We start from the raw sequence: 55,002 nt of genomic DNA on the forward strand, positions 1-55,002 counted from the left end.
GACAACGGCCCGGGCATTCCGGCGGAACTCCAGGAAACCATCTTCTTTCCCATGGTCAGCGGCCGTCCGGACGGTACCGGGCTGGGCCTGGCCATCACCCAGAACATCATCAGCCAGCACCAGGGCCTGATCGAGTGTGACAGCCATCCAGGCCACACCACGTTCTCGATCTTTCTGCCACTGGAACAAGGAGCCACATCGACATGAGCCGTAGTGAAACCGTGTGGATCGTCGATGACGACCGTTCTATCCGTTGGGTTCTGGAAAAAGCCCTGCAACAGGAAGGCATGACCACCCAGAGCTTCGACAGTGCCGATGGCGTGATGAGCCGCCTCGCGCGCCAGCAGCCGGACGTGATCATCTCCGACATCCGCATGCCCGGCGCCAGCGGCCTGGACCTGCTGGCGCGGATCCGCGAGCAGCACCCGCGGCTGCCGGTGATCATCATGACCGCTCACTCCGATCTGGATAGCGCTGTCGCCTCCTATCAGGGCGGCGCGTTCGAGTACCTGCCCAAGCCGTTCGATGTCGACGAAGCGGTGTCGCTGGTCAAACGCGCCAATCAGCATGCTCAGGAACAACAGGGCCTGGAAGTCGCCCCGACCCTGACTCGCACCCCGGAAATCATCGGCGAAGCGCCGGCGATGCAGGAAGTGTTTCGCGCCATCGGGCGCTTGAGCCACTCCAACATCACCGTGCTGATCAACGGCGAATCCGGCACCGGTAAAGAACTGGTGGCCCACGCCCTGCACCGCCACAGCCCGCGCGCGGCCTCGCCGTTCATCGCGCTGAACATGGCGGCGATTCCGAAAGACTTGATGGAATCCGAGCTGTTCGGCCACGAGAAAGGCGCCTTCACCGGCGCGGCCAACCTGCGTCGCGGCCGTTTCGAACAGGCCGACGGCGGCACGCTGTTCCTCGATGAGATCGGGGACATGCCGGCGGACACCCAGACCCGACTGCTGCGGGTACTGGCCGATGGCGAGTTCTATCGTGTTGGCGGGCATGTGCCGGTCAAGGTCGATGTGCGGATCATCGCCGCAACGCACCAGAATCTGGAAACCCTGGTTCACGCCGGGAAATTCCGTGAGGACTTGTTCCACCGCCTCAACGTGATCCGCATCCATATTCCGCGCCTGTCGGACCGTCGCGAAGACATCCCGACCCTGGCCAAGCACTTCCTCAGCCGCGCTGCGCAAGAACTGGCGGTGGAGCCGAAGCTGCTGAAAAGCGAGACCGAGGAATACCTGAAGAACCTGCCGTGGCCAGGCAACGTGCGCCAGCTGGAAAACACCTGCCGCTGGATCACCGTGATGGCGTCCGGGCGCGAGGTGCACATCAGCGATCTGCCGCCGGAACTGCTGAGCCTGCCGCAGGACTCGGCGCCAGTCACCAACTGGGAACAGGCGCTGCGTCAGTGGGCCGATCAGGCCCTGGCGCGCGGTCAGTCGAGCCTGCTCGACAGCGCGGTACCGGCGTTCGAGCGGATCATGATCGAGACAGCACTGAAGCACACTGCCGGGCGTCGTCGTGACGCTGCGGTGCTGCTGGGCTGGGGCCGCAACACCTTGACCCGCAAGATCAAGGAACTCGGCATGAAAGTCGATGGCGGGGATGACGATGAGGGCGATGAAGGCTGAGATTCAGCGCCAGCCTGCACCGCCGGAAGGCACCGTGACCCTTAATCGGGCACAGCCACTGGCTCAGGCTTGCACTGTAAACCGCTGAAAATCCCATCCTGTGAAAAGACGAAGGCCCCGTATTACGGGGCCTTCGTCGTTGTGCCGGGCTTTTTTGTTTCAAAACGCGAAAACCTGGCACGCCCCCTGCAATAACTCCTACAGGTGATTCGATTCACCCACCTTTTCGGGGGCCTTGGTACAGGCAGGCCGGGGATTCCCCTCTTTACACAGGACTCGATGAGTCCACCCTTTTGGGGCCCTTGATACAGGCAGGTCAGGGGTTCCTTCTTTACACCGGCTCAGAACGCGATGCGATGAGCCCGCCCGTTTCGGGAACCTTGGTACAGGCAGGCCGGGGATTCCCTCTTTTATTGCTCCCGGAGATGGATCTCCAGCCGCCAGCGGTCATCGACCGCCTGGCCGGCCCAGTCGCCCTGCAGCGGCCGCGCCGCCACCAGCGTCAGCAACAACCCCCCGTCACTCAACCGCGTCCGCCAGTTCACGTCCTTGCCGTTGAACTTGAGCTGACCTTTCTGCGCCTTGCCTTCGGCCTCGAACAGCAACGCGAGGCTGCCATCGACGATCTCGCCGTGCAGCTTCGGCTCGTTGTTGAACCACACCGCCAGACCATCATCGATCACCTCGACCTGCTGCAAGACGGTCGGGTCAGGCGTGGTCAAACGACCGATCATCATCCCGACCATCACACCGACGATCGCCAGCGATGCCATCACCCGCGGGAATAGTTTCGAACGCGGATCCGCTTGCGGCGTAGAATGCGCGTCATCTTTACCTTCGGAGCCGTGCATGTTTCACGTCATCCTTTTTCAACCGGAAATTCCGCCGAACACCGGCAACGTTATCAGGCTATGCGCCAACAGCGGCTGCCACCTGCATTTGATCGAACCGCTGGGCTTCGAGATGGACGACAAGCGCCTGCGCCGCGCCGGTCTCGACTACCACGAGTATGCCACTTTGCAGCGCCATGCCGACCTCGCCAGCTGCCTGGAAAGCCTCGGTCATCCACGGCTGTTCGCCTTCACCACCAAGGGTTCGCGGCCGTTTCACGATGCCGCGTTCGTCCCGGGCGATGCGTTCATCTTCGGCCCGGAAAGCCGTGGCCTGCCGCCGGAAGTGCTCGACGCCCTGCCCGGCGAACAGCGCCTGCGCCTGCCGATGCGCGAAGGCTGCCGCAGCCTGAACCTGTCCAACACCGTGGCAGTGGCCGTTTACGAAGCGTGGCGGCAGAACGACTTCAAATAACACCGCCCAAGAGGACACCGCTGATCGTTCCCACGCTCTGCGTGGGAACGATCAGCCAAGAAAAAAGCGCCTGTAACGGCGCTTTTTTCGGTGTTGCATCGACCGCTTACTGAACGGTCGGGGTCTCGCCGGATTCCTGCATGCGCTGCAGCTCTTGCGCGTACAGGGCATCGAAGTTCACCGGGGCCAGCATCAGGGCCGGGAACGAACCGCGGGTCACCAGGCTGTCCAGGGTTTCGCGAGCGTACGGGAACAGGATGTTCGGGCAGAACGCACCCAGGGTGTGGCTCATCGAACCCGCGTCCAGGTTCTTGATCAGGAAGATGCCAGCCTGCTGCACTTCAGCGATGAAGGCCACTTCTTCACCGTTTTTCACGGTGACGGACAGGGTCAGCACGACTTCGTAGAAATCACCTTCCAGGGCTTTCTGGCGGGTGTTCAGATCCAGAGCGACCGCCGGATCCCACTGCTGGCGGAAAATCGCCGGGCTTTTCGGGGCTTCGAAGGACAGGTCGCGTACGTAGATGCGCTGCAAGGAGAATTGCGGTGCGGTTTCTTCTTCGCTGGCTGCAGTGTTCTGTTGGTCAGTCATCTCAGATCCTTTCTGATCTTGGGTCTTTTAGGGTTCTTGGTTTGCAGGTGCAGCAGTTCAGGCCTTGAGCAGCGCGTCGAGCTTGCCGGCGCGCTCCAGGGCAAACAAATCATCACATCCGCCGACGTGGGTGTCGCCGATCCAGATCTGCGGCACGGACGTGCGTCCGGCCTTCTGGGCCATGGCGGCGCGCACCTGCGGCTTGCCATCGACCTTGATCTCTTCGAAGGCCACGCCTTTGTTCGCGAGCAGGTACTTGGCGCGCGAGCAGTAAGGGCAGTAATCGCTGGAGTAGACGATGACGTCGCTCATGTCACTTCACCAACGGCAGGTTGTCGCCTTTCCAGCTGGAAATACCGCCGGACAGCTTGGCGGCGGTGAAGCCGGCCTTCATCAGTTCGCGGGCGTGGGTGCCGGCGGTCTGGCCCAGGGCGTCGACCAGAATGATGGTCTTGGCCTTGTGTTTTTCCAGCTCGCCGATGCGGGCAGCCAGTTTGTCCTGAGGAATGTTCACCGCGCCAACGATGTGACCGGCGGCGTAGTCCTTGCTCGGACGGATGTCCACCACCACGCCGGCTTCCTTGTTGACCAGTGCGGTCAGCTCGCCCGTGCTCAGGCTTTTACCGCCGCCTTGCACCGTATGCGCCAGCAGCAAAGCCAGCAGTACGACGAAGATACCGACAAGAATGTAGTGGTTAGTGGCAAATTCAATCAGGTGAGCAACCATCGAAGGAGGTTCCAGGGCGTTAAAATGTCGGCCAGTATACACAGCCACTATGGTCGGCCAAACCCCGTCCGGCGGTGACGCCGCCGGAACTTCGCTTTAAACTCCAACTCCCTTTTCCATCGCCCTCTTCTTATTAGCCACGAGTGGATTCCATGACTACCACGCCTAAACCTTTGGTCCTGATGATTCTCGACGGCTTCGGTCACAGCGACAGCCCCGAATCCAACGCCGTCTATGCGGCCAAAAAGCCTGTGCTGGATCGCCTGTGGGCCACCGTGCCGAACGGCTTGATCTCGGGCAGCGGCATGGACGTCGGTCTGCCGGACGGCCAGATGGGCAACTCCGAAGTCGGCCACATGAACCTGGGCGCCGGGCGCGTGGTGTATCAGGACTTCACGCGTGTGACCAAAGCGATCCGCGACGGTGAGTTCTTCGAGAACCCGACCATCTGCGCCGCCGTGGACAAGGCCGTGGCCGCCGGCAAGGCCGTGCATTTCATGGGCCTGCTCTCGGATGGCGGCGTTCACAGCCATCAGGATCACCTGATCGCGATGGCCGAACTGGCCTTCAAGCGCGGCGCCGAAAAAATCTACCTGCACGCCTTCCTCGATGGCCGTGACACCCCGCCGAAAAGCGCCGCTTCGTCGATCGAACTGCTCGACGCGACCTTCCAGGCGCTCGGCAAGGGCCGCATCGCCAGCCTGATCGGCCGCTACTACGCCATGGATCGCGACAACCGTTGGGATCGCGTGTCCCAGGCCTACAACCTGATCGTTGATGGCCACGGCGAATTTAACGCCGCCACTGCCCAGGAAGGTCTGGAAGCCGCTTACGCCCGTGGCGAGAGCGACGAATTCGTCAAAGCCACCAGCATCGGTGAGCCGGTGAAGGTCGAAGACGGCGACGCCGTGGTGTTCATGAACTTCCGCGCCGACCGCGCCCGCGAGCTGAGCCGCGTGTTTGTCGAAGACGGTTTCAAGGAATTCGAGCGCGCGCGCCAGCCGCAAGTGCAATACGTGGGCCTGACCCAATATGCCGCCAGCATCCCGGCCCCCGCCGCCTTTGCCCCGGGCAGCCTGGAAAACGTGCTCGGCGACTACCTGGCGAAAAACGGCAAGACCCAGCTGCGCATCGCCGAAACCGAGAAATACGCCCACGTGACCTTCTTCTTCTCCGGCGGTCGTGAAGAGCCGTTCCCGGGCGAAGAGCGCATCCTGATCCCGTCGCCGAAAGTCGCCACCTATGACTTGCAGCCGGAAATGAGCGCGCCGGAAGTCACCGACCGCATCGTCGAGGCCATCGAGAACCAGCGCTACGACGTGATCGTGGTCAACTACGCCAACGGCGACATGGTCGGCCATAGCGGCGTGTTCGAAGCCGCGGTGAAAGCCGTGGAGTGCCTGGACACCTGCGTGGGTCGCATCGTCGAAGCACTGGAAAAAGTCGGCGGCGAAGCGCTGATCACTGCCGACCACGGCAACGTCGAGCAGATGGCCGACGAATCCACCGGTCAGGCACACACTGCGCACACCACCGAGCCGGTGCCGTTCATCTATGTCGGCAAGCGCAACCTGAAAGTCCGCGAAGGCGGCGTGCTGGCGGACGTGGCGCCGACCATGCTGAAACTGCTGGGTCTGGAAAAACCGGCGGAAATGACTGGCACTTCGATTCTGGTCTGATATCAAAAACGCCCTGTAATCAGCCTGAAACGGCTTTTTATGACGAACGCCTCAAAGCAGTTGGCTTTGAGGCGTTTTTTTTGCCGCGTCGGGCGGGCATACTAGGCCGTCCCTTACCCTGGTGCCGCCCGCCTCTATGCTTCGCGTCCTGATCGCCCTCGCTCTGACATGCCTGCTCCAACCGGCCTTCGCGGATGAGCGCGCGCAAACCCAACAGCAACTGGACGCCACGCGCCAGGACATCGCCGAGCTGAAAAAACTGCTGGGCAAGCTCCAGGAAGAAAAATCCGGCGTGCAAAAGGAGCTCAAGGGCACCGAAACCGAGATGGGCAAGCTCGAGAAACAGGTCGAAGCCCTGCAGAAAGAGCTGAAGAAGAGCGAATCCGAGCTGCAGCGGCTCGATGCGGAGAAAAAAAAACTCCAGAGCGCGCGCACTGAACAGCAGCGACTGATCGCCATCCAGGCCCGCGCCGCCTACCAGAACGGTCGCCAGGAATACCTCAAGCTGCTGCTCAACCAGCAGAATCCCGAGAAATTCGCCCGCACCCTCACCTATTACGACTACCTGAGCCAGGCTCGCCTGGAGCAGCTTAAAAGCTTCAACGAAACCCTGCGCCAACTGGCCAACGTCGAAAAAGACATCGGCGTGCAGCAGGCGCAGTTGCTGGCGCAGCAAAGCGATCTCGACACTCAGCGCGAAGCGCTCGACAAGGTCCGCAAGGAGCGCCAGCAGGCCCTTGCCAAACTCAATGACGACGTGAAAGCCCGGGACCAGAAACTGGCCGCCCGCGAGCAGGATCAGGCAGACCTGTCTAAAGTCCTTAAAACCATTGAAGAAACCCTGGCCCGCCAGGCTCGTGAGGCAGAAGAAGCGCGGCAGAAAGCGCTCATCGCCCAGCAGGAAGCCGAAAAAAAGCGCTTGCGTGAGGCCCAGGCCCGCGCCGATGCGGACTCGGACACCAGCGACGCCCCGCGAAAACAAGCCAGACCCACACCTGGCGCGCTGGTTTCCAGCAGCGGCGAGACCTTCGGTGGCCCTTTTGCGTCAAGTCGGGGAAAACTTCCATGGCCGGTTGATGGTCGACTGCTGGCACGCTTCGGTGAAACCCGTGGCGACGATGCCCGCACCAAGTGGGACGGCGTGATGATCAGCGCCTCCGCCGGCAGCCAGGTGCATGCCGTACACGGCGGGCGCGTGGTGTTTGCCGACTGGCTGCGCGGTGCCGGGCTGCTGGTGATCCTTGATCACGGCAACGGTTTTCTGAGTCTTTACGGTCACAACCAGACGCTGCTCAAGTCGGCGGGTGACGTGGTAAAAGCCGGTGAGTCCATTTCCACTGTGGGTAACAGTGGCGGTCAGGACACACCAGCGCTGTATTTCGCAATTCGTCAGCAGGGTCACCCGAGTGATCCGGCGCAATGGTGCCGCGCGCAAGGATAGGCGTGAGTTACCGATATTAGGAGTTCGTTCGACATGCTGCATTTGTCCCGTCTTACCTCGCTGGCTCTGACGATCGCCCTGGTGATCGGCGCGCCTCTGGCGTTTGCCGCTCAACCGGCCCCGGCTGTCGCTCCGGCAGGCACTGCCGCCACCAGCAAGGCGCCGTTGCCGCTGGAAGAGCTGCGCACCTTTGCCGAGGTCATGGACCGGATCAAGGCCGCCTATGTCGAGCCGGTGGACGACAAGACCCTGCTGGAAAACGCGATCAAGGGCATGCTCAGCAACCTCGATCCGCACTCCGCCTACCTCGGCCCTGAAGACTTTGCCGAGTTGCAGGAAAGCACCAGCGGCGAGTTCGGCGGCCTGGGCATCGAAGTCGGCGCCGAAGACGGCTTCATCAAGGTCGTGTCGCCGATCGACGATACGCCAGCATCGAAGGCCGGCATCCAGGCCGGCGACTTCATCGTCAAGATCAACGGCGCGCCGACCCGCGGCCAGACCATGACCGAAGCCGTGGACAAGATGCGCGGCAAGATCGGCCAGAAGATCACCCTGACCCTGGTCCGCGACGGCGGTACGCCGTTCGATGTAACCCTGGCTCGCGCCGTGATTCAGGTGAAGAGCGTCAAGGCGCAACTGCTGGAATCGGGCTACGGCCTGATCCGCATCACCCAGTTCCAGGTCAAGACCGGCGAAGAGGTCTCCAAAGCCCTGGCCAAGCTGCGCAAGGACAACGGCAAGAAGCTCAACGGCATCATCCTTGACCTGCGCAACAACCCGGGCGGCGTGTTGCAGGCAGCGGTCGAAGTGGTCGACCACTTCATCACCAAAGGCCTGATCGTCTACACCAAGGGCCGGATCGCCAATTCCGAACTGCGCTTCTCCGCCACCGGCAAGGACGAAAGCGAAGCGGTGCCGATGGTCGTGCTGATCAACGGTGGCAGTGCCTCGGCCTCGGAAATCGTCGCCGGCGCCCTGCAGGACCAGAAACGCGCCGTGGTCATGGGCACCACCAGTTTCGGCAAGGGCTCGGTGCAGACCGTGCTGCCGCTGAACAACGACCGCGCACTGAAGATCACCACCGCTTTGTACTTCACGCCGAACGGCCGCTCGATCCAGGCCCAGGGCATTGTTCCGGACATCGAAGTACGCAAGGCCAAGATCACCAACGAAGCGGACGGCGACTACTTCAAGGAAGCCGACCTGCAAGGTCACCTGGGCAACGGCAACGGCGGCGCGGACAAACCGACCGGTTCCGGCGGCAAGGCCAAGGCGATGCCGCAGGATGACGATTACCAGCTGGCCCAGGCCCTGAGCCTGCTCAAAGGCCTGAGCATCACGTCCGGCCGTTGAGGATGTTTTTGCGTTTCGTCTTTGTCCTGCTGTGCTGCCTGGCGGGTGCTGCTCACGCAGAACCTGCCAGACCAACACCTCAAAAAGCCTACCTGACGCTGATCATCGACGACCTGGGGCAGAACCTGCCCCGGGATCGTCGCGTGCTGGCCCTCCCCGGGCCGGTGACTACAGCGATCATGCCCGACACCCCGCACGCCACCGAATTCGCCCGCGAAGCCCATCGCGCCGGCAAGATCGTGATCCTGCACATGCCGATGGACCCGGCCACCGGCCCGTTCGCCTGGCATCCCGAACTGCCCATCGAAGAACTCGAAAAACGCCTGAACGCTGCGTTCAGAATGGTCCCCTACACCGCTGGCATCAACAACCACATGGGCAGCCGCATGACTGCGCAGCCGGTGGCCATGGCGTGGTTGATGGGCGAGTTGCAGCGTCGCCACAAGTTCTTCGTCGACAGCCGCACCAGCGCCCAGACCGTCGCTGCGCAACAGGCACAGAAGATTGATCTGGCGAGTGTTTCGCGGGATGTGTTTCTCGATGACGAGCGCACAGAAGCGGCGATCCTGACTCAATTGCAGACAGCGATCAGTCTGGCGCACAAACAGGGTTCGGCCGTGATGATCGGCCACCCTTATCCGCAGACACTGGCGGTGCTGGAGCGCGAACTACCCAAATTGAAGGCTCAGGGCATCGAGTGGATCGACATCAAGCAGATGATCAGTGTGCGCAGCAATCGCGCTACAGCCGCTCACGGCCACAACGGCATTTACCGGTAGTACCCCGCCACACCCGATAAATAGTTACCGCCCGTCCCCTTGGCCAATTCCGGATATTGAGACCTGCAACAGGTCGCGACCACGAGTCGCCTTTCACTATCAGGAATGACCATGAACAGCGAAAACAGTGAAACCACGGCCGACAGGCCAATGGAGTCGATCCAGGTCGATAACCTGCTGATCAACTTCACCACCGAATTCCAGCGGATCTGGAACTGCAATGGCTCGGGATCGACACCCTGCGCGCTCTGGCGTCCGGTGCCATCCCCCGACTCGCTGCCTGGCTTTTACCCCCTCGGGGACGTCGCCATCTCCGGCAACGGCAATATCAATGGCAGCAAGATCGTGGCCGTTGTCCGCGAAGGCCTTGCCGCAAATGGCGAAACCGCGCAAACAAATGCACTCAGTCCACCGGATGATTTCGAAGAAATCTGGAGCGATGCAACCTCGACGCCGGCGGGGGGGACGCTATGGCGGCCGATTGCGCCTGAGGGGTATGTGGCACTGGGAACGGTGTGCTCCATCAACCACGAAAAGCCTTTACTGAGCTCGGTACGTTGCGTGCGCGAAGATCTGGTGATTGAGGCCAGTGTCGCCGAGTTGATCTGGAATGATCGGGGAGATCGTTCCCGCCAGTATTTCAGCGCCTGGAGCATCGCTCCTCCGGTTGCCGATGCAGGTGCGATCAACTTCACGGCAGGCACGTTCATCGCTTCCGGCAACTCTGACAGCCCCGAGAATGAAGCCGAAGCCTATTCATTGCGAATGCAGATTGCGGTACAGAGCAATCCAGCGCCTGAACTCCCGGAACTGTCAGGATTCGAAGCGCCGGAACCGCTCGAGCCCTCGCAACCGACCCACACTGCCAGGCTGCCCTGGTTTGCGGTGGAAGACCACGGTCAGCCATCACTGAAGAGATTCCGCCAATCGCCCTACTATTACCTGCAAAGGACTGACCGGTATGTGCTCATCGGCTCCAGCCATAACACGACTGACAAGAGCAGCCTGTTTCACTGGACGTTGCCTCGTGTTCTGAGCCGCCGCGATCTGCGGCTTTTCAACCGCATCAGTGCAATACAGATTCCGGGGGTTTGGCCAGCGAGCGACTCAACGGTTGAACGGTCGATAAGGTTCTCGGCAAGGCTGGGCGAAGCCTTCACCCACACCGAAACCTCGAGCATCGGATGGACCACGCCGGACATCGTGGCGGTCGCCGCCAACGTGACGAAACACAAGATGATGGCGCTGTATCAACTGCAGAGTAACTACGATCTCTGGCGGGACAACCGAACGGAAACCGCCATCAACTTCAGGTACTCCGACAGAAACAGCCTGCACTGGCTCGAATACCCGCCAGAAGTCGCGAGTGACGCCATGGTGCCACTCCCGTCAGTGCCGGAACAGCCGGAATCTCCCGAGTTACCAGAGTCGCCAGAAACTACAGATACCGCCCCATGATCTCGTCGACCACGCCGTCCTTGCGCATCTGTTCGAGCGCCGCCTGAAGCTTGGCAACGGCTTCGTCCGGCACGTCCTTGTTCAGCGCCAGATACAGTTCGGCGCTGTTGAAACGCAGTACGGTTTTCAGGCCGGTCACGCCATCCTGCCGCGCCAGATAACGCCCGGCAGGATCGCCGGTGGCCCAGAGGTCGATCTGGCCGCTGACGAGTTTTTTGGCGTTGTCCTGATCACGCAGCACCACCACCGGCTTCAAACCCTGCTTGGTCAGAGTCTCGGCAATCGCATCGCCCTTGTAGGCGCCGATCTTGTATTTGCGCGCGTCATTGAGGGTTTCGAGGGTGATCTTGCTGTCGGCCCTGGCCAGCATGACCCAGTCGTCCGGGCCGATCGGGCCGACCCACTTGAAGAGCTTTTCGCGATCCGGCAGGCGCGCCATGACGAACGCACCGTAGCCGGGATTCTCCAGCGCCAGCTTGTAGACCCGCTCCCATGGGAAACGCAGGGTCAGGCTGTAAGTGATGCCGGCACGCTTGAACATCTCGCGCACGATGTCCGTGGCGATGCCGTTGATGTTTTCGTCCTGGGCGAAATTCTTGCCGTTCTTCGCCATGTTGTACGGCGGGAAGTTTTCGGTGAGGAGCACCAGATCGGTGTCGGGACTTTCCTCGGCGTGGCCGGTGTTGATCAACAACACGGAGGCACTGGCGAGGGCGAGGAGCAGGCGTTTGATCATGTCGGGCTACCGAAATCCATGGCGTGCCCAAGAGTGCCTTGGGTACGCCATGCTGTCCACTGGCCTGTATGGATGTTTAACGCATTACGATGCCGCGTTTGGCCATGTAGGCCTTGGCTTCCTGAACGGTGTATTCGCCGAAGTGGAAAATACTCGCCGCCAGTACTGCACTGGCGTGGCCTTCAAGAATGCCGTCAGCCAGATGCTGCAGGTTGCCGACGCCGCCGGAAGCGATCACCGGAATGCCCAGCGCATCGCTGATGGCGCGGGTCACACCGAGGTCGAAGCCGTTTTTCATACCGTCCTGATCCATGCTGGTCAGGAGGATTTCACCGGCACCCAGGCCTTCCATTTTCTTCGCCCACTCGACGGCGTCGAGGCCGGTCGGTTTGCGACCGCCGTGGGTGAAGATCTCCCAGCGCAGGGTTTCGCCCGGGCCCGAAACCTTCTTTGCGTCGATGGCGACGACAATGCATTGCGAGCCGAAATGCTGCGCCGCTTCGCCGACGAATTCCGGGTTGAACACAGCAGCGGTGTTGATCGACACCTTGTCCGCACCGGCGTTGAGCAGGTTGCGGATGTCCTGCACGGTCCGCACGCCACCGCCGACGGTCAGCGGAATGAACACCTGACTGGCCATGCGCTCGACGGTGTGCAGCGTGGTGTCACGGCCATCGACGCTGGCGGTGATGTCGAGAAAGGTAATCTCGTCGGCACCCTGCTCGTCGTAGCGACGGGCGATTTCCACCGGGTCACCGGCGTCACGGATGTTCTCGAACTTCACACCTTTGACGACCCGGCCGTTGTCCACGTCCAGGCAAGGGATGATGCGTTTGGCCAGCGCCATGGTCAGTCCTCAGCCTTGGTACGAATCGCAGAAAGCTTGCGCTTCGGCGACGTCGAGAGTGCCTTCGTAGATCGCCCGGCCGGTGATGGCGCCGATGATGCCCGGTGCCTTGGCGTCGAGCAGCGACTTGATGTCACCCAGGTTGTGAATGCCGCCGGAAGCGATCACCGGGATCTTGGTGGCAGCAGCCAGCGCAGCGGTGAACGGAACGTTGCAGCCCTGCATCATGCCGTCTTTGGCGATGTCGGTGTAAACGATCGAGGACACGCCGTCGGCTTCAAACTGCTTGGCCAGATCGATAACCTGCACGGTGCTGATTTCAGCCCAGCCATCGGTGGCGACAAAACCGTCCTTGGCATCCAGACCGACGATGATCTTGCCCGGGAACGCGCGGCAGGCTTCAGCGACGAACGCCGGATCCTTCACCGCTTTGGTGCCGATGATCACATAGCTGACGCCAGCCTTGACGTAGTGCTCGATGGTTTCCAGCGAACGGATGCCGCCGCCGATCTGGATCGGCAGGGTCGGGTAGCGCTTGGCGATCGCGGTCACCACTTCGCCGTTGACCGGCTGGCCTTCGAAAGCGCCGTTCAGGTCGACCAGATGCAGACGGCGGCAGCCGCCCTCCACCCACTTGGCAGCCATGCTCACCGGGTCATCGGAGAACACTGTGGAATCTTCCATGCGGCCCTGGCGCAGACGTACGCAGGCACCGTCTTTAAGATCGATAGCGGGAATAATCAGCATGCTTTTTCCTTCGTCAAAAGAGCTGCAAGCTGCAAGCCATAAGCTGCAAGCGCGCACGCGTGTGTACTTCTTGCAGCTTGCAGCTTGAAGCTTGCCGCTGCCCTAATTCTTCTCGAGCGCCCACAGGTCGCTTTCGATGCTTTCAAACCGCTCCTTGAGGTGGGTCTGCACATCGAAAATCGCCCTGTTGTAATAGTGCGGAGCAATTTCGCGGGTAAACAGCTCAAGAATTTCCGCCGCCTCGAACGAACCCAGGTCCAGTTCGAAACGATCCTCCATGAACCGCTGAATCTTGCGGTTGGCTTCACTCTCCTGCTCGGGAGTGAGGGTCAGGATCGGCGGCTTGGATTTCTTGACGGCCATTTACCAGCGACCGTCCCACGCCGCGAAGTTCTGCAGCAATTGCAGGCCATGGGTATGGCTCTTCTCCGGGTGGAACTGCACGGCGAAACGCGAACCTTCGGCCAGCGCCGCGGCGAAATCGACGCCGTAATGACCGCTGCCAACCACCTGCCGCGGGTTACCGGCGGCGATGTAATAGCTGTGCACGAAGTAGAAACGCGCCAGGTCCGGAATGTTGTGCCACAGCGGGTGATCCACCGCCTGCTTCACTTCGTTCCAGCCCATGTGCGGGACTTTCAGGTGCTCGCCGTCTTCATGCAGGTCTTTGCCGAAGAACTTCACCGCGCCCGGGAACAGGCCGATGCAGTCGACGCCGTCGTTCTCTTCGCTGCTGTCGAGCAAGGCTTGCATGCCGACGCAGATGCCGAGGAACGGACGATCCTGACTGACTTCACGCACCAGCGAATCGAAACCGAGGCGACGGATCTCCGCCATGCAATCGCGAATCGCGCCGACGCCGGGGAAAACCACCCGGTCGGCTTCGCGGATCACTGCCGCATCGCTGGTGATCAGCACCTTGCCGGCACCGACGTGCTCGAGGGCCTTGGCCACCGAGTGCAGGTTGCCCATGCCGTAATCGATAACTGCAACCGTCTGCATTACAGGACGCCCTTGGTCGAAGGCATCTGGCCGGCCATGCGGTCATCCAGCTCGACGGCCATGCGCAGTGCGCGGCCGAAAGCCTTGAACACGGTTTCGATCTGGTGGTGGGTGTTGGTGCCGCGGAGGTTGTCGATGTGCAGGCTGACCAGTGCGTGGTTGACGAAGCCCTGGAAGAATTCCTGGAACAGGTCGACGTCGAAGCCGCCAACGGTGGCGCGGGTGTACGGCACGTGCATCTGCAGGCCCGGACGGCCGGAAAAGTCGATCACCACGCGCGACAGCGCCTCATCAAGCGGCACGTAGGCGTGACCGTAGCGACGGATGCCTTTCTTGTCGCCAATGGCTTGCGCGAAGGCCTGGCCGAGGGTGATACCGACGTCTTCCACCGTATGGTGGTCGTCGATATGCAGATCGCCCTTGCATTGGATATCCAGGTCGATCAACCCGTGACGGGCGATCTGATCCAGCATGTGCTCAAGAAAAGGAACACCGATATCGAATCGGGCCTTTCCGGTGCCATCAAGGTTGATCGAGGCTTTGATCTGGGTTTCCAGAGTGTCGCGCTCGACAGACGCCTTACGTTCGGCCATCACCAGCTCCGCAAAATCATTGGGCGAAAAAGGCAGCCATTATAGGGGCGCGGGGCCGAAACAGAAACACGAGAGGTGGAATGACTGACGGATAGAACCCCGTGCTGTCGGGGATAGACATGTCCATACAAGCATCGAAAGGCGCTGATCGCTCCCACGCTCTGCGTGGGAGTGCAGCCCCGGACGCTCTGCGTCCACTTCGAATGTGACGCAGAGCGTCACAGGGAGACATTCCCACGCAGAGCGTGGGAACGATCAGGTGTAAACGAACTTAGTGAAACAGAACCGCCGTCTTCTGCAGGGTCACCCAAACACCCCACGCCAACGGAATCCCCACCACCAGCCACGCAGCGATCGCCAATGGCTTGCTGCCCGGCGCGGCTTTCCACTCCAGCACGGTGCTGGCATCAGCACCCTTGTCGTGGCCCAGCGCCTGTTCGGCGGCCAGTTCGGCGTCGGTCATGAAGTACTTGTCGGCCACCGGGCGCACCAGCAGGTTGCACAGGAAGCCCAGCACCAGCAGGCCAGCGAGGATGTACAGGGTGATGTCGTAAGCGGCAGCGCGTTCAACACCGATGCTCAACTGATACTCACGCAGGTAGTTCACCAGCACCGGACCCAGCACGCCAGCGGCGGCCCAGGCCGTCAGCAGACGACCGTGGATCGCGCCAACCATCTGTGTACCAAACAGGTCGGCCAGATAGGCCGGAACGGTCGCAAAACCACCGCCGTACATCGACAGGATGATGCAGAACGCCGCCACGAACAGCGCAACGTTGCCCAGGTGACCGAGGTTCGGGATCAGTGCGTACAGCGCAAAACCCAGCGCGAAGAACACGAAGTAAGTGTTCTTGCGGCCCAGGTAGTCCGAGAACGACGCCCAGAAGAAACGACCGCCGATGTTGAACAGGCTCAGCAGACCGGTGAAACCGGCCGCAATCGCAGCGATGGAAGCCAGTTGACCGGCGTCCAGCTGACCGAACGGCAGATCGTTACCCAGCAGCTTGCCGCCGAACACTTCCTGCAACAGTGGCGAAGCCATGCCGAGGATGCCGATACCGGCAGACACGTTCAGGCACAGCACCAGCCACACCAGACGGAATTGCGGGGTTTTCCACGCCACATTCACGTGAACGTGACGGTGGGTGATCATCGCGTTCGAGGCTTTCTTAGCCGGAGCGGTCCAGCCTTCAGGCTTCCAGCCGGTTGGCGGCACGCGGTAGGCCAAGGCGCCACCGATCATGAACACGAAGTAGATCGCGGCCATGGCCACGAAGCTCTGCCACACGCCCACGCCAGTCGGCGAAGCGAAATGGCTCATCAGAGCGGTCGCCAGTGGTGCACCAACCATCGCGCCACCACCGAAACCCATGATCGCCATGCCGGTCGCCATGCCGCGCTTGTCCGGGAACCACTTGATCAGGGTCGAAACCGGCGAGATGTAGCCCAGACCCAGACCGATACCGCCGATCACGCCGGAGCCGATCCACATCAGCCAGATCTGGTGGGTATAGATCCCCAGCGCAGAAATCAGCAGACCGCCGCACCAGCACAGTGCCGATACAACGCCGGCCTTGCGTGGACCTGCGTGTTCGAGCCAGCCACCCCAGATCGCTGCCGAGCAGCCGAGGAAGATGAAGAACAGGGTGTAGATCCAGCCGAGCATGGAGATCGGCCAGTCGCATTGCGACGAGAAGACTTGTGCGATGAAGCTCATGTCCGGTGCGCAAGCCACCGGAGCGGTTACACCCAGTGCCTTGGACAGCGGCAACCAGAACACCGAGAAGCCGTAGGCCATGCCGATGCACAGGTGAATGGCCAGAGCGGCCGGCGGGACCAGCCAACGGTTGAAACCGGGCTTGGCGATGATGCGTTCCTTGGACAGGAACCCGGGCTGATCGGCTTTGAAGCCGTCCGCCGTAATGGTCGTGCTCATTGTGTATCCCCCAATTATTAGTATGGTTCGCCAGCCACTGCCCACCCCGGCCTTTATGCACGCAGGCATGACCGTTTTTTTGCGGGTGAAGCTCCTTGAAAGCGCGACGTTAAGTCGCAGATGGGCGTACGAACGGGCGAAGGTTACCATTTGCACGTGACAGAAAAACCAAACTGATATCACCTTTTTTGAGTCATCTGATCTCCTGATGCCGGGGAACCCCGATGCCGATCGTTGTCGAAGCGCTGTACATCAAGGTTCAGCAGGCTGCACGGGACACCGCAACAGCGCGGGTTGATGCAGCGCTATACTCCCCGGCTAAATTACGAATTCGACTACTTACAAGGACTCGCCCATGAAAGCGTTCGGCAAAATCCTGGGTCTGGTACTTCTCGGGCTGTTGCTGATCATTGTGGCGGCGGGCTTCGCCCTGACCCACCTGTTTGATCCCAACGACTACAAAGACGAGATCCGCCAGATTGCCCGCGACAAGGCCCACATCGAGCTGACGCTCAATGGCGACATCGGCTGGAGCCTGTTCCCGTGGCTCGGCCTGGAACTGCACGAGGCCAGCGTCGCGACCCTGGCCAAGCCTGCCGAACCGTTCGCCGACCTGCAGATGCTCGGCCTGTCCGTGCGCGTGCTGCCGCTGCTGCGCCGAGAAGTGCAGATGAGCGACGTGCGCGTCGAAGGCCTGAACCTGCGCCTGAACCGTGACAAGAATGGTCATGGCAACTGGGAAGACATCGGCAAGGTGCCGCCCAAGGCCGGCAGCGCCCCGGCGCCAACCACCACGGCCGAAACCGCCCCCGAGGCCCCTGCGCAACCGGAAAAACCGGCCCAGCCGATCCGGCTCGACATCGACAGCCTGACCGTCAACAACGCCCGCGTGGAATACAACGACGAGCTGACCGGCAAGCAATTCAGCGCCGAAAGCATCCAGCTGAGCACCGGCGCTGTTCACGACTCGACCAATATTCCGGTCAAAGCCACCGCGTTCCTCGGCACCAACCAGCCAGTGCTGCGGGTGCGCACCGAGCTCAACGGCGAGCTGCGCTTCGAGCGCGCCCTGCAACGCTACAAGTTCGAAGACCTGAAGCTGTCCGGCGAAGTCGCCGGCGATCCGCTGCAAGGCAAGACCGTGACCTTCGCCGCCCAAGGGCAACTGTTGCTGGACAAGGCCGCCAACGTCGCCGAATGGACTGGCATCAAGCTCTCGGTCAATCAGCTGCGCGCCCTGGGCGAACTGAAGGCCAACGACCTGGACAAGACGCCACAGATCACCGGCGGGATTTCCATCGCCCAGTTCGACCTGGCGAAATTCGTCGACAGCATCGGACAGACCCTGCCCGCCATGGCCGAAGGCAGCCTGAGCAAAGTTGAACTGGTCAGCCGTGTCGCCGCGACGCCGACCAGCGTGGCGCTGGACAACATCAACCTGAAACTCGACGACAGCAGCTTCAGCGGCCGTATCGCCGTCGAAGATTTCGCCAGGCAATCGCTGCGTGCGGTCCTCAAGGCCGACACCTTCAACGTCGACCGTTACCTGCCGGCGAAATCGGAAAAAGCCAACAACGCCACTCAGGTCCGTCAGGCCGAAGTCGCCAGCACCGAGGCCGATGCAATGGCCGGTGCCGGCAGCACACCGCTGCCGGAAAAACCGAGCAAAAGCGCGTGGAGCACAGAACGTCTGTTCCCTGTTGAGCGCCTGAGTAAACTCGACGTAAACGCCGACCTGACCTTCGGCCAATTGACCCTCGACAAGCTGCCAATCCAGAACGCCGCACTGAAAGCCACCGGCCAGGGCGGCCTGCTGACTCTGGAGAACCTGCGGGGCGAGTTGTACAACGGCGACTTCGAAGCCAAGGGCACGCTGGACGTTCGCCAGACGGCGCCGGTGCTGAACCTGCAAACCCGGATCAACCGGGTGCCGGTGGAGAAAATCCTCGAAAGCCAGGGCAAGAATCCGCCGGTCAAGGGTCTGGTCAATCTCACCAGCACCGTCACCGGCAGCGGCAACAGCCAGCAGGCGCTGATTGAAACCCTCAACGGCAACGCCAGTTTCGTGATCAACAACGGCGTGCTGCTCAACGCCAACCTTGAGCAACAACTGTGCAAGGGCATCGCCACCCTCAACCGCAAATCCCTGAGCGGCGAGCCGCGCGGCAAGGACACGCCGTTCCAGGAGCTCAAGGGCAACCTGACCTTCCGCAACGGGGTGGCCAGCAACCCGGACCTGAAAGTGCGCATCCCCGGCATGAGCGTCAACGGTGACGGCGATATCGACCTCAAGGTGCTGGGCATGGACTATCGCGTCGGCATCATCGTCGAGGGCGACACCAGTGCCATGCCGGACCCGGCCTGTCAGGTCGGCGACAAATTCGTCGGCATCGAATGGCCGCTGCGCTGCCGAGGCCCGCTGGAGCTGGGCGCCAAGGCCTGCCGCCTGGACAACGAACGCATGGGCCAGGTCGCGAGCAAACTGGCCGGCGACAAGATCAGCGAAAAAATCGACGAGAAACTGGGTGACAAAGTCAGCCCGGAACTGAAAAACGCATTGAAGGGGCTGTTCAAGCGATGAGAGCGGAGCAGTTTTCCACGGCGGTGCTGGAATGGTTCGACCGCCACGGCCGCCATGATTTGCCCTGGCAACAGAACATCAACCCGTACCGGGTGTGGGTGTCCGAGATCATGTTGCAGCAGACCCAGGTCAGCACCGTGCTCAATTACTTCGACCGGTTCATGGCCGCGCTGCCGACGGTCGAGGCCCTGGCCGAAGCGCCGGAGGACGAAGTGCTGCACCTGTGGACGGGGCTGGGTTACTACACCCGCGCGCGTAATTTGCAGAAGACCGCGAAGATCGTCGTCAGCCAGTACGGTGGCGAGTTCCCCCGGGATGTCGAGAAGCTCACGGATTTGCCGGGCATCGGCCTGTCGACTGCCGGTGCGATCGCCAGTATCAGCATGGGGCTGCGCGCGCCGATCCTCGACGGCAACGTCAAACGAGTGCTGGCGCGCTTTACCGCGCAGGAGGGCTACCCCGGCGAGCCAAAGGTCGCCAAACAGCTGTGGGCCAACGCCGAGCGCTTTACGCCGCAGGATCGGGTCAACGCCTACACCCAGGCGATGATGGATCTGGGCGCCACGCTCTGCACCCGCAGCAAGCCGAGCTGCCTGCTGTGTCCGCTGGAAAAGGGCTGCGAAGCGCACATGCTCGGCCTGGAGACGCGTTACCCGATCCCCAAACCGCGCAAGGCTATCCCGCAGAAACGCACGCTGATGCCGCTGCTGGCCAACGAGGACGGCGCGATTCTGCTTTATCGCCGCCCGTCCAGCGGATTGTGGGGCGGTTTGTGGAGCCTGCCGGAACTCGATGGCCTCGACGACCTGCAACACCTCGCTGTGCAGCACTCGCTGGAACTGGGCGAGCAGCAGGCGCTGCCGAGCCTTGTCCACACCTTCAGCCACTTTCAGCTGTCCATCGAACCCTGGCTGGTTCAGGTGCAGGAGGCCGGCGGTCACGTGGCCGAGGCCGACTGGCTCTGGTATAACCTCGCCACCCCGCCGCGCCTGGGCCTCGCCGCCCCGGTCAAGACCTTGCTCGAACGCGCGGCCACCGTCTTGAATGCAGGAGAGTCGACATGACCCGCACCGTAATGTGCCGCAAGTACAAAGAACAACTCGAAGGTCTGGAGCGCCCGCCGTACCCGGGCGCCAAGGGCCAGGACATTTTCGAACACGTCTCGGCCAAGGCCTGGGCTGACTGGCAGAAACACCAGACCCTGCTGATCAACGAAAAACGCCTGAACATGATGAACGCCGAAGACCGCAAATTTCTTCAGGGCGAAATGGACAAGTACTTCTCCGGCGAGGAATACGCTCAAGCGGAAGGCTACGTTCCGCCTGCAGAGTAAACCCCGCGAAATCGGGGGTCGGATCGTAAGCGACGGAATTAATTTAAGAAATTTTAAAAAAGTCGTTGACGTAAATCCGAAAAACCCTTTTAATGCGCCCCGTTGCCCAGATAGCTCAGTCGGTAGAGCAGGGGATTGAAAATCCCCGTGTCGGCGGTTCGATTCCGTCTCTGGGCACCAAATACCGAAAACCCTGAATCGCAAGATTCAGGGTTTTTTTATGCCTGCGATTTGATGACGGCCCGATCCCGCCCTTCTTGCAGGCCGGAATTGGCGATACGTTGCTCAACCCTTACGGAAGAGGGTCATCACCGCGATGAACCAGAAAAGAACCCGCGTCCCCCTGCCCCATCCTGCGCCACCCGTAAAACGCACCGACTGGTTGATGATCGCTCTCGGCACCGTACTGACCCTCTGCGTAGGCCTGATCACTTATGAAACGGTGAACGGCCTGATTCAGGGACGCATCAGCAACATGGCTCGGGGGAAACACTTCGCCGTGTATTCACAGGCCGAACAGTCCTTCGACTTCTGGTTCACTGTTGCCACGCACTGCCTCTTCGCACTCTTCCTGTCGGGCGCTGCCTGGCTTCTGATCTGGATGGGACGCACCGCGACGGTCACGCCACCCGGGCGTGACCGTCGGCGACGTTAGGTGTTGTCGCTCCAGTGGAACACCAGATTGCGCGCAGCACCGCCGCCTACTTGCGCCACATCCCGACGCGTTTCACCCTTGCGGGTGGCGACGACCGTGTACTTGCCTGGCGGTAACTGAACGTACACCAATGGCCCGGTCTGATTCAGCGTCAGCACGGTTTGACCGGGGGCTTTCTGGATCGCCACGTCGACATCGGCGGTGTATTCGTTTTGCGTACCGACAGCGAAAGTCATGTGCAGGTTGTAGCCCGCGGATTGCTGAATGGCTTTCGACTCATCTTCACCAATCCCGCCGGCCAGATAGCGAACGCCGTTTTGCTCTTGCTGTTGAACCTGCACAGCGGAATTGTCGATCGGCTCCAGACTCGCAGCCTGCGCCATGATCGGAAACAGCAGTACCGCCGCAGCGGCAAGGGGCAGCACGAATGAAAGAACGCGTTTCATGAGGACGACTCCCGGGCTCTCGTGGAACCCAATCGTTACCTCTTTTTAGATTTTTTCTTGCGGGGCGGGTTTTAGAACGATTGGGAGTTGCCTTGAATGCGAAAAGGACTACAGAAGTATCTTCCAGCCAATTCATGACGCACTGCGTCACGGATTGGCGACCGCCTCGAACCGTCAATCCGCTACGCACTGCGTACCAAGTCATTGCGTTACATCCCGCGTGAAGTTCATTCTCGACCCGTCCTAGCCAGGCTCTAAACCCATGAACCTACAAAGTGCGCCGCCTCCCCTTGGCCAAGCATCCGACGTTGAAAGCGAGCCCTTCCACGAGCCCGCCGCCGACGGCTATCTGCTCGGCGGTTTCACCTGGCGTCACGCGACACCGGATCCACAATGCCCGGTGGTGATCATCAACGCCGCCACGTCCGTGCGCTGCCGCCACTACTCGCGCTTCGCGGCGTATCTGTTCGCCAACGGCTTCGACGTGATCATTTACGACTACCGGGGCATTGGCGAGTCGCGGCCGAAGTCGATGAGGCATTTGCAGGCTTCGTGGACGGATTGGGGCGCGCTGGATTTCGAGGCGATGCTCAAACGCGCGCAGCGAGAGTTTCCCGGGCAGCCGATCGATGTGGTCGGGCACAGCTTCGGCGGCTGCGCAGCAGGCCTGGGGGCGTCCGGACAGGTAATCCGACGACTGGTGACGGTCGGCGCGCAATTCGCTTACTGGCGCGATTACGCGCCCGAGCACCGCTGGCGAATGTTCGGCAAATGGCACCTGCTGATGCCGCTGGTCACGCTGTTCTGTGGCTACTTCCCGGGCAAACGAATTGGCTGGCTGGAAGACACGCCTGCCGGTGTGGTGCGCGACTGGAGCACACCTGCCGCGCGCTATGAGCGGCGCCCGAGCGGGAGAACGATGACGGACTTGCCCTTCGCCAACGTCCGGGCCAAAGCCCTGGCAATCAGCATCAGCGACGATCCCTACGGCACGATTCCCGCCATCGAACGCCTGCTGGCTTACTTCCAGAATGCGCAGAAGACCCACCTGCGAATCGAGCCGCAGGACATCGGCGAACAGCAAGTCGGACATTTCGCCTTTTTTCGCAACGCATACCAAGCCACACTATGGCCCATCGCTCTGACCTGGCTGCAGACCGGAGAACTGGCCTCCGACACACCGGGGCGCGAAATCCCACGCAGCCAAGCCCTTTAACGCACCACGGAACACACACCATGGCTTCCGCCAACAAGCAGCAAAAACGCGCCGCCCGGGCCAAGACCAAGGCCAAGCAGAACCGCACCAAACGCGCGGAAACGCCGGTCGAGCTGGACCCGAACGACGACCGCATCGATTTCGAGTCGGTGGACCTGACCGAACTGTTCAAGAAAATGATCGACGCCGAAAAGATCAGCCAGCAGGCCCTGTGCACCGCGTTCCTCGAAGACCCGCTGCTGGAGCTGGTGTACGAGCAGGAAGGCGAAGAAGGCGCGATGGACTTCATCCTCGCCGCGCTGATCCAGTACCGCCAGTGGGCCACCGAGACTGACGAGGCAGGCGCTCTGGCGTGGATCGAATCGCCGGATTTCCAGAAAGACTATGTGGCCGCGTCCGACGCAATCGCCGCACAAACCCAACAGAAAAACTGAGTTCCCATGGCATCCCTGAACAAGCAACAGAAACGCGCCAAACGCGCCAAGGCCAAAGCCAAGCAAATCCGCATGGTCGGTCGCAAACCGCTGGCCCAGGACGATGACCTCGGTCACCTCGCCGAGCCGATCCCGGAATACACCCTGGCGATGTTCAGCAAAATGCGCGACGCCGAAGCCGTCAGCCGCAACGAAATGCTCCTGACGCTGCTGCGTGAACTGGCGTTCATCATCGTCGACCATCCTGAACTGCTGGACATGGAAAACGCCGAGAACGAAGGCATGGCCGCCACTCACCTGGCCGCCGACATGCTGATCGACTACCGCATGTGGGCCGATGGCATGGATCGCGAGACCGCCCAGGCGTGGCTGAGCGAACCGGAGTTCATCAGCGATTTCGGGATTGCGCTGGACACCTACGGTCAGTCGGTGGAAGCGCAGGAAGAAAAGAGCGAATAAACCGCTCGCAGTAACAAAAACGGCCGCTTGTCATCACTGACAGCGGCCGTTTTGCGTTACTCGTGGCGGATCAGTTCAAAACTGCCGCACCACGGTTTTCCACCTTGCGACGACGAGCTACCAACAGACCGGTAGCTACGACGACCAGACTCAGCAGGCCGGTCGCGAGGATTTCCACGCGGTGGGCGTCCTGGAACAGCATGATGGTCAGGGCCGCGACGATGAATACGATCACCGCGTAGGTCAGGCCCGGGAACAGCCACATGCTGAAGACGATTTTCTCGCCGCGAGCCATGCGTTGTTTACGCATGCGCAGTTGCGAAATCGCGATCACCAGGTACACCAGCAGCGCGATGGCGCCGGAGCTCGCCAGCAGGAACTCGAACACCGCAGCCGGGGCCACGTAGTTGGCGAAGGTGCACAGGAACGCCGCGCCGGTAGACAGCATCACCGCCCAGTAAGGCGTGCCGCTCTTGTTGGTGCGGGTCGCCATGGCCGGTGCATCGCCACGCTTGCCGAGGGAGAACAGCATGCGCGAAGAGGTGTACAGCGCCGAGTTCAGGCAGCTGGTCACAGCAACCAGAACCACGATGTCGACGATCATCTTGGCGTTCGGGATGCCCATGCGCTCAAGCACGGTCTGGTAGGAACCGACGCTGGCCAGAACCGGGTCGTTCCATGGCACCAGGGCCACAACGATGAAGATCGACACGAGGTAGAACAGGCCGATCCGCCAGATCACCGAGTTGGTGGCCTTGGAGATCTGCTTGCCAGGGTTCTTTGATTCCGCGGCCGCGATGGTCACGATCTCGGTACCCATGAAGGAGAACATGGTGGTCAGGATTGCGCCCAGCACTGCGCCCATGCCGTTTGGCAGGAAGCCCTGGGTGTCGAAGATGTGCGACACGCCGCTGACCTGGCTGTTCGGCAGGAAACCGAAAATGGCCGCGACGCCAAGAATGATGAAACCGATGATCGCCACCACTTTGAGCAGGGCGAACCAGAATTCGAACTCACCGTAGTTTTTCACGCTGAACAGGTTGGTCACCGTCAGCAGCATGGTGATGATCAGCGCGAACGCCCAGATATCCACACCCGGGAACCACGCATGCAGGATGGTTGCGGCGGCGTTGGCTTCCAGCGGAATCACCAAAACCCAGAACCACCAGTACAGCCAGCCGATGGTGAAACCGGCCCAGTGACCGATAGCGCGGTCGGCGTAAGTCGAGAAGGAGCCGGTGTCAGGCGAGGCAACCGCCATTTCGCCGAGCATGCGCATGACCAGCACAACCAGCGCGCCAGCAGCGGCGTAAGCCAGCAGAACAGCGGGACCGGCGGCGGCGATGGCGTGGCCGGAGCCGACGAACAGACCTGCACCGATCACCCCGGCGATCGACAGCATGGTCACATGACGCGGTTTGAGCCCCTGTTCGAGGCCATTGGAGCTTTGGGTACTGCTCATTGGAACTACCTTTGCGAGGAAAGCGATTGCGTCCGGCCCGTCTGGCGTTCCTTCTCGTAAAAAGAATCCAACGGGGCGTTCCGGATTCTGCACGCAATAAATGCGCCAAAATGTTTCAAACTCTTCTGGCCTGCGGTTTTCAGCGCGACCGGACAGTCACCGCAAGTCCTTGAGAATAATGGCCTTTCGCCAAAGCGTTACCCTGCGACTCACTTTCTAAACGAATCGGCGCACCAGAAACACACTGAAAAAGTACGGGATGCACAATAAAAGGGCGAATGAGGAACGTTCGGCCGGATAGCGCTTCCAACACCCCGCCAAAGGTGGCAACATCGCGCCTTTTTTTACGCGACACCCACGGGAATTCACGTTCAAACACCCGTTCGGTTGTTGATGGGGCGACAGTCTGCTGCGCCGATGCGACAACCTGCCACAGGCCATCCGTTTACCACTCGTAGCGCTGTTGGCTGCCATTGAAACGCTATGCTAGCTTGGCCGCCTCGCCAGGAAGGCCGGCCAACAGCAGGAGCGCAACATATATGAGGAACGCACATGGCTGAGGCCACGCCCGCGCTTGAAATCCGCAACTTGCACAAACGCTACGGACAGCTTGAGGTGCTCAAAGGCATCTCGCTGACCGCCCGCGACGGCGATGTGATCTCGATCCTGGGTTCCTCCGGTTCCGGCAAGTCCACGTTCCTGCGATGCATCAACCTGTTGGAAAACCCGCATCAGGGCCAGATCCTGGTGGCCGGGGAAGAACTCAAGCTCAAGGCCGCCAAGAATGGCGAACTGGTTGCCGCCGACGGCAAGCAGATCAATCGCCTGCGCTCCGAGATTGGTTTTGTGTTTCAAAACTTTAATCTGTGGCCGCACATGAGCGTGCTCGACAACATCATTGAAGCCCCACGCCGCGTGCTCGGCCAGAGCAAGGCCGAAGCCATCGAGGTCGCCGAAGCGCTGCTGGCCAAGGTCGGCATCGCCGACAAGCGCCACGCCTACCCGGCGCAACTGTCCGGCGGCCAGCAACAGCGCGCGGCGATTGCCCGCACACTGGCGATGCAGCCCAAGGTGATCCTGTTCGACGAGCCCACCTCCGCCCTTGACCCGGAAATGGTCCAGGAAGTACTTAATGTCATCCGCGCATTGGCCGAAGAAGGCCGCACCATGCTGCTCGTGACCCATGAAATGGGCTTCGCCCGTCAGGTCTCCAGCGAAGTGGTGTTCCTCCACCAGGGCCTGGTAGAAGAGCAAGGATCGCCACAGCAGGTGTTCGAAAACCCGCTTTCGGCGCGCTGCAAACAATTCATGTCCAGCAACCGCTAACGGAGCTACCCGCATGCAGAACTACAAAAAGGTCTTTCTGGCCGCCGCCGTCACCCTCGCGTTCAGCGCCGGTGCAATGGCCGAGACCCTGAAGATGGGCATCGAAGCGGCTTACCCGCCGTTCAACAATAAAGACGCCAGCGGCAACGTCGTCGGCTTCGACAAAGACATCGGCGACGCCCTGTGCGCCAAGATGAAAGTTGAATGCTCCGTGGTCACCTCCGACTGGGACGGCATCATCCCGGCCCTGAACGCCAAGAAGTTCGACTTCCTGATTTCCTCGCTGTCGATCACCGACGAGCGCAAGGGCGCGGTGGACTTCACCGACCCGTACTACTCGAACAAACTGCAGTTCATCGCGCCGAAAAACGTCGATTTCAAAACCGACAAGGACGCGCTCAAGGGCAAGATCATCGGTACGCAACGCGCAACCTTGGCAGGCACCTGGCTCGAAGACACTTACGGTAGCGATATCCAGGTCAAACTTTATGACACCCAGGAAAACGCCTACCTGGACCTGACCTCCGGTCGTGTCGATGCCATCCTCGCCGACAAGTACGCCAACTATGACTGGCTGAAAACCGACGCCGGCAAGAACTACGAGTTCAAGGGTGACCCGGTCGTGGAAAGCGACAAGATCGGCATCGCCGTGCGCAAAGGTGACCCATTGCGCGAGAAGCTGAACGCCGCATTGAAGGAAATCGTCGCCGACGGTACCTACAAAAAGATCAACGACAAGTACTTCCCGTTCAGCATCTATTGATCCTGACCTGCGGGACCTGCGCCGTGATCAGACGGTGCAGGCTCCCGATCTTGCCTGCCGCGATTTGAAAAGAAATCCATGATTATCGATCTCCACGGATTCGGCCCGGTGCTACTCGCCGGCGCGCTGATGACCGTCAAACTGGCACTCTCGGCCCTGTGCGTCGGGCTGGTGCTCGGTCTGCTCGGTGCCTTGGCCAAGACTTCCCCGTACAAGCCGCTGCAGTGGCTTGGCGAAACCTACTCGACCCTCGTACGCGGTGTGCCGGAACTGCTATGGGTTCTGCTGATCTACCTCGGCACCGTCAAGACGATGAATGCCATTGGCGAATACTTTGGTAATCCCGACCTGGCACTGAGCCCTTTCGTGGCAGGCGTAACCGCCCTCGGACTGTGCTTCGGCGCCTATGCCACGGAAGTCTTTCGTGGCGCGCTCCTGGCCATTCCCAAAGGTCACCGTGAGGCCGGCCAGGCCCTGGGCCTGTCAAAATGGCGGATCTTCACCCGGCTGATCATGCCGCAGATGTGGCGTATCGCCCTGCCTGGCCTTGGCAACCTGTTCATGATTCTGATGAAAGACACCGCGCTGGTGTCGGTCATAGGACTGGAAGAAATCATGCGCAATGCGCAGAACGCCGTAACCTTCGCCAAGCATCCATTCACTTTCTATCTGGTTGCAGCCTTCATGTATCTGGTCCTGACCATACTGGCGATGATCACCATGCACTTCCTGGAAAAACGCGCCGCTCGTGGCTTCGTGAGGACGACGTAATGGAATGGGAAGTCATCTATAAGTGGCTGCCGAAGTTCTTTCAGGGCGCCCTGCTGACACTCGAACTCGTGGGTATTGCCGTTATTCTCGGGTTGTTGCTGGCGATTCCTCTGGGCATCGCTCGTTCCTCCAAACTCTGGTTTATCCGCGCATTTCCTTACGCTTACATCTTTTTCTTCCGTGGCACTCCGTTGCTCGTGCAACTGTTCCTGGTCTACTACGGCCTGGCTCAGTTCGACGCCGTACGCGGCAGCTTCATGTGGCAGTACCTGCGCGACCCATTCTGGTGTGCCACCGCCACGATGACGTTGCATACAGCCGCTTACATCGCCGAGATCCTGCGTGGCGCCATCCAAGCCATCCCGCCGGGTGAGATCGAAGCCGCACGCGCACTGGGCATGTCCAAGGCCAAGGCATTGTTCTATATTGTCCTGCCCCGCGCCGCGCGCATCGCTCTGCCGGCCTACAGCAACGAAGTTATTCTGATGCTGAAGGCCAGTTCTCTGGCGAGCACGGTGACCTTGCTCGAACTCACTGGCATCACCCGCACCATCATTGCCCGCAACTACCTGACAGTGGATATGTTCTTCACCGCAGGCGTCATTTACCTGCTGATGTCGTTTGTGCTCGTTCAGGCGTTCAAGCAGCTGGAGCGGTGGTTGCGCGTCGATGCGTGCCAAGGGCGCTGATTCTTCCGGCGTGCTGACGGGCGAGGCCCTGCTCGCCCGTTTCACGGCACTGGATGCATTTCTCACGGCCCATCAGGGATTGTGGAAACCCCGCCCTTTCACTCATCTGCAACTGCCTTGGGAAGCGTCCTACCCGGAACTGGCCTCGTGGCTACGCGGACGGTCGCTGGAAGATGCGGAAAATGCCCACAACCAACCTGCCGAACTTTTGGATGCGCCGGAGCCGTTTGCTTCATTGGCGGCGTTGTCGCTTGAGTTGAGTTCGGTCGGTGAGTTGCCTGCGCATTCGCTGGAAGCCGCCGGGCATCGTCTGAATGTCGATGTGCCGGGGCGCAAATGGCAGCAGATCGAAGCCTTCGCCAGCCGCTTGTCGTTTGCCGCGCAACCGAAGCACTGGCTGGATTGGTGTTCGGGCAAAGGCCACTTGGGCCGGCGCCTGCTCGGTGCCGACCAACAACTCACCTGCCTGGAATACGACCCGGCGCTGGTTGCCAGCGGTCAGGCGCTGAGTCAGCGTCATCACCTGCATGCGCTGCATGTCGAGCAGGATGTGCTCGCGGCGAACACCGCTTTATTGCTGAACGCCGAACACACGCCTGTTGCCCTGCATGCTTGCGGCGATCTGCATGTTCGATTGATGCAACTGGCCTCCGCCGCTGGCTGCCGACAATTGGCGATCGCCCCGTGCTGCTACAACCGGATCAGTCGCACTGAATATCAGGCGTTGTCCTCCGCAGGTTCGCGATCAGACCTACAGCTCTCGCTGGAAGATCTTTCACTGCCAATGAGCGAAACCGTCACCGCCGGTGCCCGTGTCCGGCGTCAGCGTGACACTTCCATGGCCCGCAGGCTCGCTTTCGATAAGTTGCAACGGCAAGTGCGTGGCGTCGACGAATACCTGCCGACGCCGTCCCTGCCGAGCGCCTGGCTGGACAAACCGTTCGCCGATTACTGCTGCGATCTGGCAGCACTCAAAGAGTTATCCACAATTGGCTCGCCAGATTGGGTAGCACTGGAAGCCGCCGGTTGGCAGCGATTGGCCGAAGTTCGCAACCTGGAACTGCTCCGCGGACTGTTCCGGCGGCCGCTGGAGCTTTGGCTGAATCTTGATCGGGCACTTTTCCTCAGCGAACAGGGCTATGTCGTACGTCTCGGCACCTTCTGCGAAGCGCCGCTCACACCGCGCAATTTCCTGTTGCTGGCAGAGCGCGTTTAATCTTCCACAGCCTGTGGATAACTCTGTTGATGGAATTATCGTGGATCCAATATCCACGGCTGTTTCAGGCCACTAACAGTGCTGGTCATTTTTTGTTCATATAGATAAAAAACCGGCAAAACAGGGATTTGCGACCCAAATGAGAACCCGTCCACAAAATCTCCTCTAAGCCCGTCCTCTTCAAAGCCTGTTGTGCATAAGCCCTCGAGCAAAAGGACATAACCGCCGAATCGCGGACGCCGGCAACGGGCAATTGCGCCTGCCATCCGCCCTTGCTATACAGACCTACGCCGTGCAGGTAGCGCGCGCCCGAACAAGAAAAATCTGACCGACAGGAAGCGACCGTGACGTTCATTTCTTACGCACAGAATTTCGAGGACGTTCGCCTTTGGCGCGCCCTTCAGTATTTTGAAAACGGTTTTTATATCGATGTCGGCGCCAATGACCCTATCCACGATTCGGTCACCAAAGCTTTTTATGATCGCGGCTGGCAGGGCATCAACGTCGAACCGATGCAGAACTACCACGACGCACTTCGCCAGCATCGCCCCCGCGACACCACGCTGCAATGCGTGGCCAGCGACCACCCGGGCGAACTGACTTTCTACGGCATTGCCGACACCGGCCTGTCCACCGCTGACCCGGTCGTCGCGCAAGAACGCAAAAACCTCGGCATGGACGTGCAAAGCCTTACCGTCAGCGCACGCACACTGACCTCGATCTGCGAAGAACACGCTGCCGAGCGGCCGATCCACTTTCTGAAAATCGACGTCGAAGGCCACGAAGAAACCGTCCTGCGCGGCATGGACTTCAGTCGCTTCCGCCCCTGGATCATCCTCATCGAAACCCCATGGGAGCGCGACCGCACCTGGGAACACCTGGTGACCGACGCCGGCTACACCAACGTCCTGTTCGACGGCCTCAACAGCTTCTTCCTGGCCAACGAACACATCAACCTCAAACCCGCGTTCGACCTGCCACCGTGCAACCTCGACAACTTCCAGCTGTGCAAAGGCCACAACCTCGCCCACCCGGTAAACCCGGCCCTGGAAATCGCCCTGCAACGCGCCGAACAGGCCGAAGCCCAACTGCGCGCCATGCAAAACAGCCGCGCCTGGCGCGCTGTACAAAAACTGCGCAACGTCCTGCGCCGGGCGTGAATCGCAGAGGGCGCAAAAATAGTCTGAATTCAGGGGTTTACAGAAGCACCCGAGTCGCTATAATCGTCGCCCACACGCCGGTATAGCTCAGATGGTAGAGCAACTGACTTGTAATCAGTAGGTCCCGGGTTCGATTCCTGGTGCCGGCACCATACAAAACGAAGCCCTTGCAGAAATGCAGGGGCTTTGTTGTTTCTGGAGGGTGTGTTTTCCACTCCAAATGAAAAGCCCCCGACAGCCATCACTATCGGGGGCTTTTCTTCAACCTTACGTAGCCTCAACCGAAAGCAAAATCCGGCGCCCAAGCTGCTGCAATGCACGCTCGACATTCTCTATCTTGGAGTGGTGCAGGAAATCAACTAACCGATCTACCTGGGGTCGTTGCACACCCAAGCGTCGTGCCAGTTCAGCTTTGCTTATCCCAGACTCCAAAAGCGTATTCCAGAGCCCAACCTTTGCCGCAGTCAGTATAGGCAGACGCAATACCGCGTCACCTTCCTGCTCCCCCGCATCACCTGTCGGAATCAACCGGCGATCATCAACGTAAATCGACAATGCCGTTTCCATCGCATCAATGGCGCCGTCGAGTGCTTCCTCGAGGGTGTCGCCAGCGGCGTGCATCTCTGGAATTTCTGCGCAGGACAACCAGACACTACTCGGCTCCTCGTGGACTTCCAACGCATATTCGAACATCACGTTTCCTCTCATGGGGTACAGCTGGGCCTCAATCCTTGAGGCCCAGCTGTTTGATTATCGATTTTCTCAACCCTTCGCCCATTTCCTTGGCTCCGTGGTCGGGAAAGACAGTTGATTTGCCATTCAAGGAAACCTTGAAATGACTGCCCTTGCCGGCTTGGAACTCGACGCCTTGGGCTTTCAACCATCGCCGAAACTCGCTGTACTTCATGTGCATCACTCGCTGTTTCGGTAGAGCGAATGTGCAACATATCTGTTACGCATGCAACATAACTGTTGCACCGCACATCCGGAACATCGCCAGCCTCCGCCACCACCTGGCCACGATTGCGCCCAACCCTCCCCCACGCTACCGTCAATCCCGTCGCTGCCAATTCAGCGACCGAGCCTGATAACCCGCGTAAGATGCAGGCGCACCAGCGCCCCAACCCACGTTTGTCGGCGCTTTTTCATGCCTGCAATTCCGTGTAATGGCGGCTGTGCGTGGGAGACCTTCGGGTCTGCCGGGTTCCTGTATCTCCGGTTTATCAGCCTGCGCATAGCTGCCACCCCATTCGCCTGATAACGAATTGGCAGCCCCATTTGATACAGGGAGTTTCACAAATGATTAGCATCGATCCATCCAAAGTCTGCCCTTTCCACCTCCCAACAAACGGTAGGTGAAGCCATGACCCATCCCCACGATCTGAAAACCCTCGGCCTCACCCATTTCTCCTTCCAGTACAACCACGCACTCTTCCGCACCAACTCCGGCGTCCCGGTCGTCACCGCCCTCTCCCACGCCTCGCATCTGCTGCACATTTCCAAACTGCTCACCTCCGATACTTCTGCCGCCAACGATCCAGAACTCCACGCCTGCGCCTCGCAATATTTGCAGGAGTTGAGTAAGGCGCTGGTCGATGACGCGGTCAAAGTGCTGAGCCCCGATCCATAAGCTGTCGCCCACAAAAAAGCCCTCGCATCGCTGCAAGGGCTTTGAGTTACCGCATCAATCAGTGCCCAGCACTCTGCCCACCATCCACATGCAGAATCTCGCCGGTCACAAACTTCGCGTTATCGAGATACACCACCGCCTGCGCAATGTCGTCGATCTCGCCCATGTGCCCGACCGGATGCAGCGCACCCAGCGCCGCGTGGGTTTCTTCGCCGTGCATCGGCGTTTTGATGATGCCAGGCGACACCGCGTTCACCCGGATCCCGCGTTTGGCGTATTCGATGGCCAGAGATTTGGTGGCGGCGTTGAGGCCGCCCTTGGTCAGGGAAGCGAGGACCGAGGGCACACCGTCTACCGCGTGGTCGGTCAGGCTGGTGGTGATGTTGACCACATGGCCCTTGCCCTGTTTTTCCATCTCGGCGATGGCCAGTTGGGTGATGTAGAAGAAGCCGTTGAGGTTGACCGACAGCACCGCTGCGTAGTCTTCCGGGGTGTAGGCGGTGAACGGTTTGGCGACGAAGATGCCGGCGTTGTTGACCAGGGTGTCGATGCGGCCGAAGCGTGCCACGCCTTCGCTGATCACGCGTTGAGCAGTGGCCGGGGCGCCGATGTCGCCGGCGATGGTCAGGATTTGCGGGTCGTTCGACGGTTTGATCGAGCGCGAGGTGGCGACGATGTTGTAGCCCAGCTCACGGAAGGCTTTGACCATGCCTTCGCCCAGACCTTGGGAAGCACCAGTGATAACGACAGTTTTTTTCGAATTGCTCATGATGAAATCCTCAATCAATAAGTAGGCGTTGAATCAGGCGCTAGCCAGTTGTTTCAGCATTTGTTCGTAGTACTCGACCGATTGCGAACCGGAGACGAGGTGCTTGCCGTTCAGGATCAGCGCGGGCACCGAGTTGATTCCGTGCTGCCGGTAAAACGCCTGCAGTTGCCGTACTTCGCTGGCGAATTCGTCGTTGACCAGCACCTTGCGGGCCCTCGCTGCATCCAGTCCCGCTTCGGTCGCCAGACGGATCAGCGTCGGGTGATCGTTGGGGTTGTCGCCGTCGCGGAAGTAAGTGCGCAGCAGGATCTTTTTCAGCGCGATCTGCCGCCCTTCCTGCGCCGCCCACATCAGCAATCGATGAGCATCGAAGGTGTTGTGAAAGTGCGTGCGTTTCTCCAGGTCGAACTCGAAACCGATGGCTTTGCCGCGTTCGATCTGCATCTTCTTGCCGGCGGCGAGGTCTTCGGCGGTGCGGCCGTATTTGCGCATCAGGTGCTGCACGGCCGGCTCGCCTTCGGCGGGCATGTCCGGGTTGAGTTCGAAGGGCTTGTAGGTAAGCTCCACCGAAACCTCGCCGGCCAGATTGCCGATCGCCTGCTCCAGCGCCGTCGCCCCGAGTGCGCACCAGGGGCACACCACGTCGGAGACGAAATCGATGGTCACGGTCGGGGTCATGACTGGCCCCGTTCCGCCAGTTGTCGGCGGTACTCGGTGGTGGTGATGCCGGCGTAGCCCCAGTTATCGGTGTCGACTTCTTCGATCACGATGTGGGTCAGGTCCGGGCGTTTGTTGAGGACGCGTTCCAGGGTTTCAGTGATTTCGGCGATCACCTGAGCTTTCTGCTCACGGGTAATGCCGTCGCGGGTGATACGTACGCTGACAAATGGCATGACGACTACTCCAGTGACCTGCCCTCGGGATGATGGTCAGGTGTTGGAGCTCAATTTAGGCGTGTGCCGGGAGGGGAAAAAGTAGGGGTGGGGTACTTCATTTGTGAAGTGGTGTAATGAATAGCCTGTAAAAATCGCGCCAAAATTCCTTTGGAAAAACCCGAAGACGCACCCAAACCGTGCACTTTTTTTGACCCCAATCACCCCCACGTCACCAAAAACCCCGATCCTGTGTCAGCCTCCAGCCATCGGCAGGGACATCAATTCGCTACTAATTGCGCGACAACTATGCTCAGGTGCAGGAATATAGCCAGCAAATGGCGCCGTTCAGGTCGTCACGTACACAACAATACCCAGCCCACTTCAGAGGGCATTACCCATGGATAGCAGAACCTTACGCAACCTCATGCGCATCGTGCAGACCGGCTCGTTGTCGGCCGCAGCCGAGCATTCGTGCCTGACCGTGCAGGCCCTGGCCGCACAGTTGAACAAGGTCGAAGAGCAGTTCGGTTTCCGCTTGTTTAGACGATCCAACAAGGGGCTGACGCTGACGCCGCAAGGCACCGAGCTGACGCCTTATATGGACAGAGTGCTGATTGCCACGCGGCAGATGGAAGAGAAAGTCGAAGCATTGAAGGTGCCGGGACAACGCACATTGAAAGTGGCGTTGAACACCACGCTGGACCCGGATTTCAACCGACGATTGATCGGGCGCCTGATCGAGGTGTTTCCCGATTACCAGATGGAATTCAGCTACGCCGAGTCGATGGAAAACCTCAGCAAGCTGAAGAACGAGGACTTCGACCTTGCGGTGTTGATCGGCCCGCAGCGTCCGGGTCTGCCGAGCATTGTCCTGCCTGAAGTGCAGGTGCAGGTGGTCGGCGCGCACTGTGGTCAGGAGAACGATCCGCTGACGTTGCTCGGCAACAAGTTTCAGGTGCGTCCCGCAGAAGATTGTCCGTATTCCCACAGCTTTTTGCGTTTTCTCGACGCAGGGCTGGGCAATCACGAGAACAGTCAGCGGACGATCTACTCCTGCAGCGAAACGCTGACTTTGTCGCTCATCACCCAGATGGACGCGGTCGGCATGGTCTCCCGCGAGGCCGCGCAGAAAAACGGCCTGACGATTTTCCCCGGGTTCGAGGATTTCCTCGAAGTGCGCCTGGCGGTGAACAACCCGGATCTGTCCGGCCAGGCGTTGAACGACGTGGTCGATCTGCCGCTACATGAACGAGCCGAGCGCAATGTACGCAGCCGTCCCAACCGCCACACTGAGAAAGAGGTTTTTGCTGAAATACGCACATAACAGCGTCGGAATCGCTGCATAGAATTCCGGGCGATCGAGCTGTATGTGCTGATCCTTGATCAACAAGGGTGTCAGGCTGATCGCAGCGACGATCGCCACCGGCAGGTATTCCAGCGCCCGCGCGACGAAGGGCGGCCAGTGCTCGGTGTTGACCTGCAGCGGCAAGGCCCGTGGCAGGAAGGTCACGGCCATCATCAGAGCGACCACCAGAATCAGGAACGTTTGGTCAGGCATACACCCACTCCGCAGCCCACAAACGTGGCGATGAAAACGTTGAATGGCGAGCTGCCCACCAGACTCAGTGCGCCCATGCAGACGACTGCGGCCATAGCGGCGATGAGTTTGTTGCGGGTGTTGCACAGCGAGACCAGCACGTAGAGCATCATCGCGGTCAGCGCGTAATCGAGCTGGTATTTGATCAGGTGCGACGCGTACTGCGCACACAAGGCTCCGAGCAATCCGCCGATCACCCAGGAGGTGTGGCAAAACAGGTTGAAGCCGATCAGATATCGGATGTTCACCGGTGCACCAGTGCCCAGTTTGACGCTGTGGAAGGCGAACGATTCATCGGTCAGGCCGCCGGCGTAACACCAGCGCTCCATGCGGCTCAGGCCCAGCGCGCGCAGGGCCTTCGCCATGTAGACCGACATCAGCATGTGCCGCGCGTTGATCAGAAACGTGGTCAGCACGATGGTGGTCAGCGATGCCCCGCTGCTGATCAGCGCCAGCGCCGCGAATTGCGAAGCCCCGGCATACACGAACAGACACATGGCCACCGGCAGCCACAGCGGTAGCCCGGCGTTGACGGCCATCAGCCCGAACACGAACGACACGGTGAAGTAACCGGCCACCACCGGGCTGGCTTCGGCAAAGGTGCGCGATGGCTGACGGTCGACCATCAGCGGCGCACTGCCGGATGTTTCATTCATAGATCCCTCTCAAATGTCCGCTCGCCGTGAGGTTCGCAAAAACCCTGGGCCGTCCAGAAACGCTTGCCCGCGAGGTTAGCATCGTCGACGAACAGAAACATCCGCAGCACACCGACCCGTTTCATGTCGGCCGACGCCGCTTCCACCAGCCGCTGGCCCACGCCCTGGCTGCGATAGCGCAGGCTGACCGCCAGATGGTTGATCGTGCCACGGCTGCCGAGCATGCCGCCCAGCACCGCGCCGACGATCTCGCCTTCGACGTCGAAGGCGAGATAGGCCGTGGTGGTTTTCTGGATCAACACGCCGCGCAGGCATTTGGCGTCCTGCCATTCACAGAACGACACTTCGTCGAACTGGCGGAAGAAGCGCTCCATGCGCTGCGCGTCCTTGGCCGTCGCGCGCCGCAGCACCACCGGCGTCGAGCATTCGACGCCGTCTATTTGGGTGATCTGATTAGCGAACAATGTCGAAAGCGGTCCCGGGCCGCGAGAAAGAAATTGCCAGGATCTGCCGGTACGCCATGGCATGGGTATGGGTGTTGCGCGCCGGGGTCACGTAGTGGCGCATGTCGCGGTCGAGGAAGTAAGTTGTGTCGAGGATTTCCTGGTAGGTGGTCGACGCCAGTTGCTGCTCGTGGATGTCGTACAGACGACTCTCCGCACCCTCGACATTGTTGCGGCCCCAGAAGTGCACGCCGCTGAACGGATAACCGTCGCAGTGAATCCCTTCCGGGGTGATTTCCAGTTGTTTGCCGGGTTTGATCTCGATGCGGATCTGATGGATCTGGCATTGCCAGATTTCATCGTGCAGCTCTTCCGGCAACACGCTTTTGTACACTTCAAAATCGGTGTCGATCAGGCTGCGCATTACCGGCGAGCTGATGACTTCGTCCGAGAAGTCCTGGAAGTGCCGCACCACGCCGCCCACATAGCTGTTGTTGGCCTTGGACTGCACGTACGCGCGATGTTCCAGCTGCTTCAGTTCGCGAGTCTTGGGGTTGTACTCAAAGTCGCTGTAACGACGGTAACGCATGCCGGCTTCGGCCTGACCGTAGTAACTGTCAGGCTCCATGTTTTCCCAACTTTTGGTCAGTCTGACGAAGTCGGCGAAATGACCGTAGAGATTGAAGTCAGCACCCTGCACATTGGCGTACTTGTCGCGCCGTAGCGATTCGCCCACTTCTCTGGTTAAAACGATCATTACCAAATTCTCCGCTGCATTGAGCGGCCTAATCTATTAGGTGGAGAATTTGCGTCCATGAGAAAGAATTTCAGGCATTTAAAGCCCTGTTTGAAACGCGATTTGAAACGGCTTGAAAGTGCATTTCAAATGACAAAAACACGGGTTTTTATGCTGTTTTTTCAAAAAGCGTCAAAAAAAAACCCCGAACCAGTCGGGGTTTTTCTGTCGCGTTTCGCGGGTTCAATCGATCATCAGAAGATGTTGATCGGGTAATCCACGAACACACGCAGTTCGTTGCCGCTGACGTTGTATTCGCTGGATTTCTGCGAAACACGCAGGATCGAGCTGCGCAGCTTGATGCTCAGGTCTTTGGCCGGGCCACTTTGCACGACGTACTTGAACTGGTTGAAGATCTCGCGCTCGGTGCCGCCTTCGCTGGTTGACGTGGTGATGTTGTCGCCACGCACGTACGCGAAGTTGTAGCTCAGACCCGGTACGCCGAATGCGCTGAAGTCCAGGCCGTAGCCCAACTGCCAGCTGCGCTCGTCTTCAGCGTTGAAGTCGGACCAGTAGGAGTTGGCCAGGTAGATGGTGTTGCCACCGTCCCCGACACGATGTTGATCTTTCTGGTAGCCGCCGTAGGCGTAGCCCAGGTTACTGTCGCCGGTGGAACGCTGGTGCGCCACGGTGAACGAGTGCGGACCAGTGGCGAAGGTTGCTGCCAGGCTCCAGATTTTGTTGTCGTCACCAGTGACGATACTTTTACCCGGTACAGTGTTCTCGCGGATGTAGGAGTCTTCCAGCTTGGTGCGGTAGCCGTTGAAGTCCAGGGTCAGGGACTGATCCTTGTTGAACGGCAACACGTAGTTGGCGTTCACGTATTGCTTCTTCAGCACGTCTTCGACGTCGGAAGCGTACAGCGCGCCCTTGAAGTTTTCGGTGAACTGGTAGCTACCGCCCAACACGTTGATCGACTTCAGACCACCGCTGTCACGGCCTTCATCGCTCTTGCGCGATTCCGCGGTGAAACGGCCAGCATCCAGCTGCAGACCTTTGATCTCTTTGGAAGTGATCAAGGTACCGGTGTAGCTCTCTGGGAGCAGACGGGAGTTGTCGTAGTTCAGCACCGGCAGGGCCGGCATCTGGTCACCGTAGGTCAGCACGGTGTTGGAGAAACGGAATTTGACTGCCGCGCCGCCCTTGGCCAGATCGTCAGCCGGGTTGCCGTTGTTGTCTTGCTTGAAAAAGTCGATACCGCCGGCGCCGCTGCGGCCCTTGCCGCCGTCCAGACGCAGCGCGTACAGACCGAACGCGTCCACACCCACACCGACGGTGCCCTGGGTGAAACCGGACGAGAACGTACCGATGGCCGCTTGGCCCCACTCGGCTTTATCGTCGTTACCGTTTTTGTAATCACGATTGATGTAGGCATTGCGCAGCAGCACTTTGAGGCTGCTGTCTTCCACAAAACCCTTGGACTCGGCCTGGTCGTTAGCCATGGCCGAAGTGGCACTCAACATCCCCAGTGCGATCAGACTGATTCGCTTGTTCAACATTTTGTTTTCCTTATTACGGGTTGAAACGCGCTGTGTCGAACGGCTGAAACGGCGCTTATTGCACTCTTTTATTCACCCCGAAACAAAAAGACCCGCTCAAGACAATGTCATGGCGGGCCTGCTCCTAATTTTGAGTCATGGCGGTTAGCCACAGGCGTTGGGCCGAATCGTAGCCGCGCCCTCAACAATGTGTCAATTTCAAGAATCGTCTTTAAATAGGCGAAAAACGTCTAAAAAAAGTAAATTTTGCGATGGCTTCGTGCACGGAATTGCTCGCAGTCAGGGATTTTGATGCGGGATTACGCGCAACCATCTAGGCCACAGACCTGCAAGGTTTCAGTCCCTGGCGCAGGCGTAAACGACTCACTCAACCATTGGGCGAAGGCTTCTGGCTTGCCCAGCCACGGCCCGATATCAACCAGTGTGAACTGACCGTCCTGTTCCAGTGCGAAAGTTGGAAAACCCTGCCCACCCAGTTTTGCCAACAGGGCACGGCTGTTCTTTATATGTTGTTCGGTGTCGACGGACTTCACGGCGTTCAAGAACATATCGGCGTTGTAGCCCTGCTCTACCGCGTATTCCACAAGCACACTTTCGTCGGCAATTCGCCGCCCTTCGACATAGTGCGCAGTCTGCAAACGGCCAAGCAGCTCCAGGCCACGACCGTCGATTTTTTCCGCTGCCATCACAGCGGCAATCGGTGGTGCCGAATCAAACACCGCCGAGTGATCGCGCAACAGGCCTTCGAAATAAGCTTCGCCGAAGGGCTGACCGGTGTATTCGGCAATGCGTCGGTCGTGAGGCATCACGTAATTGCGCAGTTGCGGTGAAACGTTCTGGCGGTTGGCGCCGGTCATCATGCCGCCCGCGTGGGCGATCACGGGCAGCACTTGCTGGGCGGCCTGCACCAGTGGTTTGGCGCCATAGCACCAGCCGCACAGCGGGTCGTAGATGTAATGAAAAGTCATCGGAAAGCTCCGCTCAGAAGGTGGGAAAAACGATGTCGGCACATTAGTCCCTCGGTCGTTGCGGAAAAACGCCGGAATGGCTTTCAGTCTGTTTCGGCAATCGGTCAAATGCGCTTGTTGTCGGCTCCGACACAAACATGAAATAAATTGACACAATCAAACCACGGAACCTTTCAGGAATAATTAACGGGAGTAAATGCAAAGCATTACCATTCGCGCGCTCGAATTCTTCCAACCTTTCGGATGCGCTTTTCAATGCCTGCCCCGTTCCGTCTCACGCCCGTCACGCTTGGGCTTTCTGCCTTTTTGTCCTCCGGTTTCGCTTACTCCGCGACCGAGCTTCCCGCCACGTCGATCAGCGCAGAAGCGCAGGTTGATGATCCGCGCGTAAAGGTCAGCAACACCGCGACCCGCACCTCCACCCCTGTGCGTTACGTGCCCCAGGCGATCGACTCGGTCAAGACCGCCAATTTCGCCAACTACGGCACCAATGACCTGGGCGACGCCTTGAGCGGCATGCCCAACGTCAGCAGCGGCGGCGACACGCGCTTCGACAGCCTGCGCATCCGCGGCTTCGACGCCAGCAACGACTTCTATCTGGACGGCATCCGCGACGACAGCCAGTACAAGCGCGACCTGCACAACATCGAACGCGTCGAAGTGCTCAAAGGCCCGGCCGCTGTGTTGTACGGCCGTGGCAGCCAGGGCGGGATCGTCAACCGCGTCAGCAAGGCACCCGAATTCGGTCGCCGTTCAACCATCGAGGCCCAGGGTGGCAGCGAAGACCTGCGCAGCCTGTACGCCGATCTCAGCACTGACCCGAGCGACAACATCAGCCTGCGCCTGAACATGGGCAACATGGACGAAAACAGCTTCCGCGACGGCGTCAGCGGCAATCGCCAGCTGTTTGCACCGTCGATGAGTTGGCAGCTCACGCCTGACCTGAACTGGCTGGTGCAATACGAATACAGCCGCTACAATCGCACACCGGATCGCGGCATTCCCGGCGTCAATGGACGCCCGGCAGATGTCGACCGGGACACGACCTACGGCAACGATCACGATTTCATCGACGACAAAACGCAATCCCTGCGCTCGAAACTGGCTTATGAAATCAACGACAACTGGCAGCTGCGCCACACGCTCGGTGTGTTCAAGCTCGACAGCGATTTCGACAACACCTACCTCACCGGTTACACCCCGGCGACGCAGAAGGTCACCCGCCAGCACTGGCAGCAGGACCTGACCACCCGTAACGTGTTCAACAACGTTGAGCTGGAAGGCGGATTCGAAACTTTCGGCCTCGAGCACCGCCTGCTGACCGGCCTCGAAACCGGCAGCCAGCGCCGCGACCCGACGCTCTACAACGCCGCCACGTCCGGGCGCGGCAGTTCCGCCGTGCCGTCGCTGGATCTGTACAACCCCAACCGCGACCTGCGCCACACCGGGCGCATGCAGGTGTCGAGCAGCAGCCACACCGAAGTCGAAAGCCGCGCGGTCTATGTTCAGGATCAACTGCGCCTGAACGATCAATGGCAATTGCTGGCCGGCCTGCGCTACGACACCTTCGATATCGAGTCGACCAACAAGCTGCGCAACATCTCCGAAGACCGTGACAGCCACAGTACCAGCCCGCGTTTCGGCGTGGTCTGGACGCCGCTGCAGAATCATTCGTTCTACGCCTCGTGGACCAAGACTTTCTCGCCGGTAGGCGGTGGTCTGATCGGTATCACCCCGGGCGCGGCCGGTAACACCAATGACCTGAGCCCGGAGCTGACCAAGCAGAAAGAGATCGGCGTGAAAAGCGACTGGCTCGACGATCGCCTGAGCACCACCCTCGCCGTCTATGAGCTGGAACTCTACAACCGCCGCACCACCGATCCGAACGACCCGACCCTGACCGTGCTCAGCGGTCTGCAACGCTCGCGCGGGATCGAGCTGACCGGTACCGGCAAGATCGTCGGCAACTGGTATGTGCGCGGTGGTGTAGGCGTGCAGGACGCGACCATCGAGAAGGACAACAACGCCCTGGAAGGCAAACGCGTGAACAACGTGGCCAAGCGCAACGGCAGCCTGTTCCTGACCTGGAAACCGGAAATGGGCTGGTACGCCGAAACCGGCCTGACCCTGGTCGGCCAGCGTTATGCCGACAACGCCAACACCACCGTGTTGCCGGGCTACGGCCGTTGGGACGCGCTGGTCGGCTACCGCCACAAGGACTGGGACCTGCGTGGCGCCCTGAACAACATCACCGACCGCGAGTATTACTCGTCGGCCACCAGCGCGTTCCAGATCCAGCCGGGCGCACCGCGCAGCCTGGTAGTCACCGGCACCTACAGCTTCTGATTCGCGCCCATAAAAAAAGCGCTGCCATCCCGGCAGCGCTTTTTACAATCCTTGTTTGTTCTTCTTATCCTTCCATCACATCCCACAGTGCTTCCAGTTCGGCCTCGCTGAACAGGCCAGCGGGGTAACGCTCGATCATCATCCGGCGCGGATCAGGTTCCCTGATCTGACGCGTTCCATTGGACTTCAACCAGTGCGCGACAATCTGGAGCGACTCACTATTTACCGTCATGGGATGCAACGTCCGCTCGCTGATTACGTTCACTTCGGCGTTCATTTCAGCGCTCTCTCCCCGTTCATGAGCGGCTACGTTATCCAAGGTTTATGACAGAACTGTTGAAGTTCTCCCCCCTCCCTAGTGCGTCATGAGCGATACAAGAGCTATGCCAATGTCTGGAAACTGCCGACAGGCGGATATAAAGAAACCCGCAGTCCTGACGGGCTGCGGGTTTCTCTTCAAGCGTGGGCAACGAATGACTGACCGGTCGATTTTTCAATCAACTCAAGCTGTTACATCCGCACTCACTCTTTGTGCGGCGCGGGTTGCTGTTGGGTAAGGCAGTGAATGTTGCCGCCGCCCAGTAACAGTTCGCGGCCCGGCACCATCACCACTTCATGTTGCGGGAACAGGTTCTGCAGGATCTCCCGCGCCGGCGCGTCCATCGGATCGTCGAAGCTCGGCGCGATGATGCCGCCGTTGACGATCAGGAAGTTCACGTAGGAACCGGCCAGGCGCACGCTCGGGTTGCGCTCCTGAGTGCCGTCCACCGGATCCACGCCCGCGCATTCTTCTTCGGTGGCAAACAGCGGCCCCGGAATCGGCATCTTGTGCACCGTGAACGGGCGGCCCTTGGCGTCGGTGCTGCTTTCCAGCACTTTCATCGCGGCCTGGCAGCGCGGGTAGTTCGGATCCTGCGGATCGTCGGTCCACGCCAGCAGCACTTCGCCCGGACGCACGTAGCAGCAGAAGTTATCCACATGGCCGTCGGTTTCGTCGTTGAACAGGCCATCCGGCAGCCAGATGATCTTGTCCACCGACAGGTTTTCGCTGAGCACCGCTTCGATCTCTTCGCGACCCAGGTGCGGGTTGCGATTGCGGTTGAGCAGACATTCTTCGGTGGTGATCAGGGTGCCTTCGCCGTCGACGTGAATCGAGCCGCCTTCGAGCACGAAGCCTTCGGTGCGATAACGCGGGCTTCGCTCGATTTCGAGGATCTTGCCGCCGACCTGAGAGTCGCGGTTCCACGGCGAATACAGGCCGCCGTCGAAGCCGCCCCAGGCATTGAAGTCCCAGTTCACACCGCGCACTTCGCCGCTGTTGTTGATCACGAAAGTCGGGCCGCTATCGCGAACCCAGGCGTCATCGCTGGACATCTCGACCACGCGGATATTCGGCACGTCGAGGCGAGCACGAGCGTTTTCGTACTGGCCGGCAGAGACCGCCACGGTGACCGGTTCGAAACGCGCGATGGCTTTGGCCACTGCCGCGTGGGCGGCCTGCGCCGGTTTGCCGCCGAGACGCCAGTTGTCCGGACGCTCGGGCCAGATCATCCAGGTCTGGGTTTGCGGTGCCCATTCGGCCGGCATGTAAAAGCCATCGGCGCGTGGTGTGCTTTTCAATGTGGTCATGTCGATCAGACTCCAGGGAACCGTCGAGGGTTTTTCAACACGCCGTACAGGGATGGACGACGGACTATGGCGACTTTATAAACGATAAATATCGGCTTTAGAAGCCATAAAGAAAAAACAATCCCAATTTAACCCGACAAATACCGATACAAATCGGTATTTGTCGGGTTCGCATCGCCTCAGAGCCCTTCTTCCAGCACCTTCGCCAGCATGTCGACAAAGAAATCCACGCTCTGACGCGAGGTGACCATCGGCGGTTTGATCTTTAGGACGTTCAGGTAATCGCCGGTCGGCTGCATGAAAATCCCCAGCGCCCGCAGGCGATCACACAACAGCGTGGTTTCCTCGGTCGCCGGTTCCAGGGTTTCCCGATTGCGGATCAGCTCGACCCCCAGATAGAACCCGGAACCGTGCACCGCGCCGACCAACGGATATTGATCGATCAACGCCTCCAGCCGGGCCTTGAAATGAGCGCCGACCACCTGGGCGTTTTCCCAGAGTTTTTCTTCTTCCATGACGTCGAGCACCGCCATGCCGACCTGGCAGCTCACCGGGCTGCCGCCGGCGGACGAGAAGAAATAGCCCTCGGCTTCCAGCGCCTCGGCGATTTCCCGACGGGTGATCACGGCGCCCAGCGGCTGGCCGTTGCCCATGCCTTTGGCCATGGTGATGATATCCGGCACCACGCCTTGTTCTTCGAAACCCCAGAAGAAGTGGCCCATACGCCCGTAACCGACCTGCACTTCATCGGCGATGCACACGCCGCCCCGGGCGCGCACCAGTTCATAGACTTTCTTGAGGTAGCCCGGCGGCAGCGAGATCCCGCCCGCGTTGCCGTAGACCGGCTCGCAAATGAACCCGGCCAGTTGGCGTTTCTGCTCGTCGATCTTCGCCAGATGATGTTCGACACTGCGCACATAATTCGGCGCCGAATCCGGGCCGCGAAATTCACCGCGATAGGTATTCGGAGCGGTCACCGCGTGCACCCAGTCCGGGCGACTGCTCAGGGCCTTCGGGTTATCGGCAATCGAGGTCGAGACCGCGTCCGCGCCGACCGTCCAGCCGTGATAGGCCTCCAGCACGCTGATCATGTCGCGCCCACCGCTGGCGGCCCACGCCAGGCGGATCGCCAGATCGTTGGCCTCGCTGCCGCTGTTGACCAGGAACACCCGATCCATGCCCTCCGGCGCCAGCTTCAGCAAACGCTCGGAAAACTCGGCGACCGCCGCATAGTTGAATCGCGAGTTGGTATTGAGCAGCGACCACTGCCGGCTCGCGACCGCCGCCATGCGCGGGTGACCGTGGCCGAGCACCGCGACGTTGTTGAGCATGTCGAGGTAGGAACGGCCCTGCATGTCGATCAGGTGATTGCGCCAGCCGCGCTCGATGCGCGGCGGGTCGACGTAATAGTGCTTTTGGGTGCGGGCAAAACTGGCGTCGCGGCGCGCCAGCAGGGTTGTCGCGTCCAGCTCGGGTTCGGCGTCGCAGGCCAGGCCCAGCAGCGCGGCCGGTGATGGGGACAAGGCCTGCCATGCCGCCGCGCGGGTTGGCGTGCAGAACAGCGGCGCTTCAAGTTGTGCGCCGCGAATCAATTGCACGATCAAGGGACCGTCCACCGAACCCAGCACCTGACCTTTCACCAGCGCCGCACCGCCGTGTAACGAAGGTTTCACGCCCCTCAGACGCAGGCTCAGTTGCGGACCATCGAGTCGCAGCGCGCCGTCGGCCGACAGGTGCAGCACGCCGGCAAACGGCGCTTCCACCGTAGAACCCTGGGGCACGTGCAATTCGACGTGCAGCGGGAATGTCTCTGGCTCATCGGCGCTGTCGGGCCGGGTGCGCGACAACCGGTATTGCCCGTATCGACTGGCCGCCAGACCGTGGATGGCCGCTGCTTCACTCAACAGGCGCTGATCGATGCCAGGCTGCTCCCAATTGCCCGCCTCGAAGTGCGCGCTCAACACACCCAGATCGATCAACGCGAATTCGCGCCCGACCAGACCGGGCAACAACGGCGCAAAGCCTTCACTGTCGATGGTCGGCAATGTCTGGCCGACCGCCGTGAGAATCGCAGCCTCCATCAATGCCAGAGGCACCGAGGTCGCGACCCGGAAGATCTCCCACTCGTGGTTCAGATTATCGCGGCTGTAGGTATTGCCCGGATCGATGCTGACCTGTTGCTCGCCACTGAGCACCAGCACCGCCGCCCGCGCCACGATCAGCGGCCACAGCGCCAGCAGTTCTTCGTGTTGCAGCGGATTGACCGCGTGATAGGCCTGCACGGCCGGCAGGATCACAAACGGGTCGCCTGCGGCATGATGCAGCAACGCGGCGCAAGTGACCGACAGATCGGTGATACGCCAGGTGCGCACCAGATCGCCGAAATCGATGACGCCCTGCAACTGCCAGTGCCGTCGGGCGTCACGCTGCCAGACCACGTTGTCGTCGGTGATGTCCATGTGGATCGCCTGCACCGGCAGCTTTTCCAGCAGCGGCTGCAAACGAAGCCTGGCCTGTGCGGCAGCCTCGGCGATCAGCGCGCGTTGGCGCTGGTCCTCGATCACCGGCAGCAAATGCTCGATCAGGGCGCTGGCGTGGCGTGCATCCCACTGCAATGTACGCTCGAGCCCCGGATGGTCGAACCCGGCCAGGGCCAGATCCATTTCGCCGCAGAGCCGGCCGAAACCGGCGACGACATCGTGGCCAAGGTGATCGAGAGCTGTCAGCGGCTGGCCCTCGATGTAATCGAGCAGACGTACATGCACCGCTTCGCCGCCGATCTCCAGCGACAACAGGTCCTGGCCGTCGTTGGCCGGGATCACCCGAGGAACCTGCACAGCGCCATGATCGGCCAGGTACCTCAGCCCCGCGTGCTGGGCCTGCAGTTCCACCAGCGAATAGTCGCCCCGGCAGATCTTCAGCACGAATCGCCCGCGTTCGCTGTCCACGCGATAATTGAGGTCCTGCTGGCTGCCCAGCGCCTGCAACTTGCCGCTCAGCCCGTAATGCTGCGTCAGAACCTGCAAGGCCTGCTCTGCAGTGACCTGTGGGCCCGGAAGACTGGCGCGATGAATCAACGTGGCGAACGACATGGAACGACCCCTGAAATTTTATTAGGCGCCTATATCGCCACTGCACCGATGGATAATCAACCCCCCGTAAACCCCGCGCCGATCACTGCCCTGTTTCACTCGGCCGCCGCTGCTCCATTGGATGGAGTGCGCCCGGCTTCCGTACGTCGAATACCCGCCGGCACAGAGCTGCGCGGACAAAATACCGCGGGCAACCCTCTTGTGCCGCCCCTCCCCTGCCGACAAGCTATGCTCCACTCGCTTTATAGTCTTACGGAAAAAGGCCAACCTGCATGCGTATTCTCGTCACCGGTGGTGCCGGCTTCATTGGCTCCGCACTGGTTCGCCACCTGATTTGCAACACGGCTCACGAGGTGTTGAACCTCGACAAACTGACTTACGCCGGCAATCTCGAATCGCTTACGAGCATCGCCGACAACAGCCGTTACGAATTTGTGCAAGCCGATATCGTCGATCAGTCCACAGTGAGCACCCTGCTCAAGCGCTTCCAGCCTCATGCGATCATGCATCTGGCTGCCGAATCCCATGTCGACCGATCCATCGATGGGCCGTCGGACTTCATTCAGACCAATATCGTCGGTACTTACAGCCTGCTGGAAGCGGCCCGTGCCTACTGGCAGGGCCTGGCCGAGCCGGAAAAAAGTGCCTTCCGCTTTCACCATATATCGACCGACGAGGTCTACGGCGACCTGCATGGCGTCGACGATCTGTTCACCGAAACAACTCCCTACGCCCCCAGCTCGCCCTATTCCGCAAGCAAGGCGGCGTCCGATCATCTTGTCCGGGCGTGGCACCGCACTTATGGCCTGCCCGTCCTGCTGACCAATTGCTCGAACAATTACGGGCCCTACCACTTTCCGGAAAAGCTGATCCCGCTGGTGATCCTCAACGCACTGGCCGGCAAGCCGCTGCCGGTGTATGGCAACGGTCAGCAAGTCCGTGACTGGCTGTTCGTCGACGATCATGCCCGGGCGCTGTTGAAAGTGGTCACCGAAGGCGCGGTGGGTGAAACCTACAATATTGGCGGACACAACGAACAAAAGAACATTGAGGTGGTGCACGCCATCTGCTCATTGCTCGAAGAGTTGGCACCGAACAACAAGCCTCAGGGCTTCGCTCGATTCGCTGACCTGATCACTTTCGTCAAGGACCGTCCCGGTCACGACCTGCGTTACGCCATTGACGCCGGCAAGATCGAACGCGAACTGGGTTGGGTCCCTGAAGAAACGTTCGAGACCGGCCTGCGCAAAACCGTTCAGTGGTATCTGGACAACCGTCAATGGTGCCGACGCGTTCAGGACGGCAGCTATCAGGGCGAACGCCTGGGTTCCACCGACATCAAGGATCTGCTCGCATGATGAAGGGCATAGTTCTCGCCGGAGGTTCCGGCACACGTTTGCATCCAATCACGCTCGGCGTATCCAAACAGCTGTTGCCGGTCTACGACAAACCGATGATCTACTACCCGATCTCGGTGCTGATGCTGGCCGGGATCAAGGACATCCTGATCATCTCCACCCCGCAGGATCTTCCGCAATACCGCAACCTGCTGGGCGATGGAAGCCAGTTCGGGGTCTCGTTCAGCTATGCCGAGCAGCCATCCCCCGACGGACTGGCCCAGGCCTTTCTGATCGGCGAGCAGTTCATTGGTAATGATCCGGTGTGCCTGATTCTCGGCGACAACATTTTCCACGGCCAATCCTTCAGCGGACAGTTGAAGAAAGCCGCCCGCAAACCTCAAGGCGCAACAGTGTTCGGCTATTGGGTCAAGGATCCAGAGCGCTTCGGCGTGATCGACTTCGACCGCGAAGGGCGCGCCCTGTCCATCGAAGAGAAACCCGCAAAGCCCAAGTCCAGCTACGCGGTGACGGGTCTGTACTTCTACGATAACGACGTGATCAGGATCGCCAAGGCTGTCAAACCATCGCAGCGTGGCGAACTGGAAATCACCGACGTCAACAACGCGTATTTGCAGCGTGGCGATCTGCAGGTCGAGCGTTTCGGACGCGGGTTCGCCTGGCTCGACACCGGTACTCACGACAGCCTGCTTGAAGCCTCCCAGTATGTGCAGACCATCGAACACCGCCAGGGCCTCAAAGTCGCGTGCCTGGAAGAGATTGCCTATCTGAACAGGTGGATCAGCCGCGAACATCTGCTCGAGCGCGCGCAGTACTTCGGCAAGACCGGCTATGGCCAGTACCTGTATTCGATTGCCGGAGAAAACCAATGAACGTGATCGAAACCGATCTGCCCGGCGTCATGGTCATCGCACCCAAAGTGTTTGGTGACGAACGCGGCTTTTTCTACGAGAGCTTCAATGCCAAGGCGTTTGCCGAAGCGACGGGCGTGAATGCGCAGTTCGTACAGGACAACCATTCGCGCTCGCAGAAAGGCGTATTGCGTGGTCTGCACTATCAGTTGGAAAACACTCAGGGGAAACTGGTGCGAGTGACCGTCGGTGAAGTGCTCGACGTTGTCGTGGATATCCGGCGCAGCTCGCCGCACTTCGGCAAATCGCTCACCCTGCGCCTGTCGGCAGACAATCGTCGCCAACTCTGGATACCCGAAGGCTTCGCCCACGGTTTTGTCGTGCTGAGCGAGGTTGCCGAATTTCTCTACAAGACCACCGACTATTACACGCCGTCTGCCGAGCGATGTATTCGCTGGGACGACCCGACGCTGGACATCGACTGGCAACTCGAATCTGCTCCGCAGCTCTCGGCCAAGGATCAGAACGGTAAAAGCCTGAACGAGGCTGACCTGTTCCCATGAAAATCCTCATCTGTGGACAGCAGGGTCAGGTCTCGAAAGAGCTGCAGTTGCGCCTGGCCGATACAGGCGATCTGATCGTGCTCGGGCGTGACCGGCTTGACCTGGCTCAGCCTGCGCAAATCCGCCAGCAGGTCAGACAGATCGCTCCCGATCTGATTATCAACGCCGCGGCCCATACTGCAGTCGACCAGGCTGAAAGCGAACCCGAGCTGGCTTTCGCCATCAATGCGACAGGGCCCGGTGTCTTGGCCGAGGAAGCGGCACGGCTTGGTGCCCCGCTGATTCATTACTCCACCGATTACGTCTTTGACGGCAGCCAGCCAGAGCCCTACAACGAATCCGATGTACCAGCCCCGCTGAGTGTCTATGGCAAAAGCAAGCTGGCAGGCGAGCAAGCCATCGCCGACGTTCAGGGGCAACACCTGATTCTGCGAACCAGTTGGGTCTACTCCACCCATGGCCGGAACTTCCTGTTGACCATGCAGCGATTGCTCCAGGAAAAACCACAATTGCGGGTCGTCGCCGATCAGGTTGGAGCCCCCACCTGGGCGGGCACCATTGCCCAGAGCACCCTGGCACTCATCGAACGCTGGCAGTCAGGGCAACCCGGGGCCTGGGGCACCTACCACCTGACGGCCGGCGGGCATACCTCGTGGTTGGGTTTCGCCCAGGCTATTGGCGCAGCGCTGCGTGAACAGGGCAAACCGTGCGCAGAACTGATACCGATCCCTTCCAGCGACTATCCGACGCCTGCTGCACGTCCCTTGAATTCGCGTCTGGACTGCAGTCGCCTGCAGCGTGAGTGGGGCGTCAGTCTGCCGGACTGGCAAACCGCGCTGCACGAGTGTCTTGCCGGGCAAGCCTAGGCATAATGCGCCTGTACCCACAGGCGCCCGATGCTCATGACTCCGACTCTTCCCCGTCGCCCCCGCTGGCGCAGCCTCGCCCTGCTGGCCCTGTGTCTGGCTCCGCTGCTGTGGCCGCTGGAGCATCTCGCCGAGCGCTATTACCGCAGCGAACTGGCCGGCCAGAACCGCCAGACCCTCGACCTCTACGTCGCCAACCTGCTGGGCACCCTGCATCGCTACGAAGTGCTGCCGCAAATCCTCGGCGACCTGCCGGCCCTGCGCGCGGTGCTCGGGGCGCCGGACGACGGTGTGACCCAGGGCAACGCCAACCGCCTGTTGAAGAACATCGCTGCGCAGACCGGCGCCGAAGTCATGTACCTGATGGACACCAACGGTCAGACGCTCGCTGCATCGAACTGGGACAAGCACGACAGCTTCGTCGGGCGCAATTTCTCGTTCCGACCCTATTTCAGCGAAGCGATGGCCGGCCGTCTCGGGCGCTTCTTCGGGTTGGGCACCACTTCCGCCAAACGCGGCTATTTCTTCGCCGCCGCCGTGCGCAACGGCGAAAAAATCATCGGCGTACTGGTGATCAAGGTTGACCTCGACCACACCGAAAGCCTGTGGGGCAAAACCCCGGAACAACTGCTGGTGACCGACCACAACGGCGTGGTCATCCTCACCTCGCGCCCGGAATGGCGCTTTCGCGCGACCCGTACCCTGAGTGATGCAGAGCGCGCGGCGATCACCGCGATCCAGCCCTACCCGACCCGCGAGCCACGCCCGCTGAACCTGAGCCCGACCGCGTGGCTGCCGCAGACCCAAGAGATCGCGGAAACCGGCTGGAGCGTCAGCATTCTTGCCCCGCGCACATTGATCGACCGACCGGTGCGCACGGTGGTGGCGATCGGCGGCGCCACCTTGCTGGTAGTCATGTTGTTGCTGGGCCTGATGATGCAGCGTCGTCGTCATTACCTGGAACGGATCGCCTTCGAAGCCAAGGCCCGGCGGGAACTTGAGGGCCGGGTTGCCGAACGCACCAGCGATCTCGAAGGCCTCAACCGGCGCCTCAAGCAAGAGGTGCTGGAACGCGAACAGGCCCAGCAGGAACTGGTGCGCGCCCAGGACGATCTGGTGCAGGCCGGCAAACTGTCGGCGCTGGGGACGATGTCGGCGAGCATCAGCCACGAACTCAACCAGCCACTGGCGGCGATCCGCAGCTACGCCGAAAACGCCGAAGTGCTGCTCGACCACGAACGCACCGAAGACGCCCGAGGCAACCTCAAACTGATCAGCGAGCTGACCGGGCGCATGGCCTCGATCATCGCTCACCTGCGCGCCTTCGCTCGTCGCGACCGCCACGCCCCGGAAAGTGTCGCCCTGCAACCGGCGCTGGACGACGCGCTCGCCTTGCTGGCCAAACGTCGCCGCAGCATGGATGTCGAGCTGATCCGTGACCTGCCCGCCGCCACCCTGTGGGTCGAGGCCGGGGAAACCCGTCTGCGCCAGGTGCTGGGTAATCTGCTGGCCAACGCCCTCGACGCCCTGACCGAGAAAGGCCCGCCGCGCAAATTGTGGCTGAGTGCCGAATCCACCGATGACGGCGTCAACCTGTACATTCGCGACAATGGCCCGGGTTTCTGCATGGAAGCCCTGGGCCGTGCCAGCGAACCGTTTTACACGACCAAGACCCGCACTCAAGGCCTGGGTCTGGGGTTGGCCATTTGCGAAACCCTGATGCGCGCCTTCGGTGGTGAACTGTCGTTCGCCAACCACAAGCAAGGTGGCGCCTTGATCACCCTGCGGCTGCGCGCCGGCGCGCCCGGGGTCAGCCTGCAACCGTCCGAGGATCGAAGCGCATGACCATCGACAACCGCATTCAGGTGGTGCTGATCGACGACGATCCGCACCTGCGTCAGGCCTTGGGCCAGACTCTGGATCTGGCCGGCCTGAAAATTCTCCCGCTGTCCGAAGCCAAGGGCTTGGCCGCGCAACTGGAGCGCGACTGGCCGGGCGTGGTGGTCAGCGACATTCGTATGCCTGGCATGGATGGTCTTGAGTTGCTCCATGAACTTCACGCTCAGGATCCCGAGCTGCCGGTGCTGCTGATCACCGGCCACGGCGACGTGCCACTGGCCGTGCAGGCCATGCGCGCCGGTGCCTATGACTTTCTGGAAAAACCTTTCGCCAGCGACGCCCTGCTCGACAGCGTGCGCCGCGCCCTGGCCCTGCGGCGTCTGGTGCTGGACAACCGCAGCCTGCGCATGGCCCTGAGTGATCGCAACGAACTGAGCGCGCGGCTGGTCGGCCAGTCCGCGCCGATGTCACGCCTGCGCGAGCAGATCGGCGCGCTGGCGGCGACCAAGGCCGACGTGCTGATCCTCGGCGAAACCGGCGCCGGCAAGGAAGTCGTCGCCCGCGCCCTGCACGATCTGTCGAGCCGGCGTAACGGCCCGTTCGTGGCGATCAACGCCGGCGCGCTGGCCGAATCGGTGGTCGAAAGCGAATTGTTCGGCCATGAGCCCGGCGCCTTCACCGGCGCGCAAAAGCGCCGGATCGGCAAGTTCGAATTTGCCAATGGCGGCACGTTGTTCCTCGATGAAATCGAGAGCATGAGCATGGATGTGCAGGTCAAACTGCTGCGCATGCTGCAGGAGCGCGTGGTCGAGCGTCTGGGCGGCAATCAGTTGATCCCGCTGGACATCCGCGTCATCGCCGCCACCAAGGAAGACCTGCGCCAGGCCGCGGATCAGGGGCGATTCCGGGCCGACCTGTATTACCGTCTCAACGTGGCGCCGCTGCGCATTCCACCACTGCGTGAACGGGGCGAAGACGCGTTGATGCTGTTCCAGCATTACGCCGACGAAGCCAGCGCCCGCCATGGTCTGCCACCGCATGAACTGCAACCGGCGCAACGGGCGTTGCTGCTGCGGCACTCATGGCCGGGCAACGTGCGGGAATTGCAGAACGCGGCGGAGCGTTTTGCCCTCGGCCTGGAACTGGCACTGGACAACACACAGCCCGATGGCAGCCCCGGCACCACCGTCGAAATCACAGCGGGCGGGCTCAGCGAGCAAGTGGAAAACTTCGAGAAATCCCTGATCGCCGCCGAACTGGCCCGCTCTCACAGTTCCGTGCGCAGTCTCGCCGAAGCCCTGGGCATTCCGCGCAAGACCCTGCACGACAAACTGCGCAAGCACGGTCTGAATTTCGCTGGCAGCGGCGGCCATTCCGACGAATCCGAATGAAACACGCTCAATTCACTTTTCTGCCGCAAGAGGTCCGGGCATGAAGCACGACAGTCGTTATCTGGAATCGGTCCTTCACCACGATATCCCGCTGACCCGGGACATGGGCCTCAAGGTGCTCGACTGGCAGGAACAGCAACTGCGCCTGCATCTGCCGCTGGACGCCAACGTCAATCACAAGAGCACCATGTTCGGTGGCAGCCTGTATTGCGGCGCGGTGCTGGCCGGCTGGGGCTGGCTGCATTTGCGTTTGAAAGAGGAAGGCATCGAAGACGGGCACATCGTGATTCAGGAAGGACAGATCAGTTATCCACTGCCTGTGACCGGCGATGCCATTGCGATCTGCCCGTCACCGAGTGCAACGCAGTGGAAGAAATTTCTGGCGATGTATCAGCGTTACGGACGGGCGCGACTGACCCTGCACACGCGGGTCGTCAATACAGGAAGCGATGAGGATGCGGTGACGTTCAGCGGGCAGTACGTCCTGC

General features: G+C 60.5%; 58 protein-coding genes and 2 tRNA genes (2 of these 60 running past the window's edge). 33 read left to right on the top strand and 27 right to left on the bottom strand.

Features of this window, described 5'->3' with window-relative positions; translation table 11 throughout:
* On the top strand, positions 1 to 207 hold the end of the coding sequence (glnL, locus tag AC07XZ_RS13860; RefSeq protein WP_007952516.1) for a nitrogen regulation protein NR(II). Its footprint begins 879 nt before the window's first position; only the last 207 of its 1,086 coding nucleotides appear in the window; its start codon lies off the left edge, out of view; its stop codon occupies positions 205 to 207.
* A complete protein-coding gene (gene ntrC / locus AC07XZ_RS13865; RefSeq protein ID WP_007952518.1) occupies positions 204 to 1,640 on the top strand; it encodes a nitrogen regulation protein NR(I) in 1,437 nt (478 codons plus the stop codon). The genes glnL and ntrC overlap by 4 nt, the downstream gene beginning before the upstream one ends.
* 410 nt (positions 1,641 to 2,050) lie before the next feature.
* Here ntrC and AC07XZ_RS13870 read toward each other — a convergent pair whose 3' ends face one another.
* The gene (locus AC07XZ_RS13870; protein WP_045121688.1) at positions 2,051 to 2,491 is read right to left on the bottom strand and encodes a hypothetical protein; all 441 of its coding nucleotides are present in this window, start codon (positions 2,489 to 2,491) and stop codon (positions 2,051 to 2,053) included.
* On the opposite strand from AC07XZ_RS13870, the gene AC07XZ_RS13875 reads away from it, so the two are divergent.
* Entirely contained in the window at positions 2,490 to 2,945 is a 456-nt protein-coding gene (locus tag AC07XZ_RS13875; RefSeq protein WP_007952520.1) for a tRNA (cytidine(34)-2'-O)-methyltransferase, read from the top strand. The genes AC07XZ_RS13870 and AC07XZ_RS13875 overlap by 2 nt on opposite strands.
* Positions 2,946 to 3,051: 106 nt before the next feature.
* On the opposite strand, the gene secB is transcribed toward AC07XZ_RS13875, so the two are convergent.
* The 3 genes from secB to AC07XZ_RS13890 are packed head-to-tail and all read right to left on the bottom strand — an operon-like array spanning position 3,052 to position 4,264.
* Positions 3,052 to 3,537, bottom strand: a complete 486-nt coding sequence (secB, locus tag AC07XZ_RS13880; protein ID WP_007952521.1) for a protein-export chaperone SecB — start codon at positions 3,535 to 3,537, stop codon at positions 3,052 to 3,054.
* A gap of 57 nt (positions 3,538 to 3,594) precedes the next feature.
* Positions 3,595 to 3,849 (bottom strand): glutaredoxin 3, encoded by a 255-nt coding sequence (grxC, locus tag AC07XZ_RS13885; protein WP_102687867.1) that lies wholly within the window; start codon positions 3,847 to 3,849, stop codon positions 3,595 to 3,597.
* Position 3,850: 1 nt separating this feature from the next.
* Complete coding sequence (locus AC07XZ_RS13890) at positions 3,851 to 4,264, bottom strand: rhodanese-like domain-containing protein (protein ID WP_007952524.1); 414 nt, start codon at positions 4,262 to 4,264, stop codon at positions 3,851 to 3,853.
* A gap of 152 nt (positions 4,265 to 4,416) precedes the next feature.
* Here AC07XZ_RS13890 and gpmI point away from each other — a divergent pair, with 152 nt between their 5' ends.
* From gpmI to AC07XZ_RS13915, 5 genes are all read left to right on the top strand, one after another.
* Positions 4,417 to 5,943 carry a 2,3-bisphosphoglycerate-independent phosphoglycerate mutase gene (gene gpmI / locus AC07XZ_RS13895; protein WP_102687866.1) on the top strand — a complete coding sequence of 509 codons (1,527 nt, stop codon included), beginning with the start codon at positions 4,417 to 4,419 and terminating at the stop codon, positions 5,941 to 5,943.
* A 136-nt stretch (positions 5,944 to 6,079) separates the two neighbouring features.
* Positions 6,080 to 7,384: a murein hydrolase activator EnvC family protein gene (locus AC07XZ_RS13900; RefSeq protein WP_085746379.1), complete on the top strand. Its 1,305-nt coding sequence runs from the start codon at positions 6,080 to 6,082 to the stop codon at positions 7,382 to 7,384.
* Positions 7,385 to 7,417: 33 nt separating this feature from the next.
* Positions 7,418 to 8,737 carry a S41 family peptidase gene (locus AC07XZ_RS13905; protein ID WP_085654441.1) on the top strand — a complete coding sequence of 440 codons (1,320 nt, stop codon included), beginning with the start codon at positions 7,418 to 7,420 and terminating at the stop codon, positions 8,735 to 8,737.
* 2 nt (positions 8,738 to 8,739) lie between these two features.
* Positions 8,740 to 9,516 carry a divergent polysaccharide deacetylase family protein gene (locus AC07XZ_RS13910; protein ID WP_102687865.1) on the top strand — a complete coding sequence of 259 codons (777 nt, stop codon included), beginning with the start codon at positions 8,740 to 8,742 and terminating at the stop codon, positions 9,514 to 9,516.
* A 111-nt stretch (positions 9,517 to 9,627) separates the two neighbouring features.
* Positions 9,628 to 10,974, top strand: coding sequence for a Vps62-related protein (locus AC07XZ_RS13915; protein WP_158247732.1), 1,347 nt, complete (start codon positions 9,628 to 9,630; stop codon positions 10,972 to 10,974).
* Here the strand turns inward: AC07XZ_RS13915 and AC07XZ_RS13920 are convergent.
* The 7 genes from AC07XZ_RS13920 to AC07XZ_RS13950 form a co-directional block, all read right to left on the bottom strand.
* Positions 10,955 to 11,710 carry a substrate-binding periplasmic protein gene (locus AC07XZ_RS13920; RefSeq protein ID WP_085746376.1) on the bottom strand — a complete coding sequence of 252 codons (756 nt, stop codon included), beginning with the start codon at positions 11,708 to 11,710 and terminating at the stop codon, positions 10,955 to 10,957. The genes AC07XZ_RS13915 and AC07XZ_RS13920 overlap by 20 nt on opposite strands.
* A 76-nt stretch (positions 11,711 to 11,786) precedes the next feature.
* A complete protein-coding gene (gene hisF, locus AC07XZ_RS13925) occupies positions 11,787 to 12,557 on the bottom strand; it encodes an imidazole glycerol phosphate synthase subunit HisF (RefSeq protein WP_102687863.1) in 771 nt (256 codons plus the stop codon).
* 9 nt (positions 12,558 to 12,566) lie between these two features.
* Positions 12,567 to 13,304, bottom strand: a complete 738-nt coding sequence (gene hisA, locus AC07XZ_RS13930; protein WP_003220753.1) for a 1-(5-phosphoribosyl)-5-[(5-phosphoribosylamino)methylideneamino]imidazole-4-carboxamide isomerase — start codon at positions 13,302 to 13,304, stop codon at positions 12,567 to 12,569.
* Positions 13,305 to 13,406: 102 nt separating this feature from the next.
* A complete protein-coding gene (locus AC07XZ_RS13935) occupies positions 13,407 to 13,667 on the bottom strand; it encodes a DUF2164 domain-containing protein (RefSeq protein ID WP_011332018.1) in 261 nt (86 codons plus the stop codon).
* Positions 13,668 to 14,306, bottom strand: coding sequence for an imidazole glycerol phosphate synthase subunit HisH (hisH, locus tag AC07XZ_RS13940; protein ID WP_007952546.1), 639 nt, complete (start codon positions 14,304 to 14,306; stop codon positions 13,668 to 13,670).
* Positions 14,306 to 14,899, bottom strand: coding sequence for an imidazoleglycerol-phosphate dehydratase HisB (gene hisB, locus AC07XZ_RS13945; protein WP_085712764.1), 594 nt, complete (start codon positions 14,897 to 14,899; stop codon positions 14,306 to 14,308). Before hisB ends, hisH begins: the two co-directional genes overlap by 1 nt.
* 271 nt (positions 14,900 to 15,170) lie before the next feature.
* Positions 15,171 to 16,835 (bottom strand): OFA family MFS transporter, encoded by a 1,665-nt coding sequence (locus AC07XZ_RS13950; RefSeq protein WP_085611172.1) that lies wholly within the window; start codon positions 16,833 to 16,835, stop codon positions 15,171 to 15,173.
* A gap of 355 nt (positions 16,836 to 17,190) precedes the next feature.
* On the opposite strand from AC07XZ_RS13950, the gene AC07XZ_RS13955 reads away from it, so the two are divergent.
* The 5 genes from AC07XZ_RS13955 to AC07XZ_RS13975 all read left to right on the top strand — a co-directional run bounded on the left by AC07XZ_RS13955 (position 17,191) and on the right by AC07XZ_RS13975 (position 21,404).
* Positions 17,191 to 19,416 carry an AsmA family protein gene (locus tag AC07XZ_RS13955; RefSeq protein ID WP_102687862.1) on the top strand — a complete coding sequence of 742 codons (2,226 nt, stop codon included), beginning with the start codon at positions 17,191 to 17,193 and terminating at the stop codon, positions 19,414 to 19,416.
* Complete coding sequence (gene mutY, locus AC07XZ_RS13960; RefSeq protein WP_102687861.1) at positions 19,413 to 20,480, top strand: A/G-specific adenine glycosylase; 1,068 nt, start codon at positions 19,413 to 19,415, stop codon at positions 20,478 to 20,480. The genes AC07XZ_RS13955 and mutY overlap by 4 nt, the downstream gene beginning before the upstream one ends.
* Positions 20,477 to 20,749, top strand: a complete 273-nt coding sequence (locus AC07XZ_RS13965) for an oxidative damage protection protein (RefSeq protein WP_007952551.1) — start codon at positions 20,477 to 20,479, stop codon at positions 20,747 to 20,749. Before mutY ends, AC07XZ_RS13965 begins: the two co-directional genes overlap by 4 nt.
* A 104-nt stretch (positions 20,750 to 20,853) precedes the next feature.
* A tRNA-Phe gene (locus tag AC07XZ_RS13970) sits at positions 20,854 to 20,929 on the top strand.
* Between the two features lie 136 nt (positions 20,930 to 21,065).
* The gene (locus tag AC07XZ_RS13975; RefSeq protein WP_085746372.1) at positions 21,066 to 21,404 is read left to right on the top strand and encodes a hypothetical protein; all 339 of its coding nucleotides are present in this window, start codon (positions 21,066 to 21,068) and stop codon (positions 21,402 to 21,404) included.
* On the opposite strand, the gene AC07XZ_RS13980 is transcribed toward AC07XZ_RS13975, so the two are convergent.
* Positions 21,401 to 21,850, bottom strand: coding sequence for a hypothetical protein (locus AC07XZ_RS13980; RefSeq protein ID WP_085746371.1), 450 nt, complete (start codon positions 21,848 to 21,850; stop codon positions 21,401 to 21,403). The genes AC07XZ_RS13975 and AC07XZ_RS13980 overlap by 4 nt on opposite strands.
* A 262-nt stretch (positions 21,851 to 22,112) precedes the next feature.
* On the opposite strand from AC07XZ_RS13980, the gene AC07XZ_RS13985 reads away from it, so the two are divergent.
* The 3 genes from AC07XZ_RS13985 to AC07XZ_RS13995 are packed head-to-tail and all read left to right on the top strand — an operon-like array spanning position 22,113 to position 23,959.
* Positions 22,113 to 23,066, top strand: a complete 954-nt coding sequence (locus tag AC07XZ_RS13985) for an alpha/beta hydrolase family protein (protein ID WP_085746370.1) — start codon at positions 22,113 to 22,115, stop codon at positions 23,064 to 23,066.
* Positions 23,067 to 23,086: 20 nt separating this feature from the next.
* On the top strand, positions 23,087 to 23,500 hold the full coding sequence (locus AC07XZ_RS13990) for a hypothetical protein (RefSeq protein WP_102687860.1): 414 nt from the start codon (positions 23,087 to 23,089) through the stop codon (positions 23,498 to 23,500).
* A gap of 6 nt (positions 23,501 to 23,506) precedes the next feature.
* Positions 23,507 to 23,959 (top strand): hypothetical protein, encoded by a 453-nt coding sequence (locus AC07XZ_RS13995; RefSeq protein WP_085608645.1) that lies wholly within the window; start codon positions 23,507 to 23,509, stop codon positions 23,957 to 23,959.
* Between the two features lie 70 nt (positions 23,960 to 24,029).
* Here AC07XZ_RS13995 and gabP read toward each other — a convergent pair whose 3' ends face one another.
* Positions 24,030 to 25,421, bottom strand: coding sequence for a GABA permease (gabP, locus tag AC07XZ_RS14000; RefSeq protein ID WP_102687859.1), 1,392 nt, complete (start codon positions 25,419 to 25,421; stop codon positions 24,030 to 24,032).
* 552 nt (positions 25,422 to 25,973) lie between these two features.
* Here gabP and AC07XZ_RS14005 point away from each other — a divergent pair.
* From AC07XZ_RS14005 to AC07XZ_RS14035, 7 genes are all read left to right on the top strand, one after another.
* Positions 25,974 to 26,747 carry an ABC transporter ATP-binding protein gene (locus AC07XZ_RS14005; RefSeq protein ID WP_007897462.1) on the top strand — a complete coding sequence of 258 codons (774 nt, stop codon included), beginning with the start codon at positions 25,974 to 25,976 and terminating at the stop codon, positions 26,745 to 26,747.
* Between the two features lie 13 nt (positions 26,748 to 26,760).
* Positions 26,761 to 27,510, top strand: coding sequence for an ABC transporter substrate-binding protein (locus AC07XZ_RS14010; RefSeq protein ID WP_102687858.1), 750 nt, complete (start codon positions 26,761 to 26,763; stop codon positions 27,508 to 27,510).
* Between the two features lie 78 nt (positions 27,511 to 27,588).
* Positions 27,589 to 28,281, top strand: coding sequence for an ABC transporter permease (locus AC07XZ_RS14015; RefSeq protein WP_102687857.1), 693 nt, complete (start codon positions 27,589 to 27,591; stop codon positions 28,279 to 28,281).
* A complete protein-coding gene (locus AC07XZ_RS14020; protein ID WP_064382782.1) occupies positions 28,281 to 28,970 on the top strand; it encodes an ABC transporter permease in 690 nt (229 codons plus the stop codon). Before AC07XZ_RS14015 ends, AC07XZ_RS14020 begins: the two co-directional genes overlap by 1 nt.
* Positions 28,951 to 30,186, top strand: a complete 1,236-nt coding sequence (locus AC07XZ_RS14025) for a methyltransferase (RefSeq protein ID WP_102687856.1) — start codon at positions 28,951 to 28,953, stop codon at positions 30,184 to 30,186. Before AC07XZ_RS14020 ends, AC07XZ_RS14025 begins: the two co-directional genes overlap by 20 nt.
* Positions 30,187 to 30,530: 344 nt before the next feature.
* The gene (locus AC07XZ_RS14030) at positions 30,531 to 31,346 is read left to right on the top strand and encodes an FkbM family methyltransferase (RefSeq protein WP_102687855.1); all 816 of its coding nucleotides are present in this window, start codon (positions 30,531 to 30,533) and stop codon (positions 31,344 to 31,346) included.
* 76 nt (positions 31,347 to 31,422) lie between these two features.
* Positions 31,423 to 31,498, top strand: a tRNA-Thr gene (locus AC07XZ_RS14035).
* Between the two features lie 115 nt (positions 31,499 to 31,613).
* Here AC07XZ_RS14035 and AC07XZ_RS14040 read toward each other — a convergent pair.
* Entirely contained in the window at positions 31,614 to 32,039 is a 426-nt protein-coding gene (locus AC07XZ_RS14040) for a type II toxin-antitoxin system HicB family antitoxin (RefSeq protein ID WP_102687854.1), read from the bottom strand.
* A gap of 31 nt (positions 32,040 to 32,070) precedes the next feature.
* A complete protein-coding gene (locus tag AC07XZ_RS14045) occupies positions 32,071 to 32,253 on the bottom strand; it encodes a type II toxin-antitoxin system HicA family toxin (protein ID WP_102687894.1) in 183 nt (60 codons plus the stop codon).
* Between the two features lie 456 nt (positions 32,254 to 32,709).
* Between AC07XZ_RS14045 and AC07XZ_RS14050 the strand changes: the two genes are divergently transcribed.
* Complete coding sequence (locus tag AC07XZ_RS14050) at positions 32,710 to 32,976, top strand: DUF3077 domain-containing protein (protein ID WP_102687853.1); 267 nt, start codon at positions 32,710 to 32,712, stop codon at positions 32,974 to 32,976.
* A 58-nt stretch (positions 32,977 to 33,034) separates the two neighbouring features.
* Here AC07XZ_RS14050 and AC07XZ_RS14055 read toward each other — a convergent pair whose 3' ends face one another.
* Genes AC07XZ_RS14055 through AC07XZ_RS14065 form a run of 3 tightly spaced genes read right to left on the bottom strand, consistent with a single transcriptional unit; the run spans position 33,035 to position 34,638 of the window.
* Positions 33,035 to 33,745: an SDR family NAD(P)-dependent oxidoreductase gene (locus tag AC07XZ_RS14055; protein WP_102687852.1), complete on the bottom strand. Its 711-nt coding sequence runs from the start codon at positions 33,743 to 33,745 to the stop codon at positions 33,035 to 33,037.
* Positions 33,746 to 33,778: 33 nt separating this feature from the next.
* Positions 33,779 to 34,423, bottom strand: a complete 645-nt coding sequence (locus tag AC07XZ_RS14060; RefSeq protein WP_102687851.1) for a DsbA family oxidoreductase — start codon at positions 34,421 to 34,423, stop codon at positions 33,779 to 33,781.
* Positions 34,420 to 34,638, bottom strand: a complete 219-nt coding sequence (locus AC07XZ_RS14065; protein WP_102687850.1) for a tautomerase family protein — start codon at positions 34,636 to 34,638, stop codon at positions 34,420 to 34,422. Before AC07XZ_RS14065 ends, AC07XZ_RS14060 begins: the two co-directional genes overlap by 4 nt.
* Before the next feature lie 379 nt (positions 34,639 to 35,017).
* Here AC07XZ_RS14065 and AC07XZ_RS14070 point away from each other — a divergent pair, with 379 nt between their 5' ends.
* Positions 35,018 to 35,944: a LysR family transcriptional regulator gene (locus AC07XZ_RS14070; protein ID WP_085647967.1), complete on the top strand. Its 927-nt coding sequence runs from the start codon at positions 35,018 to 35,020 to the stop codon at positions 35,942 to 35,944.
* Here AC07XZ_RS14070 and AC07XZ_RS14075 read toward each other — a convergent pair.
* From AC07XZ_RS14075 to AC07XZ_RS14100, 6 genes are all read right to left on the bottom strand, one after another.
* On the bottom strand, positions 35,861 to 36,178 hold the full coding sequence (locus AC07XZ_RS14075; protein ID WP_007952614.1) for an AzlD domain-containing protein: 318 nt from the start codon (positions 36,176 to 36,178) through the stop codon (positions 35,861 to 35,863). The genes AC07XZ_RS14070 and AC07XZ_RS14075 overlap by 84 nt on opposite strands.
* A complete protein-coding gene (locus AC07XZ_RS14080) occupies positions 36,157 to 36,873 on the bottom strand; it encodes an AzlC family ABC transporter permease (protein WP_085702720.1) in 717 nt (238 codons plus the stop codon). The genes AC07XZ_RS14075 and AC07XZ_RS14080 overlap by 22 nt, the downstream gene beginning before the upstream one ends.
* Positions 36,870 to 37,247 carry a GNAT family N-acetyltransferase gene (locus AC07XZ_RS14085; protein WP_007952618.1) on the bottom strand — a complete coding sequence of 126 codons (378 nt, stop codon included), beginning with the start codon at positions 37,245 to 37,247 and terminating at the stop codon, positions 36,870 to 36,872. The genes AC07XZ_RS14080 and AC07XZ_RS14085 overlap by 4 nt, the downstream gene beginning before the upstream one ends.
* A gap of 79 nt (positions 37,248 to 37,326) precedes the next feature.
* A complete protein-coding gene (locus AC07XZ_RS14090) occupies positions 37,327 to 38,073 on the bottom strand; it encodes a 2OG-Fe dioxygenase family protein (RefSeq protein WP_102687849.1) in 747 nt (248 codons plus the stop codon).
* Between the two features lie 233 nt (positions 38,074 to 38,306).
* A complete protein-coding gene (locus AC07XZ_RS14095) occupies positions 38,307 to 39,611 on the bottom strand; it encodes an OprD family porin (RefSeq protein WP_085746362.1) in 1,305 nt (434 codons plus the stop codon).
* 299 nt (positions 39,612 to 39,910) lie between these two features.
* Entirely contained in the window at positions 39,911 to 40,579 is a 669-nt protein-coding gene (locus tag AC07XZ_RS14100; RefSeq protein ID WP_102687848.1) for a DsbA family protein, read from the bottom strand.
* Between the two features lie 255 nt (positions 40,580 to 40,834).
* Between AC07XZ_RS14100 and AC07XZ_RS14105 the strand changes: the two genes are divergently transcribed.
* Entirely contained in the window at positions 40,835 to 42,925 is a 2,091-nt protein-coding gene (locus tag AC07XZ_RS14105) for a TonB-dependent receptor (protein WP_102687847.1), read from the top strand.
* Between the two features lie 64 nt (positions 42,926 to 42,989).
* Here AC07XZ_RS14105 and AC07XZ_RS14110 read toward each other — a convergent pair whose 3' ends face one another.
* The 3 genes from AC07XZ_RS14110 to AC07XZ_RS14120 form a co-directional block, all read right to left on the bottom strand.
* Positions 42,990 to 43,202, bottom strand: coding sequence for a hypothetical protein (locus tag AC07XZ_RS14110; RefSeq protein ID WP_102687846.1), 213 nt, complete (start codon positions 43,200 to 43,202; stop codon positions 42,990 to 42,992).
* 245 nt (positions 43,203 to 43,447) lie between these two features.
* A complete protein-coding gene (aguA, locus tag AC07XZ_RS14115) occupies positions 43,448 to 44,554 on the bottom strand; it encodes an agmatine deiminase (protein WP_007952634.1) in 1,107 nt (368 codons plus the stop codon).
* 179 nt (positions 44,555 to 44,733) lie between these two features.
* A complete protein-coding gene (locus AC07XZ_RS14120) occupies positions 44,734 to 47,646 on the bottom strand; it encodes an aminotransferase (RefSeq protein ID WP_102687845.1) in 2,913 nt (970 codons plus the stop codon).
* 272 nt (positions 47,647 to 47,918) lie between these two features.
* Here AC07XZ_RS14120 and rfbB point away from each other — a divergent pair, with 272 nt between their 5' ends.
* The 7 genes in view from rfbB to AC07XZ_RS14155 are tightly spaced (at most 40 nt apart) and all read left to right on the top strand, a layout consistent with a single transcriptional unit that may run on beyond the window.
* A complete protein-coding gene (gene rfbB, locus AC07XZ_RS14125) occupies positions 47,919 to 49,004 on the top strand; it encodes a dTDP-glucose 4,6-dehydratase (protein ID WP_102687844.1) in 1,086 nt (361 codons plus the stop codon).
* The gene (gene rfbA / locus AC07XZ_RS14130) at positions 49,001 to 49,876 is read left to right on the top strand and encodes a glucose-1-phosphate thymidylyltransferase RfbA (protein ID WP_102687843.1); all 876 of its coding nucleotides are present in this window, start codon (positions 49,001 to 49,003) and stop codon (positions 49,874 to 49,876) included. Before rfbB ends, rfbA begins: the two co-directional genes overlap by 4 nt.
* On the top strand, positions 49,873 to 50,418 hold the full coding sequence (rfbC, locus tag AC07XZ_RS14135) for a dTDP-4-dehydrorhamnose 3,5-epimerase (RefSeq protein WP_102687842.1): 546 nt from the start codon (positions 49,873 to 49,875) through the stop codon (positions 50,416 to 50,418). Before rfbA ends, rfbC begins: the two co-directional genes overlap by 4 nt.
* Positions 50,415 to 51,284, top strand: a complete 870-nt coding sequence (gene rfbD / locus AC07XZ_RS14140; protein ID WP_102687841.1) for a dTDP-4-dehydrorhamnose reductase — start codon at positions 50,415 to 50,417, stop codon at positions 51,282 to 51,284. Before rfbC ends, rfbD begins: the two co-directional genes overlap by 4 nt.
* Before the next feature lie 36 nt (positions 51,285 to 51,320).
* Positions 51,321 to 53,129, top strand: a complete 1,809-nt coding sequence (locus tag AC07XZ_RS14145; RefSeq protein ID WP_085746568.1) for a sensor histidine kinase — start codon at positions 51,321 to 51,323, stop codon at positions 53,127 to 53,129.
* Entirely contained in the window at positions 53,126 to 54,514 is a 1,389-nt protein-coding gene (locus tag AC07XZ_RS14150; protein ID WP_102687840.1) for a sigma-54-dependent transcriptional regulator, read from the top strand. Before AC07XZ_RS14145 ends, AC07XZ_RS14150 begins: the two co-directional genes overlap by 4 nt.
* Before the next feature lie 40 nt (positions 54,515 to 54,554).
* Positions 54,555 to 55,002, top strand: partial view of a thioesterase domain-containing protein gene (locus AC07XZ_RS14155; RefSeq protein WP_102687839.1) — the 5' portion only. Its footprint extends 8 nt past the window's final position; only the first 448 of its 456 coding nucleotides appear in the window; it begins with the start codon at positions 54,555 to 54,557; its stop codon lies beyond the right edge, outside the window.

The sequence above is a fragment of the Pseudomonas sp. GW458-11-26-14-LB4 genome (assembly GCF_059423925.1).

Coding starts and splice junctions, on each gene's coding strand:
- AC07XZ_RS14015 (WP_102687857.1), top strand. CDS start 27,589: ATGATTATCGATCTCCACGGATTCGGCCCGGTGCTACTCGCCGGCGCG.
- AC07XZ_RS13870 (WP_045121688.1), bottom strand. CDS start 2,491: ATGCACGGCTCCGAAGGTAAAGATGACGCGCATTCTACGCCGCAAGCG.
- AC07XZ_RS13905 (WP_085654441.1), top strand. CDS start 7,418: ATGCTGCATTTGTCCCGTCTTACCTCGCTGGCTCTGACGATCGCCCTG.
- hisB (WP_085712764.1), bottom strand. CDS start 14,899: ATGGCCGAACGTAAGGCGTCTGTCGAGCGCGACACTCTGGAAACCCAG.
- AC07XZ_RS14075 (WP_007952614.1), bottom strand. CDS start 36,178: ATGCCTGACCAAACGTTCCTGATTCTGGTGGTCGCTCTGATGATGGCC.
- secB (WP_007952521.1), bottom strand. CDS start 3,537: ATGACTGACCAACAGAACACTGCAGCCAGCGAAGAAGAAACCGCACCG.
- rfbB (WP_102687844.1), top strand. CDS start 47,919: ATGCGTATTCTCGTCACCGGTGGTGCCGGCTTCATTGGCTCCGCACTG.
- rfbA (WP_102687843.1), top strand. CDS start 49,001: ATGATGAAGGGCATAGTTCTCGCCGGAGGTTCCGGCACACGTTTGCAT.
- AC07XZ_RS13915 (WP_158247732.1), top strand. CDS start 9,628: ATGAACAGCGAAAACAGTGAAACCACGGCCGACAGGCCAATGGAGTCG.
- AC07XZ_RS14020 (WP_064382782.1), top strand. CDS start 28,281: ATGGAATGGGAAGTCATCTATAAGTGGCTGCCGAAGTTCTTTCAGGGC.
- AC07XZ_RS13920 (WP_085746376.1), bottom strand. CDS start 11,710: ATGATCAAACGCCTGCTCCTCGCCCTCGCCAGTGCCTCCGTGTTGTTG.
- grxC (WP_102687867.1), bottom strand. CDS start 3,849: ATGAGCGACGTCATCGTCTACTCCAGCGATTACTGCCCTTACTGCTCG.
- gpmI (WP_102687866.1), top strand. CDS start 4,417: ATGACTACCACGCCTAAACCTTTGGTCCTGATGATTCTCGACGGCTTC.
- AC07XZ_RS14145 (WP_085746568.1), top strand. CDS start 51,321: ATGACTCCGACTCTTCCCCGTCGCCCCCGCTGGCGCAGCCTCGCCCTG.
- AC07XZ_RS13985 (WP_085746370.1), top strand. CDS start 22,113: ATGAACCTACAAAGTGCGCCGCCTCCCCTTGGCCAAGCATCCGACGTT.
- AC07XZ_RS13890 (WP_007952524.1), bottom strand. CDS start 4,264: ATGGTTGCTCACCTGATTGAATTTGCCACTAACCACTACATTCTTGTC.
- AC07XZ_RS14050 (WP_102687853.1), top strand. CDS start 32,710: ATGACCCATCCCCACGATCTGAAAACCCTCGGCCTCACCCATTTCTCC.
- AC07XZ_RS14105 (WP_102687847.1), top strand. CDS start 40,835: ATGCCTGCCCCGTTCCGTCTCACGCCCGTCACGCTTGGGCTTTCTGCC.
- AC07XZ_RS14045 (WP_102687894.1), bottom strand. CDS start 32,253: ATGAAGTACAGCGAGTTTCGGCGATGGTTGAAAGCCCAAGGCGTCGAG.
- ntrC (WP_007952518.1), top strand. CDS start 204: ATGAGCCGTAGTGAAACCGTGTGGATCGTCGATGACGACCGTTCTATC.
- AC07XZ_RS14010 (WP_102687858.1), top strand. CDS start 26,761: ATGCAGAACTACAAAAAGGTCTTTCTGGCCGCCGCCGTCACCCTCGCG.
- AC07XZ_RS14025 (WP_102687856.1), top strand. CDS start 28,951: ATGCGTGCCAAGGGCGCTGATTCTTCCGGCGTGCTGACGGGCGAGGCC.
- AC07XZ_RS13995 (WP_085608645.1), top strand. CDS start 23,507: ATGGCATCCCTGAACAAGCAACAGAAACGCGCCAAACGCGCCAAGGCC.
- AC07XZ_RS14060 (WP_102687851.1), bottom strand. CDS start 34,423: ATGACCCCGACCGTGACCATCGATTTCGTCTCCGACGTGGTGTGCCCC.
- AC07XZ_RS13975 (WP_085746372.1), top strand. CDS start 21,066: ATGAACCAGAAAAGAACCCGCGTCCCCCTGCCCCATCCTGCGCCACCC.
- rfbD (WP_102687841.1), top strand. CDS start 50,415: ATGAAAATCCTCATCTGTGGACAGCAGGGTCAGGTCTCGAAAGAGCTG.
- AC07XZ_RS13980 (WP_085746371.1), bottom strand. CDS start 21,850: ATGAAACGCGTTCTTTCATTCGTGCTGCCCCTTGCCGCTGCGGCGGTA.
- AC07XZ_RS13875 (WP_007952520.1), top strand. CDS start 2,490: ATGTTTCACGTCATCCTTTTTCAACCGGAAATTCCGCCGAACACCGGC.
- hisF (WP_102687863.1), bottom strand. CDS start 12,557: ATGGCGCTGGCCAAACGCATCATCCCTTGCCTGGACGTGGACAACGGC.
- gabP (WP_102687859.1), bottom strand. CDS start 25,421: ATGAGCAGTACCCAAAGCTCCAATGGCCTCGAACAGGGGCTCAAACCG.
- AC07XZ_RS13900 (WP_085746379.1), top strand. CDS start 6,080: ATGCTTCGCGTCCTGATCGCCCTCGCTCTGACATGCCTGCTCCAACCG.
- AC07XZ_RS14095 (WP_085746362.1), bottom strand. CDS start 39,611: ATGTTGAACAAGCGAATCAGTCTGATCGCACTGGGGATGTTGAGTGCC.
- AC07XZ_RS14085 (WP_007952618.1), bottom strand. CDS start 37,247: ATGGAGCGCTTCTTCCGCCAGTTCGACGAAGTGTCGTTCTGTGAATGG.
- AC07XZ_RS14070 (WP_085647967.1), top strand. CDS start 35,018: ATGGATAGCAGAACCTTACGCAACCTCATGCGCATCGTGCAGACCGGC.
- AC07XZ_RS14005 (WP_007897462.1), top strand. CDS start 25,974: ATGGCTGAGGCCACGCCCGCGCTTGAAATCCGCAACTTGCACAAACGC.
- AC07XZ_RS14100 (WP_102687848.1), bottom strand. CDS start 40,579: ATGACTTTTCATTACATCTACGACCCGCTGTGCGGCTGGTGCTATGGC.
- AC07XZ_RS14040 (WP_102687854.1), bottom strand. CDS start 32,039: ATGTTCGAATATGCGTTGGAAGTCCACGAGGAGCCGAGTAGTGTCTGG.
- AC07XZ_RS14090 (WP_102687849.1), bottom strand. CDS start 38,073: ATGATCGTTTTAACCAGAGAAGTGGGCGAATCGCTACGGCGCGACAAG.
- rfbC (WP_102687842.1), top strand. CDS start 49,873: ATGAACGTGATCGAAACCGATCTGCCCGGCGTCATGGTCATCGCACCC.
- mutY (WP_102687861.1), top strand. CDS start 19,413: ATGAGAGCGGAGCAGTTTTCCACGGCGGTGCTGGAATGGTTCGACCGC.
- hisH (WP_007952546.1), bottom strand. CDS start 14,306: ATGCAGACGGTTGCAGTTATCGATTACGGCATGGGCAACCTGCACTCG.
- AC07XZ_RS14150 (WP_102687840.1), top strand. CDS start 53,126: ATGACCATCGACAACCGCATTCAGGTGGTGCTGATCGACGACGATCCG.
- AC07XZ_RS13955 (WP_102687862.1), top strand. CDS start 17,191: ATGAAAGCGTTCGGCAAAATCCTGGGTCTGGTACTTCTCGGGCTGTTG.
- AC07XZ_RS14110 (WP_102687846.1), bottom strand. CDS start 43,202: ATGAACGCCGAAGTGAACGTAATCAGCGAGCGGACGTTGCATCCCATG.
- AC07XZ_RS14055 (WP_102687852.1), bottom strand. CDS start 33,745: ATGAGCAATTCGAAAAAAACTGTCGTTATCACTGGTGCTTCCCAAGGT.
- AC07XZ_RS14080 (WP_085702720.1), bottom strand. CDS start 36,873: ATGAATGAAACATCCGGCAGTGCGCCGCTGATGGTCGACCGTCAGCCA.
- AC07XZ_RS14065 (WP_102687850.1), bottom strand. CDS start 34,638: ATGCCATTTGTCAGCGTACGTATCACCCGCGACGGCATTACCCGTGAG.
- AC07XZ_RS13950 (WP_085611172.1), bottom strand. CDS start 16,835: ATGAGCACGACCATTACGGCGGACGGCTTCAAAGCCGATCAGCCCGGG.
- AC07XZ_RS13935 (WP_011332018.1), bottom strand. CDS start 13,667: ATGGCCGTCAAGAAATCCAAGCCGCCGATCCTGACCCTCACTCCCGAG.
- AC07XZ_RS14120 (WP_102687845.1), bottom strand. CDS start 47,646: ATGTCGTTCGCCACGTTGATTCATCGCGCCAGTCTTCCGGGCCCACAG.
- AC07XZ_RS13965 (WP_007952551.1), top strand. CDS start 20,477: ATGACCCGCACCGTAATGTGCCGCAAGTACAAAGAACAACTCGAAGGT.
- hisA (WP_003220753.1), bottom strand. CDS start 13,304: ATGCTGATTATTCCCGCTATCGATCTTAAAGACGGTGCCTGCGTACGT.
- AC07XZ_RS13910 (WP_102687865.1), top strand. CDS start 8,740: ATGTTTTTGCGTTTCGTCTTTGTCCTGCTGTGCTGCCTGGCGGGTGCT.
- AC07XZ_RS13990 (WP_102687860.1), top strand. CDS start 23,087: ATGGCTTCCGCCAACAAGCAGCAAAAACGCGCCGCCCGGGCCAAGACC.
- aguA (WP_007952634.1), bottom strand. CDS start 44,554: ATGACCACATTGAAAAGCACACCACGCGCCGATGGCTTTTACATGCCG.